The organism is Xenococcus sp. PCC 7305, assembly GCF_000332055.1.
GTDB lineage: Bacteria > Cyanobacteriota > Cyanobacteriia > Cyanobacteriales > Xenococcaceae > Xenococcus.
In genome coordinates this window covers 1-50,189 of sequence record NZ_ALVZ01000197.1, presented here as the reverse complement: position 1 = coordinate 50,189, position 50,189 = coordinate 1, and the positions used below count along the sequence as shown (strand labels likewise).

27 protein-coding genes and 2 pseudogenes are annotated in these 50,189 nt (G+C 39.8%); 11 read left to right on the top strand and 18 right to left on the bottom strand.

Features of this window, described 5'->3' with window-relative positions; translation table 11 throughout:
• Positions 1-233: 233 nt before the first annotated feature.
• Positions 234-833, bottom strand: coding sequence for a DUF6151 family protein (locus XEN7305_RS16515; protein ID WP_006510614.1), 600 nt, complete (start codon positions 831-833; stop codon positions 234-236).
• 153 nt (positions 834-986) lie between these two features.
• Positions 987-1,658: a glutathione S-transferase family protein gene (locus XEN7305_RS16510; protein WP_006510613.1), complete on the bottom strand. Its 672-nt coding sequence runs from the start codon at positions 1,656-1,658 to the stop codon at positions 987-989.
• A 250-nt stretch (positions 1,659-1,908) separates the two neighbouring features.
• Between XEN7305_RS16510 and XEN7305_RS16505 the strand changes: the two genes are divergently transcribed.
• On the top strand, positions 1,909-3,633 hold the full coding sequence (locus tag XEN7305_RS16505) for an aconitase/3-isopropylmalate dehydratase large subunit family protein (RefSeq protein WP_144053297.1): 1,725 nt from the start codon (positions 1,909-1,911) through the stop codon (positions 3,631-3,633).
• 105 nt (positions 3,634-3,738) lie between these two features.
• Here XEN7305_RS16505 and XEN7305_RS16500 read toward each other — a convergent pair whose 3' ends face one another.
• The 3 genes from XEN7305_RS16500 to XEN7305_RS16490 all read right to left on the bottom strand — a co-directional run bounded on the left by XEN7305_RS16500 (position 3,739) and on the right by XEN7305_RS16490 (position 5,126).
• Positions 3,739-4,290 carry a dihydrofolate reductase family protein gene (locus XEN7305_RS16500; protein WP_006510611.1) on the bottom strand — a complete coding sequence of 184 codons (552 nt, stop codon included), beginning with the start codon at positions 4,288-4,290 and terminating at the stop codon, positions 3,739-3,741.
• Between the two features lie 133 nt (positions 4,291-4,423).
• Entirely contained in the window at positions 4,424-4,843 is a 420-nt protein-coding gene (locus XEN7305_RS16495) for a type II toxin-antitoxin system HigA family antitoxin (protein WP_040898302.1), read from the bottom strand.
• Complete coding sequence (locus XEN7305_RS16490; protein WP_006510609.1) at positions 4,824-5,126, bottom strand: type II toxin-antitoxin system HigB family toxin; 303 nt, start codon at positions 5,124-5,126, stop codon at positions 4,824-4,826. The genes XEN7305_RS16495 and XEN7305_RS16490 overlap by 20 nt, the downstream gene beginning before the upstream one ends.
• A gap of 81 nt (positions 5,127-5,207) precedes the next feature.
• On the opposite strand from XEN7305_RS16490, the gene XEN7305_RS16485 reads away from it, so the two are divergent.
• A complete protein-coding gene (locus tag XEN7305_RS16485) occupies positions 5,208-5,861 on the top strand; it encodes an SRPBCC family protein (protein ID WP_006510608.1) in 654 nt (217 codons plus the stop codon).
• Here XEN7305_RS16485 and XEN7305_RS16480 read toward each other — a convergent pair.
• The 6 genes and pseudogenes from XEN7305_RS16480 to XEN7305_RS16465 form a co-directional block, all read right to left on the bottom strand.
• Positions 5,851-14,343 (bottom strand): type I polyketide synthase, encoded by an 8,493-nt coding sequence (locus XEN7305_RS16480; protein WP_006510607.1) that lies wholly within the window; start codon positions 14,341-14,343, stop codon positions 5,851-5,853. The two genes, XEN7305_RS16485 and XEN7305_RS16480, sit on opposite strands and share 11 nt — an antisense overlap.
• Positions 14,344-14,731: 388 nt before the next feature.
• Positions 14,732-14,878: pseudogene (locus tag XEN7305_RS30380) on the bottom strand (Zeta toxin family protein); the annotation flags it as partial.
• 191 nt (positions 14,879-15,069) lie between these two features.
• The gene (locus XEN7305_RS29815) at positions 15,070-15,213 is read right to left on the bottom strand and encodes a hypothetical protein (RefSeq protein ID WP_006510605.1); all 144 of its coding nucleotides are present in this window, start codon (positions 15,211-15,213) and stop codon (positions 15,070-15,072) included.
• A gap of 4 nt (positions 15,214-15,217) precedes the next feature.
• A pseudogene (locus XEN7305_RS30375) lies at positions 15,218-15,277 on the bottom strand (hypothetical protein); the annotation flags it as partial.
• Positions 15,252-29,507, bottom strand: coding sequence for a LamG-like jellyroll fold domain-containing protein (locus XEN7305_RS16470; protein WP_006510604.1), 14,256 nt, complete (start codon positions 29,505-29,507; stop codon positions 15,252-15,254). The gene XEN7305_RS16470 and the pseudogene XEN7305_RS30375, both read right to left, overlap by 26 nt.
• Before the next feature lie 664 nt (positions 29,508-30,171).
• Positions 30,172-30,681, bottom strand: coding sequence for a PAM68 family protein (locus XEN7305_RS16465; protein ID WP_006510603.1), 510 nt, complete (start codon positions 30,679-30,681; stop codon positions 30,172-30,174).
• A gap of 146 nt (positions 30,682-30,827) precedes the next feature.
• Between XEN7305_RS16465 and glgA the strand changes: the two genes are divergently transcribed.
• Positions 30,828-32,252: a glycogen synthase GlgA gene (glgA, locus tag XEN7305_RS16460; RefSeq protein WP_006510602.1), complete on the top strand. Its 1,425-nt coding sequence runs from the start codon at positions 30,828-30,830 to the stop codon at positions 32,250-32,252.
• A gap of 36 nt (positions 32,253-32,288) precedes the next feature.
• A complete protein-coding gene (locus XEN7305_RS16455) occupies positions 32,289-33,506 on the top strand; it encodes a homocysteine biosynthesis protein (protein WP_006510601.1) in 1,218 nt (405 codons plus the stop codon).
• A 124-nt stretch (positions 33,507-33,630) separates the two neighbouring features.
• Here the strand turns inward: XEN7305_RS16455 and XEN7305_RS16450 are convergent, their stop codons facing one another.
• Positions 33,631-34,455 (bottom strand): hypothetical protein, encoded by an 825-nt coding sequence (locus XEN7305_RS16450; protein ID WP_006510600.1) that lies wholly within the window; start codon positions 34,453-34,455, stop codon positions 33,631-33,633.
• 511 nt (positions 34,456-34,966) lie between these two features.
• Here XEN7305_RS16450 and XEN7305_RS16445 point away from each other — a divergent pair.
• The 4 genes from XEN7305_RS16445 (at position 34,967) to XEN7305_RS16430 (ending at position 38,574) form a co-directional block, all read left to right on the top strand.
• The gene (locus tag XEN7305_RS16445; RefSeq protein ID WP_144053295.1) at positions 34,967-35,716 is read left to right on the top strand and encodes a lipopolysaccharide assembly protein LapB; all 750 of its coding nucleotides are present in this window, start codon (positions 34,967-34,969) and stop codon (positions 35,714-35,716) included.
• Between the two features lie 117 nt (positions 35,717-35,833).
• Complete coding sequence (locus XEN7305_RS16440; RefSeq protein WP_006510598.1) at positions 35,834-36,796, top strand: metal ABC transporter substrate-binding protein; 963 nt, start codon at positions 35,834-35,836, stop codon at positions 36,794-36,796.
• 71 nt (positions 36,797-36,867) lie between these two features.
• A complete protein-coding gene (locus XEN7305_RS16435) occupies positions 36,868-37,614 on the top strand; it encodes a metal ABC transporter ATP-binding protein (protein ID WP_006510597.1) in 747 nt (248 codons plus the stop codon).
• A gap of 84 nt (positions 37,615-37,698) precedes the next feature.
• On the top strand, positions 37,699-38,574 hold the full coding sequence (locus XEN7305_RS16430) for a metal ABC transporter permease (RefSeq protein ID WP_006510596.1): 876 nt from the start codon (positions 37,699-37,701) through the stop codon (positions 38,572-38,574).
• Positions 38,575-38,619: 45 nt separating this feature from the next.
• Here the strand turns inward: XEN7305_RS16430 and XEN7305_RS16425 are convergent, their stop codons facing one another.
• A complete protein-coding gene (locus tag XEN7305_RS16425) occupies positions 38,620-39,186 on the bottom strand; it encodes a hypothetical protein (RefSeq protein ID WP_006510595.1) in 567 nt (188 codons plus the stop codon).
• Between the two features lie 82 nt (positions 39,187-39,268).
• Here XEN7305_RS16425 and XEN7305_RS16420 point away from each other — a divergent pair, with 82 nt between their 5' ends.
• The gene (locus XEN7305_RS16420) at positions 39,269-40,273 is read left to right on the top strand and encodes a threo-3-hydroxy-L-aspartate ammonia-lyase (RefSeq protein ID WP_006510594.1); all 1,005 of its coding nucleotides are present in this window, start codon (positions 39,269-39,271) and stop codon (positions 40,271-40,273) included.
• 279 nt (positions 40,274-40,552) lie between these two features.
• Here the strand turns inward: XEN7305_RS16420 and XEN7305_RS16415 are convergent, their stop codons facing one another.
• Together XEN7305_RS16415 and lpdA are read right to left on the bottom strand one after the other, a co-directional pair.
• A complete protein-coding gene (locus XEN7305_RS16415; RefSeq protein ID WP_006510593.1) occupies positions 40,553-41,251 on the bottom strand; it encodes an S-layer homology domain-containing protein in 699 nt (232 codons plus the stop codon).
• A 422-nt stretch (positions 41,252-41,673) separates the two neighbouring features.
• Positions 41,674-43,098 (bottom strand): dihydrolipoyl dehydrogenase, encoded by a 1,425-nt coding sequence (gene lpdA, locus XEN7305_RS16410; protein ID WP_006510592.1) that lies wholly within the window; start codon positions 43,096-43,098, stop codon positions 41,674-41,676.
• 194 nt (positions 43,099-43,292) lie between these two features.
• Here lpdA and XEN7305_RS16405 point away from each other — a divergent pair, with 194 nt between their 5' ends.
• Entirely contained in the window at positions 43,293-43,838 is a 546-nt protein-coding gene (locus XEN7305_RS16405) for a TetR/AcrR family transcriptional regulator (RefSeq protein ID WP_006510591.1), read from the top strand.
• Between the two features lie 307 nt (positions 43,839-44,145).
• On the top strand, positions 44,146-48,180 hold the full coding sequence (locus XEN7305_RS26840) for a filamentous hemagglutinin N-terminal domain-containing protein (RefSeq protein WP_006510590.1): 4,035 nt from the start codon (positions 44,146-44,148) through the stop codon (positions 48,178-48,180).
• A 218-nt stretch (positions 48,181-48,398) separates the two neighbouring features.
• On the opposite strand, the gene crtR is transcribed toward XEN7305_RS26840, so the two are convergent.
• The 3 genes from crtR to XEN7305_RS29805 form a co-directional block, all read right to left on the bottom strand.
• Positions 48,399-49,271 (bottom strand): beta-carotene hydroxylase, encoded by an 873-nt coding sequence (gene crtR / locus XEN7305_RS16395; protein WP_006510589.1) that lies wholly within the window; start codon positions 49,269-49,271, stop codon positions 48,399-48,401.
• Between the two features lie 153 nt (positions 49,272-49,424).
• Positions 49,425-49,952, bottom strand: coding sequence for a 5-(carboxyamino)imidazole ribonucleotide mutase (gene purE / locus XEN7305_RS16390; protein WP_006510588.1), 528 nt, complete (start codon positions 49,950-49,952; stop codon positions 49,425-49,427).
• 16 nt (positions 49,953-49,968) lie between these two features.
• On the bottom strand, positions 49,969-50,189 hold a 221-nt coding region (locus tag XEN7305_RS29805), incomplete at its 5' end, for a hypothetical protein (protein ID WP_238568995.1).

The following is a 50,189-nucleotide window of genomic DNA, read 5'->3' as shown; positions in this document are numbered from 1 at the left end:
ACACGACTTGGAAGGTTAGCAGAAAAATGAGAAAGTAAAGAAGGAAATATAAGTCAAGAAAAATGCTTCCTCTAGTTGGCATACCCAGAACGATTGCAAAGTTCCTTGAATCATACCGAAAAGTTTTTCGTAAAGAAGCAGGATTTAAACATGTTAGTCGTTACATTAGTGGGTTACGAATAAGTCCAAACAAAACAGTTCAAGGCATATAAAGTCAATTGGTATTGCCTTTATTACTTTACTTTCATCGCCTCAGCAAGCTCATTTTCACTAAGAACTTTGGGAGTAGCGATGGAAGTGCTAGTAGATCCCGAAACAAAAAATGGCGTGTTTTTATAAGCGCCAGTCAAGCGGGCTTTCAAAATCATTCCCAATATCCGCAAAGTTCCCAGGAAAGTACCTTGTGATTTAGGCTTGTTTTCGCCCAAGGCATCTGCGGTATGGACATACATTTTTATCGAGCCAAAAGTCTCGTCCAACACATTCTGATCCGAACCGAGGCAACTGTACACTAAGCCTACAAAAGAAAATTTAGCGTCTGGTGGAGTATTACCAATCGGAGTATGACAACAAGCTGCATACCACCGCAATAAACCCCGATCGCTTAAGCGGATACAGGCAAGGTTTTCAATGCCTTGGGAAAAAACGACATTTTCTGGAATGGTTTGTACGATGCTAGTTCCGCCCTGTTCGTCGAGAACTTCCTCTTCCTTGTTTAGATAACGCGCAAATGCCTGACAATCTGCACAGTAGCAAACACATCTATTGATATTGTGAATGTGCTTAATCTGACCTTGGAGCTTACCACAGCTACAGCTAATTGAATGAACCATTGTCTTTATATTCGGGAATAACCTATTGATTTCTAGTGTATTTATGTCGCTCGCCAAACCCTAAGAAATATAGATTTTCTGAAGCGAACCCTAAGAAATCTCTTAACTTGGCATTAAAAGAGATCGGTCGGCTACGGGTCGCGTGATCGCGTTTTAGCGTTGTCCTACAGTATTAATAAATGCTTCTCTTTGAGTCAGTCTTTCTAAATAATCAACTACAAAAGGATATTCTTGCCACTCTAAATTAAAACGTGTTTTGGCTGCGTATAAATAGAAACTAATAGCAACATCGGCAACAGTAAATTCTTCTCCCATAATATAGGGATTGTCTTGTAATATCTCATTGAGGGGAGTTAATAATCGAGGCATTTCTTGTTCTTGCCTATCTTCTATAAAAAGTCCATTGGCAAGAGTAGAATTAGCAAATAGTATCCACTGCATCGTCTCGGATTGCACGATCAAATCTGAGGGCATTTCGCCGTATTTATTTGCCAAATACCAGAGAATTGCTCCCGATTCCCAAATGTTAAAATCACCATCTACTAATGCAGGAACTTTTCCCATTGGGTTAATAGCTAAATATTCAGGATGTTTATTTTCTCCAGCACGAAGATCTAGTTTTTCATCTTGATAAGCAATTCCCAATTCTTCTAGATACCAAGCTACTACCTGAGAGCGAGATCTTTTCCCGCCATAAAGTATTAAAGAAAGTTGGGAGTTTGTTGTTTCAATATTTTGGGGGTCAATTTCTTGGGTTTGGGCAATTGTCGGCATTAATATAGATATTGCTACAGTTAAACACAATTCCCAGGCTTTTATTCTCATAAGTGCTTATTTAGTACCCTAATTGTCAATCTCGTTTAGGGAGGTATCTTACCAAAACTACACTAACTCAACATTCAAACAAGCCAAATGGGAAAATTTCTTCACTTTCGGTAAGATTGATTGAATTCAGGCAAGTTGAGCGAACTATGGATTTATCTCAAGCTTTGACAGTTGCTAACCGAGCGATGTTAGCTAAATGCGCTCGCGGATTAAATGATGTAGATTTAGGAGTATGGGGGTTGCTAAAAGAATGCAAGAAAAAGTTCTACAACTTGGGGATGACATCAACACCGATGATATTATCCCTGCTCATCGGACGACCAATCCTGACCCCGATCGCCTAAAACATTATGTGCTCGAACATTTAATTGGCATCGATAGTTTGTTGCAGTATCAAGTTATTGAAGCAGGCGCAAATTTTGGTTGCGGCTCCAGTCGAGAATATGCGCCTATCGCCATCAAAGCTGCTGGAATTAAGTTGGTGCGTGCTCGTTCTTTTGCCGAGATTTTCTATCGCAATAGTATTAATATCGGCTTAAATCTAGAAATTATTGATCAATCTCAAGATAATCCTGTGGTTAGGGCGATCGCAAAAGCAGGAGGCTTAATCCCTTTTAATCAGCAACGTTTACAAGGCAAAGTTACTATTCCCCAAAGTAATACGGCAGCTCGCCCGATGACAATGACCGAAAAAATGCTCGCAGCCGCTTCGGGGAATGATTATGTCCAGCCAGGTGAGGTGATTTTTGCCCAGGTAGATTTAGCAATGTCCCATGATGCGATCGCAGCTCCTGTCTTTCAATTATTTCACCAGTATTTTGGCAGTGATACTCAGATTTGGGATTCGAACAAGGTTGTGTTAGTTGCCGATCATTTTATTCAAGTCAACGATATTCGCAGCGATCCCCAAGCGATTAAACTTTACGAACAGATGGTCGGCTTTGCCCATCAACATAATTGCCAACTGTTCGATCTTGTTTCTCCTGGCGAAGCATCGGGAATTTGTCATGTCTTGTTACCAGAGCAGGGCTTAATTCATCCAGGCATGATTATTGCAGGAACCGATTCCCATAGTTGCACCTATGGCGCTTTTGGTAGTTTTTCGACGGGAGTGGGAACTACTGATATGGCAAATATTTTAGCTACAGGAGATATGTGGATTCGGGTTCCGCCGACAATTGTGATCGAACTTTCGGGAACTTTGCCCGAACATATCAGTGCCAAAGATATTATGCTGTTTATCTTGGGGCAAATCGGCTGTCAAGGTGCGATCGCCAAGGTAATTGAATTTCGGGGATCGATTATCGAACAATTAGCGATCGACGAACGAATGACTTTGAGTAATATGGCGGTTGAATGTGGTGCTATCTGTGGTTTGATTGCTCCTGATACTATTACATCTAAATATTTACAAGATAAGAATCAAGGTGAATTTATAACTATCACTGGAGATCTTGATGCAGAGTATGAAGAGATTTACCAGTTTGATCTCAGCGAGCTGGAACCGCAAATTGCCTGCCCACCAAAACCCGATCGCGTTGTCAGTATTAGTGAATTACCCGAAGTCCCAATTACTTTGGCTTTCATTGGTTCTTGTACTGGTGGAAAGCTAACTGATTTAGCCGAGGCGGCCAAGGTTTTGAAGAATCAACATGTTGCACCCGAAGTGAATATGTATGTTGTTCCTGCTTCTCAATTGGTACGTCAGCAGGCCGAAGATTTGGGCTATTTTGCTATTTTTGAACAAGCAGGAGTGCAAATTCTTAAATCGGGTTGTGGTGCTTGTATTAATTCTGGTAGGGGAGTTTTAGGGAAAAAAGAAACGGGAATTTATGCGACGAATCGTAATTTTACAGGACGGACAGGAGATCCCACTGGTAAAAATTATTTAGCTTCTCCTAGAGTTGTTAGTATTTCTGCTATTCAAGGCAAGATAAGTGATCAACTTGTGTCGTTGCACGAAAGTAATGAGTAATGAGTAATGAGTAATGGGTATTAAGTATTGATCTATCGGCCTTTTGTTGATAAATAGCTTATTTTCTTCCACATTTATTAGATATCTTGTCAGTTTTAAAGATATCTATTCTGATTTGATTACTTGATATTTCAACTGAACAAACCCAAAATCGTAAGTTCTGGTTTCAACATGTCTAAGTGAAATATCTTGTGGTAAATCGCCAAACAAAGAAACTCCGCTGCCCAAAATTACGGGAATTAGGGTAATAGTTAGATCGCCGATAAGTTTTGAGTCGAGAAATCGCTGTATGGTTGTCCCCCCATCAATATATGCTCGCTTAAAGCCTTCCCTCGACAAACGTTCAGATAAATCTTTGGGAGATTCTGATGAATGAGAAACATTTTTAGCTATTTGCTCAGGAATTTCAAGTTTGTGGCGACTTAAGACAATTACAGGTTTACTTCCGTAGGCCCATTGCCCGAATGACAAGACTTTTTCATAGGTTTTTCTTCCCATAATTAAGACATCAATAGAATTAAAGAAGGCATGATAGCCACAATCTTCTCCTTCTGGCACAGTCTTATTTGCGGAATTTAGCCAATCAAGTTCTCCATCTGTCCTTGCAATAAACCCGTCTAGACTAGTTGCAATAAATACTGATGATACTAAACTCATGGTTATTCCCGACTTGCAAGTAATTAGTATTTCAATATAGTACTTTTTGTTTCGGAATAATTTAATTTTCCTTGTTTGATATTAATTTTGCGATCTCTAGAACAGAGCTTAGTCTTGTCATACCTAATCAATATTAAAGAAATAAACTCGGATTTACTTTGAAATAGATTCCCAATTTTTTAGCCTGTTCTTTGCTAATAGCTCGTTTCCCATTCACTATAGATGAGATTAGACCTTTTGAAGAGCTGATTGTTCCAACCAAATCGGTTTGTCTTGTCCCACTCGATTCTAATAAATGTTGTAATATTTCATGGGGTGATAGATTACTCCAATCTTCTAAGTCATAAACTTTTTCTTCATAGTCTTCTATCAATTTTACTAGCAGTCTAAATAAGGTTGTTTCTTCCAGGGTACGATTATTTTTCTTGGCAATCAGATTTTCTGCTACTGCTAAATATTGTTCGTATTCTGCCTCAGTTTCAATAATTTTGGGGATAATCTTAGCTTGAGCTAAAAGTTGAAGATAGTTTTTGTTATTTAAAGTAAGAGTCATTTTTCCATTGCTCTCTATCATATTCAGAGTGGGGTAAAAAATATTTAAAATATGCCACCTGTTCAGAATAATCAAGATCAAGAATCAGACGGTATTGATTGCCTTTAATATTAAAAACAGTAAAATTGCCTACTGCTTCAGCATCTCGATAAATTTTTTGAACATCAACTAAATTTTGCCATTGAGCTTGTTTAATAGTTTTACAAAAAGCTTGGATGGCTTTGGCGGCATCTGGATACTTAGATGCTGAGCGTTTGAGCTTTCCAGCAGAAATTAAGTGCATATTGTTTTCAAATTGAAAACTCTAAACTTATGTTTGCATATTGAAAACTTTTTGGCAATAAATCCCCTTTATATTTTCACTATGAATAAAAAACCTTTGCGTCTTGGCGTCTTTGCGCGATACAGAATCAACCTTAAAGACTTAACTAAAAAACTTATTTTATTGTTTTCTCTTAGCTTAGGATTAAATTACACTGTTATAGCCCAAGAAATCACACCCACAGAAATCCAATTATCTACCCAAGAACAGACTGAGCTAAATCAAGGGAAAGTCATCCTCAAAGGTGAAAAAGGTGATTATGTAGGTCAAGTCATCACCATGGGAAACTTAGATACGGCTTGGGAGGTTTTAACCGATTACAATAATTTTCAGAATTTTTTACCAAATATTATTTCTAGTGAAATTATCCAGGAAGAGGGCGATCGCAAAGTTTTTGAACAAATCAATAAAGTAGATTTATGGTTGTTTGAAGAACAATTTACCGTACAAATTGCCTCCACGGAAAATAAACCACAAAAAATAGATTTTCAAATTGTAGAAGGAGACTTAGAGCAGCTACAAGGAACTTGGCAAATAGAAAAAATTACAGCCAATCAAATCTTAGTGACTCATACTGTAAAAGTTCAACCTGAATCGAATACAGAGAAACTTTTCTTTTATGGCATTTATGAAAGTACTTTAGAAGAAACTTTAGATGCGATCGCGCAGGAAATAACCAAACGGTCTAAAAGTTAAAATCTTTTAATTCTTCTAACAACATAGCTTCGGCTTCCACTTCCGAGAGATTCTCAAATTCAGTCAAATCACAATTCTCAGTTTCAGGATCTACAGTTTCTTGGCTTGATTCTTTAGTAAATAATATTGAGAACAAATAATCAGCTAGGACTTTAATATTAGAATAATCAAAAATAACCGTTGCCGGTAATTTCATATCATAATTAGATTGCAGTTTATTCCTGAGCTCTACAGAGCCTAAAGAATCCAAGCCTAATTCAGAAAAGCCCAAATCTAAGTCAATGGTATTTAAATCTTTAATTCCTAAAATGTTAGCTACTTGTTGAGTAATTTGTGCAATCAATAAAGCTTGACGCTGCTCAGAAGTTGTCACAGATAATTGTTGCTTAAAATTAGTTTCACTTATAGCCTGCTCAGAAATTAACTCTTCATAAAAAGGAGCAAAGATATTATTCGCCTGCCAGAGATTCCAGTCAATAGGGATTACTCCCATTTGAGTAGGAGAATGCAATAGTAGCTGCTCTAAAATTTCTATTCCTTGTTGCGGATCTATGCTCCCTATGCCTTTTTGTTGCAAACTTTCGCTGATATGAGTTTCTGAGGCAAGACCTGTATTTTTCCAAGCACCCCAATTAATCGCGATCGCAGGCAACCCTTGAGCACGACGTGCATGAGCTAAGACATCGAGGAAAGCATTGGCCGCACAATAATTAACTTGTCCCGCAGCTCCTAGTAGAGAGCTTGCTGAAGAAAAAAGTATAAAGCTTTCTAGATCATATTTTTGGGTTAAATTATGCAGATTCCAGGCTCCTTGAACTTTAGGGGCGAGAACTTTGGTAAAACTTGCCCAATCTTGTTGACTAATTACGCGATCTTCTAAAACACCAGCACAATGGACTATCCCTTTTAGTGGTGGTAAGGTCAATTCTATTTGTTCTAAAGCACGATTTAGCTGTTTCTCGTCCGCAACATCGGCTTGAATGATCGTTACTTGAGCTTTATTTTGTAACTTTTTCAGGCCATTCTCTAGTTCAGGTCTGATGCCATTGCGCCCAACTAAGACAAGATTTGCTACTCCTTTTGTCGTTAACCATTCAGCTACTTGCAAAGCGATCGCGCCTAGGCCGCCCGTGATTAGATATGTTCCTCGAAAGAATATTTGAGGTTGAGAGACAGGGAGGATAGGAGATGATTTGGGGAGTTGGGGATTTTGGGTGATGACAATTTTCCCTTGATGTTTTCCTTGCTGCATGTAACGGAAAGCCTCGGTAATGCGATCGCTAGTAAATATTGTCTGCGGTAAAGGCTTAAGTTGTCCTGTGGTAAATTGGGGCAACAACTCACTCAGCATTTGCTGAATTAATTCAGGTTTATTTTGAGTAATTTGCCAAAGATCGACAATAAAATAACTAATACTTGGCTTGATGTGGGCAATATCATTTTTCGGCCAAATATCTTGCTTTCCTATCTCGATAAAACGCCCCCGATTATTGAGTACAGAGAGACTTTGAGGAATAAATTTACCCGATAGGGAATTTAAAATTACATCTACACCCTGACCATTAGTCGCCGACATAATTTCATCGGCAAAATCTAGATTACGGGAATTCATAATATTCGTTATTCCCATCGATTTGAGCAATTCCCATTTGCCAGGGGAAGCTGTCGCAAAAATTTCCGCGCCGAGCTGCTGTGCTATCTGAATTGCAGCTAAGCCCACACCACCTGCGGCGGCATGAATCAAGATTTTTTCCCCAGGCTGGAGCTGTGCCAGATGGGAGAGAGTATAGTAAGCAGTAAGAAAGGTTACAGGAATAGTTGTCGCTTCCTCAAAACTCAGACATTTTGGTTTGGGAATTGCTAGGAGAGAATTGACGGTAAGATACTCACCAAAACTATTAGCAGTCAGGGCAATCACCTCATCGCCAATCTTAAAATTACTGACCTTATTGCCGATCTGGGTAACTATTCCCGTACATTCTAAACCCAAAAATTTGGCCTCATCAGGATATAAATCTAGAGCAACCATGACATCGCGAAAATTGAGTCCTGTAGTTTGGACTTGGATTTCTATTTCATGATCTTTGGGTTGTTCACGAGAAATCGACTGCCACTGTAAGCTATCCAAATTACCTGTGTTAGTGATTTGTAACTGTGAGTTTGCTGATTGAAAATTTAAATTAGATTTGACTAATCTCGATATGTAGCGTTGGTTATTTCTATAGGCAACTTGTTCGTTCTCGGCAGCGGCAATTTCTCGAAAAATATTTTCGATATCATGCTCTGAGTAATGGCAATCAAGATCGATACCACAGGGAGATAATTCTGGATATTCTAAGGCAATCGCCTTTTGCATTCCCCAGAGGCAAGACTGTCTAATTCCTGATGTCAGTTGGTAACTATTTACAGCTTGGGCATTTCGAGTGACAAACCATAGTCGAGGATTCTGGGGTAGGTTTTGTTTTGCTAGGGCTTGGATCAGGTATAAATAATTTTTGCATTCTTGCCAATCTTCTCTACTATCTAAACTCCAAAGATAAATAACTCCCCTGATATCTGAATATTGTTCAATTAAGAATTGCCATGATTCGAGAGCATTAGAATTAAGACTATGATTGTCTTGGTCAATCACTACATAACATTGCTGGTTTTGGGATTCTAAAAGCGTGACTAATTGTTTACCAATTCCTGTATTGTCGGCGAAAATCAACCAAGTACCTGGTTTATTATGCAAGGAATATGCTGTTTGTAGCTTCTGTGCTTGCCATTGTTGTTGATATAGCCAATTATGCCAAGTTGCTTGAGATTTGATTGCTTGAGATTTTAAGCCTTCGAGTTTGGCAATTAGTTCACCGCGATCGCTGTACAACCAAACATCTGCTGTGAGAATTTTATGATTACGATTATTATTTAGTTTTAGATAACTCCAGACTCTATTTCCAGAAAGTTCATGTAAATGCAGTTTATCTAAACCTATGGGAACAAAGGTTATTTTTTGTAATTCTGCTGGTAAAGTTGCAAATAGTATTTGTAAGCAAGCATCTAATAATGCAGGATGCAAATAATAGTTATTGCTATTTTTAGTTAGGTTATTTGGTAATTCTATGAGACCTAAAGCTTGGTTATCTGTTGCCCATAGTTTCTTGATTGCCCGAAAACTTTGACCATAATTAAGACCTCGTTTCTGGCATTGTTGATAATATTGTTTGATATCTAATTCTGCGCCTATAAATTTATTTTGTAGAGATTCTAGATCTATATCTTCTGCTTTACTAACTAAAGGTACAACTCGACCAGAACTATGTAATTGCCATTGGTCATTATTGTTGGAGCTATAAATTTCCCAGGTTGCTAATTCTTTTGCGGGGGTTAAGATTGTTTGGATTTCGGGGATATTCTCTGACCTCTCCCCCAACCCCTCTCCTATAAGGAGAGGGGAGGTGATGGCGACATTTTCTATGGTTAGCTTATTCGTTTTCAAGTGATATCTGCCAGCTGCGATCGCGATTTCTAAATATGCTGTCCCTGGCAATACTGGCTTGTTTTCTAAACAATGTTCTTGTAACCAATTAATAGTTTCGGGTTGTAGATGAGATTGAAAGATGATTTGTTTTAACGGAGAGGTCAGTGGTTTTCCTAGCAGAGGATGAAAAGAATTAAGTAGTTTGTTTTTGTCAATATCTCCATTAATTTGATTGCTATCTATGGTTAATGGGGTGCGACTTGTAATTGTCAGGCGATCATGTTTTTTTCTGATTTGAGGTTGAGGAATCTCCGGAGGAAGATCAAACCAATATCTTTTTCGTTGAAAAGGATAGGTCGGTAAAGATACTTTTGTGCCGTTATAATTTCTAGTTACTTCTGACCAATTAATTGTTACTCCCTGAAGATATAATTGTTTGAGACTTTCTAATAATTGTTGCCAGTCATTAAGCTGAGGATTCAGGCTAGGTAAATATATTTTATTGTTTAAGATATTTTTTGCCATACCAATTAATGTAGGCTTGGCTCCAATTTCTAGGAAAATATTTATTTTTTGTTCGTCTAAGAATTTGATACTTTGGTCAAATTTAACTGGTTGTAAAATATGATTGACCCAGTAATCGGAAGTCGCGATCGCATCAGTAGCTAATTCTCCTGTGAGATTAGAAACAATGGGAATCTCAGGAGTTGCATAATCAATTGTTTGGGCAACTGCTTTAAATTCTTCTGCGATCGGTTTCATTAAAGGGGAATGGAAAGCATGGGATACTTTTAAATATCGATATTTTATTGCTAATAAATCTAGTTTTTGGACAATATTAGTAACAGCATTTTTTAAGCCAGAAAGTACTAAATGAGATCCATTATTAGCTGCAATTGTGACATCTTGGTTTAATAAATTGTTAACCCTATTAATATCGCTAAATACAGCTAGCATTGCACCATTGTTCGGCAAGCTTTGCATTAACTTTCCTCTTGTTGCCACAAGTTTTAAGCCATCTTCTAAGCTCAATACTCCGGCAATACAGGCTGCGACATATTCCCCAAGGCTATGACCCATCACCACATCAGGTTTAATGCCCCAGGATAACCATAATTGTGACAAAGAATATGCGATCGCAAATAGTAAGGGTTGGGTATATTGTGTTTGATTGATTTTTAATTGTTGGTGATCAATTTCCGTTCCCGTTCCCGTTCCTGTAGAGACGTAGCATGCTACGTCTCTACGTGCTGCGTTTTTCCGATGTGATATGCCATTATCAAAAATAATGTCCTGTAATGGTTTGTCTAAATAATTCTTTAAAATTTCAGCACATTGATTAATGTTGTCGCGAAATAAAGGTTGGGTACTATATAATTCCTGTGCCATCCCAATATATTGCGAACCTTGCCCTGTAAAGAGCCAGGCTATTTTATTATTTTGTTGGATAATACTCGCTGTTGATATTTCTTGTAATTTATTAGCTAACTCTTCTTTACTCCTTGCAACGATCGCCTGACGATATTCAAAATGATGTCTTCCCAGATTACTGGTCAAACAAATGTCTGCCATATTACTATCGGGATGTTTAATTAGATATTCTTGATAGCTTTTGTTTGATTCTGCTAAAGCAGTTTTATTTTTAGCAGATAGAGTTAATAAATAAGCAGGAAGTGGTTGATTATTTTTTGCTTTTTTAGTGATAAATTCTTCAATAATAAGATGGGCATTGGTTCCTCCAATCCCTAAAGAATTCACCCCGGCACGACGAGGATAATTAGCAGCTTGCCAATCTTGTAATTGATTATTAATGTAAAAAGGGCTGTTATCAAAATCTATTTGTGGATTAGGTTTACTAAAATGTAAACTGGCTGGAATTTTTTGGTGATATAAACAAAGAGTTGTTTTAATTAACCCTACAATGCCCGATGCCATTTGCAAATGCCCGACATTGGTTTTGACTGAACCAACCGCGCAATGACTTTGCCTGGCGGCGAATGGCCCTTCGCCCCTACAGAATGCTTGGGTTAAGGCCGCGATTTCAATGGGGTCACCTAACTTGGTTCCTGTGCCGTGGGCTTCAATATAACTAATAGTTTCCGGTGCTATGTCTGCAACCGCTAAAGTTTCCGCGATCGCTCTGGTTTGTCCATCGACATTCGGAGCCAGATAACCAACTTTATTCCCCCCATCATTATTGACTGCTGACCCTTTGATCACTCCATAGATGCGATCTCCATCTGCGATCGCCTTATCTAAAACTTTTAACACCACCATCCCGGCACCACTACCAAAGATCGTTCCCGCCGCATCCGCATCAAAAGCCCGACAATGACCATCGGGAGATAAAATCATGCCTTCTTGGTACAAATAACCCATTTTCTGGGGTGTATGGACAGAAACTCCTCCCGCAAGAGCAATTTCACACTCGGCATTGATTAAGCTCTGGCAAGCTAAGTGAACTGTAACCAAAGAGGTAGAGCAAGCAGTTTGAATATTGACACTGGGGCCAGTGAGATTCAATTTGTAGGATGTTCTGGTAGCCAGATAATCTTTATCGTTAGCAACGGTAACCTGGAAACCGCCCATCGAACTGAGATTCATTATCCGTAGGCGATCGCGCTCATCTATCTTGTGACGGTTGGGATAAATATGATTGAGCAAATAAGTATTAGTCGCGGCACCACCATAAAGTCCGATTTCCCCTGGATAACTCAGAGGATCATATCCTGCATCTTCGAGACTTTCCCAAGCACATTCGAGAAACAAGCGCTGTTGAGGATCTAATAATTGGGCTTCTTTGGGATTATAACCCCAAAAATCGGCATCAAAGTCTTCTATATTGTCAAGAATCGGGCTAGCTTTGACATAGTGAGTATTATTCAATAAATCATTATCAACTCCAGATTCCAGGACTTCGCGATCGCTGAAAAAACTAATCGACTCGACACCATTACATAAGTTATCCCAAAACTCCTCAATATTGTTAGCTCCAGGAAAACGGCAAGACATCCCGATAATGGCAATATCCTGATTACCTGTTTTCTTGCGCCGCAGCTCACCCCGTAGTTTTCCTTGTTGTACTGCCTCAGATTTGCGATCACTATTTAGATAATTAGCTAAAGCCCCAATTGTCGGGTATTGAAACAGATTCACCGCTGAAAGGCGATCGCCTGCCTTGGTCAACTTACTCAATACCTGCATCAGCAACAGGGAATTTCCGCCCAACTCAAAGAAATTATCATTCACCCCAACTGTTTCCAACTTCAAGACTTCTTGCCAGACTGCGACTAATCTTTGCTCGATCGCATTATGAGGTAATTCTTGCTGAGATAGATTTCGATTATTGAGCAACTCAGCAATGCTTTCTATTACAGAATCAAATTTCCCTGCGGCAAATCTTTTTTTGAGTTGTGGACGTTGAATTTTCCCGATCGCAGTTTTGGGAATCTCGGTTTGCTCTACAGGAATAATATAGTTGGGGGCAACGCCAATTTGCTCAAAAACATTTTTGCGGATTGTCTTAATTAAATTCCTTAGTTGATCTTGTTTTGTGACTTTACTATGAAAAAATATTGCTATTTGCTCTTGCTGATGGGAATCTATGACGCCACAAGCCGCCGTATAGGAAATTGAGATTTCTGCGATCGCCTCAACAACAGCTTCAATTTCATGGTTGTAATAGTTAACCCCATTAACAATAATCACATCTTTCTGGCGACCAGTAATTGTCAGTTTGCCCTGCTTTAAAAACCCCAAATCCCCCGTATTAAACCAACCATCAGCCGTAAAAATCTCTTGATTTAATTCTGGTTGCTGATAGTAACCCGCTGTTACAGTTTCACCTTTGACTTGTAATAAACCAATTTGTCCTTCTGGGAGAATCTGATGCGCTTCATCTACAATCCGCAAAGCTACCCCAGGAATCGGGGCTCCCACTTCGACAAATTCAGCATCTTGATGCAAATTAAAGTTATGGGAATGGGCAATGCCTGAGCAAGTTTCCGACATACCGTAACCAGGACTAACAGCATTTGGTGCTAAACCATAGGGAGCTAGCAATTCTAAAAAACGCTGGGTCGTTTGACCAACAACTGCTTCGGCACCATTGCCCAGCCAACGCAGACATGATAAATCCCAATTCTGTTGTGCTGTATTGATGAGCTGCTCATTGACCAAATTATAGGCAAAATTCGGACTCCAACTAGCCGTAACGCGATATTTATCGATTAGATCTAACCATTGCAGAGGATTTTGTAAAATCAGTTCGCTGTCAACCTGAATTTGCTGACATCCTAAGTAAACTTCCGTGAGGTGGAACATTACCAAGCTGGCAACATGTTCTAGCTTCATCCAATTTAGGGTAATATCCTGCCGACTCAGCTGATTGACCTTAGCCATTCCGTAGCTGCTAGCTAAAAGGTTGCGTGCTGATAACATGACGCCTTTGGGTTTACCGGTACTGCCTGAAGTGAAGAGTAACAGTGCCAAGTCGTCTAATTTTGCATTATGCCAATTGCGATCAGGAGGATTATCTAAGAGCTCTTCAACTACTAGTAATGATAAATTGACGTCTAATTTGATTATTTCCTGTTTTAAGTTTTCCTCGGTAAGAATCACCGGAGCATCACATAATTGCCAAGCTTGCAGCAATTTACTATGGTTGCGATTTAATCCTAGTTCGACTCCCAAAGGAACGGGGACAAATCCTCCCAAAAAACAAGCCCATAAACCAGCAAAAAAATGCCGAGTATTATTCAGTTGCAGAATTACTTTATATTGCGGTTTCAATCCATGTTGGCGCAACATTCCTAGAATACTGGCAGCTTCTTGTGATAAATCACTATAGGATTGAAAATCTGTTTGTTGGTTGGGACCGCAAATGGTGATTCCGGTTTCTAGTTGGGCAGCGCGGTCAAGGATTTCTGGTAAGGTATGCGTTGTTAAAACAGAAGTTGGTAAAACAGCTCCCCGACTAAGAGAAATATTTAACTGCTCCCGTTGTCCAGATTTTCCCATGCGATCACACCTCACCCACTAACTCACCAATTTATCAAAAATAAATTTAATTGAATTTAGAGTTACTGTATCGCAAATTGTCCCTATAAAGGAACTTTTTTCGAGAGTATTTTTTGGGATTGGTACCGCTCGCGGAAGTAATAAGTAAGAAGTAATGAGTAATAAGTATCCATAATATTGGCTTTTTGCGCTTTGTTGATAGATAGCTTGTTTGCGCTCACATCTATTAGGTTGTGGAATCAGTTCACAAGCGATCGCGCTTTCATCTTGAAACTTACAAAATCAGAGGCTCTAATTTGGCACAGATTTCTTCTGTAACTGAAGTTGGGGCAGCTTCGATAAATTTAATTTTTCTAGTTTTCCAATCAACACTTTTGAGATATTGGCCGTAAAGTTGTAGAAAGTTTTTTCTCCCCCGATCATATCGACGACGGATAACATCTTCGGGAATATTATGCCCTCCGCTTGCGACTCTTAAAGCTACTCTAGTAATAGCTAGTTCCACACTATTTAACCAGACATAGATTAAATTAACTCAATAGGATTTGGGGTTTTAGGGGTTTGGGGAATCATAATAGCTAGATTTCCCCAATTCCCTACATCCCTATTTCCCTAACGTCAGTTCAACGAATTTTCCTTTTGATTAAATTTCCCAAGTTGAACAACGAAACAATAGGCTTTTTCCTAGATCCCCAAATCCCCAAATCCCTAAGTCCCTATTCAGAACTAGTAAATTTTGTACTCATCGAATTCACGTTTCCCTAAGCGAGAAGTATTGCCAATTGTCCGAGCAAAATTAGTCTTAAATTCTGCTGCTCCGACAATACCGCCTACGCGATCTTTTATCCCAGGAGGCCGAGAAAATGTCATAGCTTAAACCAATAACAATAACTCCCAGGCCCAAAAATCTATTGGTCAATCGAAGTAAAATCATGGGAGTTAATCAAACCAGATTCGACTCTGGCCAATACAGCAAGAGTATTGCCACTGAGATCTTGAATCAAAGTAGAATCTCCATCAGCAATGATATTTAACTGTTCAAAACTTAAGTCATCAGCTAAACCAAGACGGTCAGCATCATTGACAAAATCTCGAATCAGATCGATATCCGCATTAGGTTGAATCACAAAGGTATCTGCACCATCGCCACCCGAGATAATATCGCTACCCAGACCACCAGCAATTAAATCATCTCCTGATGAACCATTGATGATATCGTTTCCATCACCACCCAAGATAGTATCATTTCCCGTGCCGCCATTAATAATTTCACTGCCAGCAGCACCAAGAATCTGATCATCTGCATCACTACCAGAAAGATATTCACCATTGGCACTACCTCGAATAATCTCAATCCCAGCATCACTAAACAATGACTCTTCTAAGACAGAGTCAGGATTAAAGAACCCAATCTCATATTCCATTTCGATTTTGCCATCCTCTTCCTCCTCTTCCATTACCAACTGAAAACCGATAGTCTTGAGTTCTTCATCGAGAGATTCTAAGGCTTGGTCTAAAATGATGTCTCCAGCACTCAATTGACTAACGAGTTCCGGGATTTCTCCCAAAACTAGCTGTTTCACAGGGGTGATGTTGGGGAACACATCATTTAATGCAGGGTGATCTTCTTCATCATGCTCCTCTGCTTCTGATTCGAGTAAATCACTCATGAAATCATTAGCCGCACCAATTAATTTCGCTACAGATTCCACTGTTGCGGCATCAACAGTATCGATTTGGGCTTTTTCTAATACCAAATGGAACAATTGTTCTATGCCATCAGCATCCTCGAATTCCACCTCTTCAGAAGACTGCAACAACTCAATAATTGACTCGGTGACAATGGCATTAGCATTTCCAGTAAAACCTACACCGTCGAGGAATGCCGAACCATTAACCAATAAACCATGAACTAGGATATGAGCCAAAGCAGTATGAGCAGCTTCGATATATTCTGCGCCCTCAGCTTCATAGGGATCGAACTCGTCAATATCTACTTCTATACCCAAAGCTTGTTGAAGAAGTTCTTCAGCTTGAATAGCATCAAGTCCTAAACGTTCTAATTCAGTTTTGATAGTTGTCAGGGGAGAAATAATACTACCATCTGTGCTACTAGCAATTAGGGGAGTTTCTAGGGGTAAACCAGTGGTAACATCGATGCCGCCGATCGCAACAATTTGGGCTTCTTCAAGATCAATGGTGCCATTACCATTAATGTCAAAGGATCTCATATCAAATTCAAGATTATACTGCCCCCTTTCATTAGTTAGCGTAGATGGTTCATCTGGATCTAATTTTTGGTTAAAGTTGGCATCGAGGAAAACAGTTGCCCCATCAATATAACCACTAGCTGCGGTACCACTAGCACTACCACCGAGGCTAAATTCAAACAAAGGTATTCGAGCCAATTCTTTCTCAAAAACAGTTTTGGTAATTTCGACAAAACCGAGATCGACTCCTACTTTGACGATCGCCTTAAAGAAAGCCTCAATCGAGCCAGCCAATTCAAAGAGACTGAGAGGATTATTAATGCGGGAGATAACTTCCGAGCCACGAATCTTACCATCGCTCGTGCCAGTATATTCGCCAATATCAATGACGTCTAAACCTACTTGACCAGTAATCCCACCAATAGCTGATGCTGAGGCAATGACTGCATTAAGCTTACCGCCAATACCCAAAGTAGCATCTGCTGACAATTCGTCCACATCAACACCAGTATTCGGGTCGATATCATTGAGATATAAGCCATCGAATATCAGATGGGAAGAGGCTCCATCAAAGTTAGTATCTTTCCAAGCTGATAAACCAACGGTATCGAAGCCAAAAACGAGATCGGAGAAGACAGAGAAACCACCTTCGATGACTCCAAATAGGGGGCCAAAAATTGGGAATGATTTGTTGATATCAAATTGAATATCCAGCTCTGGGACGTCATAAGTAAGTAACTCAATATCTCGACCGAGAAAGAGATTAACTGCGGTTAGGGGATCTTCGAGAATAGGCAGACTAATACCGAGTTTATCTAAACTAGCAAAGAGTTTATCGACTTTCTGACCAAAGCTATTATTTCCTCCTTTGTTTTTAGCTTGGTTTTTAGTATTGGACTTCAGGCTATTGGTCCCTTGAGTCTGGGGATCGATCTCGGCAGCACTAGTGGTTTGACTGGCAGCTTGGAAACTACTAAGGGTATAATCGCCAAAATCAACAGTAAGATTATCTCCACTATCGAGACTAGTTTTAATATCCTCGACGGCAGCAACTAAGTCTACTAAACCAACGATCGCGTCAAAAAATTTAACGTAATCAATTTTATTTTTTGAACCAGGACTAATATTCGTGATAACTTTTTCTGCCACTTCCAGGATGGTCGCTTGTCCATCTCCATTACTGTCAAATCCTCCCGATAAACCAACATCTTTTAAGAAGCCAATGGGACTATTAAGCGCAGTAATGACCGGTTCGATGGGCGTAATGATATCGTCGAGAAGTTCTACTACAGGACTGACAATCCCTGTGACAAAGGTGCCAAAATCGAGGTTAATCCCATTAAACTCAATATCTAAACTGCTTACGGCCAGATCTAATGTGGAATTTTGACTAATATTGGCAGTTTCTTGATGATTCTTGTTATCTGTACCTTTGAGCTTAACCGATACATTGGTATTCGTTCCATCGCTTAGCGATACTTGGTTTTGGACAATCACTTTAGTTGAACCAAAGGTCAAAGGAGTTCCTTTTTTGAGAGTGATATCTTGTCCCGTCGCCTTAAGATTTAAGTTCGTTGCAACATTTTCTGTAACAGTTTTGTTCGCATTGACCGTTAGGGTTACAGGATTTTCGGGAACTTCAGTATCATCACTATAGTTAAATAGGGGCAGGTCGCTATAGAGATTGAAACTAAAGGAGGGGAAGTTATTATTGCCGCCAACAGAAGTTACGACATCAAAATCAAGAGCTGCACTTCCACTAAAATCGTAGTTGAGCGCATCAGCTAATTGTTTATTTTTTCTCAGATTATCGAGTTCGCCTAAGTTAAGTTTGTTGTCTCCTGTGGGGCTAGGATCTGAAATACTGATGTCAAAGGTGGCATTAACTCCTGTACCATCATTATCTCCATTAGTCGGATCAAGACCATTGGTAAAGTTTGCTTCGAGGAAACCTAAACTGCCCGTAGCACTAAAGTCATTGCTCAGGTTTAAACCAGCAATAACATTAAAGTTGGTGTTATCGGTGTTGAGATAGAAACCATTGGTATCATCTAGACCAAAGGCAAAGTCTAAGTTATAGTCGAAAGTCGCATCGAGATTCCCTTGGGTTTGTAGGCTTAAACCTAAGGCCGCTAAACCGAGATCAGTCCCTAAACCAATTTGAGTTGTAAAACTGTCATTGGCATTAATCGCGAAGGCAAGATTATTTGATGAAAGATCAGTGATGTCAACACTGAATTGCTCGCTATTCTGCGCACCAATTTGATTTGTGAGGGCATTTTGCAAAGCAGTCGCGATGCCCTCTCCCGTGACATTTTCTAAAGAGCGTATTTCCGTAATCGTGTCATCGAGAATATTGGTGACAAAGGTCGGTGTGATGCCATTCAGACTACCAATAATGGGGAGAGTGGCTAGATCTAAACTGTCTTGGAATGCCAAGAAGCCTTGGGTTAAGCTTTGTACTGTATTATCGCGATCGAAGGAGCGATCTATGATATCGATAGGTTGAGCTGGAGTTTTTAATCCGTCGTAGACAGGATCGCTGCTAGTAATGTCGTAGGTAATAGTGCTGGTATGAGTTTTATGCTTTTCCACTACATTGTCATCAATTCCAGTTACTGTGACGGCTTGCAATTTGTACCAGTTATTGGAGTTGAAAGTTAGAGATTGAGTGGTGGAGAGTTCATCATAGGAATAGTCAGTAGTTGCATTGGTTGCGATCGCAGCTCCTGAAGTCAAGTTAACAGCCACATCAGTACCAGCTTCGGAGTTGATTAAGGTATCCTGACTCACATTCGCCGTAACATTATTCCCGAAATCTAATACGGTTCCTTGCTTTAAGACCAGAGAATCAACATTAGTATCATTGACTTTTAACTCCACAGAGTTATTGCCATAAGCAGTGGTGACAATGAGTTGGCGACTGGTTTGTTGGGGATTGATGTTAACGGTAACAGGATCTGTGGGTTCACTGAGTAGAGAGATAAAATATTCTCCCGATTGTCTTTCGGTTACTGTAGTGCGATCACTTGTTTCGACAATGCGAATTCCTGGTACATCATTATCGATGATTTCTAGGGTATCGCTGTTTTGGTCACTGCTTAGGTTATAACCATTGCCAGCATTGAGGGTGACAGTTACAGTTTCTGCGGGAATGCGGGTCTTAGTAGGATCGCTTGCATTAGTGGGAATAGTAGTTACTGAACTGTCGTCAGAAAAAGTGATATTAACTGTTTTAGCACTGGTTTTACTTAAATTGTCCACAGTGGTATCGACAGTCGCGATCGCGCCATTACTGAAGGTTAATTCTGTTCCTGCATTCAAGCTCGCCAGATTAACATCGGCATTGTCGGCTATTTCAACTTGAATGGTGCCATTGTTATAGGCAGTTGTAACATCTAGGGGAACACCTTCAACTTTAAAATCATCAATCGGAAAAGCAATTAAAGGAGTGCGTGTTTCTCCTGGAGCGATGCGAGCGACACCCGTAATCGGTTGGAGATCATCTGTGGGGTTAACGCCATCGGTATCTGCGCTACCAGCAACCGTATAGGTAAGTTCTAAACCCGTAGCATCAAAATCTGTGGGTAGGGCTTTATCTAGAGTAATGACAAAGTAACCAGGAGCATTCGCTTCAATTGCGCCGGCGACTGCTTTAACACTAGCGGTGGGCAGATCGTTATCGGTAATATTGACCTTAACTTGGGTATTAGTCAGATCTAAGTTTTGATAGACAGGATCGGTACTTGTAGAGCTATCAAAGTTAATTAAGCTAGTATGGTCGAATTCGATCTCAAAATCATCAACGGCGGTAACTCCAATAGTTTGGGGAGTATCCCAGTTCGTTTCGTTGAAAGTTATGGTTAAAGGTTCGCCAGGAAACTGATCTTCTAGGCTAATTTCGTTATCACTAGGAGTCATGGTAACTTCCACTGTATCGATAGGTTGAGTCGGAAGTTTGACTTTATAGAAATTGTTGGCAACTCCTTCTGTCGCCGCAATGTTTTCAAAGTTATCGACAATCACTCCTGCGGTATCATCATCGGTGTTAGATAGATTGATATCGGGGGAAATGTCTTCTGTGAAGATAGTCGTCGCACCACTAGTGATGGTGTTGGCAGAGGTCGTAAGTGTGGCATTAATCGCACTGCGACTATTTTCACTTAAAATAGTTGTAGCATTGACAGTGAGAACCGCACCGTTGGTAAAGGTAATAGTATCTCCTGCATTCAGGGTGAGGGGATTAGCTGTGGTATTTCTTAGCTCAACTGTATTTTTTGTGGGGTTATAAGCTTGAGTTACTAATAAATTACCAGTGCTAGTCGTAGCTCCGTTTCCTAAGGCATTGGGGTCTATTAAAATATCAACATTAGTGCTTTGGGTATTGGATAAGTTGATATCAACATCAGAAAAACCAATCTTCGTCCCGTTATTATCGTTACCAGCGCGATCTATTCCTGTTGCATCATTATAGTAAGCAATTAAACCAACTTCATTGCCAGTAAAAGTAGTATTTTGATTTTGTTGGATTTGTTGTTGAGTACGGGCTTGATTCCAGATGCGAACATCCTGAATTTCACCATTAAAATAATCATTAGTTGCATCAATGGAATAGCCTATTAATGCTTTGGTTTGCCAATTAAAGTCTGATGCTGTTTTCGTGCCACTATCTACTAATTGACCATCAATATAAAGCTTTTGTCCACCAACAGAACTACCAATTACATGAGCGAGATGATGCCATTGTCCATCGGCTAAATTTAAGCCATTGCTATTAATAACTTCCCCTGCATGAACACGGGCATAAATATTCCCATTATTGAGATAGAGATGACGATCTGAACCAGTAGAAGCAGTTACAGTACCACTTATGATAGAGAAAATTCCTGTATTAGCATCGGTGGTTTTAAACCATAATTCATGGGTAATTTCCGTTTCTGGTTCATCAATATTGATTTCGACATAATCATTTACTCCATCAAGAACAAAACTTTTACTTTGAACAGTAGCAATAGTCCCGTTGTTAAAGCTTAATTTAGTTCCCTGGGGTAATTGAGTTTTCTCAATATTTAGCTCGTCGACTTGTAAATTAACCGCACCATTGGCATAATCTTGAGTGACATCGAGTTTAACGGCATCTTCTCGGTAATGGAAATCTTCACTTTCAACGGTGGTAATTAGCTTGTAACTGATATTGCCATCATCAAGATCATCGTTTACTCCTGTTACCGTAAAGGCTTGGGGTGTTTGCCAGTTCGTGCGATCAAAGGTTAATTTGACTAACTCTTGATTACTGACGTTTTGGGCAGAAAGCGTTCCTTCTTGAATATTGTTGCTCCCCAGATAAACAAATACGGGTTCTTGAGGTTCAGTTTCTAAGCGAGCATAAAAAGTCTTGGGACTATTTCCTGTTTCAGTAGTCGTGTAGGTACCAGTAATCTGATTATTTCCTGCTGCATCGGTAGTTATTCTGACGCCACTAGTATCGTTATCGAGAATCGTAATAGTCGCAAGCGATTCTTGAACTGAACCTATAGTATTAGCAGCAAGAGTAGTTAAACTACTTTGAGCGACAAAGGTTACAGGAACGGCAGTTGAGGAGCTATTACCTATGTTGGTATTGGCATCAACTGTTACCGATAAAATATCCCCATTACTGTCAATGAAATCGAGTTGTGTTCCCTGCTTGAGAGTGTAGGAAGTTAAACCAGTAGTATTGATTTGTAGTTGTAGATCGGTATCTGTTGCACTATCAAAAGCACTAGTCGCTTCTAGATCAATAATCGTGTGATAATCACTTTTATTAATTGTGGTCGTTTCATCAACTAATATTTCCGTACCACTAGTAAGAGTAACGGGAACTAATACTGAACCTGTCTTATTAACAGAAGTATTGTCATCAACAGTCACTTTTGCTCCATTCCCAAAAGTGAGTATTGTTCCTTTGGGGAGAGTGTAGGTATCTAAATCGTCACTGGAATTTACTTGTAAACCAACAGCATTAAAACTTTTTCCTCCTCCTGATATTAATTGATAAGCTGCACTAACCTTTAAAGTGACAGCCCCATCAATTCTATCTACCAGTTGTAAAGCAAATTTCTCCGAATTTTCGTTGATGTCATCGTCATTTAAATCAACTGTAATATTTGCCGAGGTTTGCCCTTCTGGGATATAGACTTCTGCGACAGATGAATTGTTTTCGTAGAATTTTATTTCACCATCATAATTACCAATGAAGACATCAAGATCGGAGTCTTTGTCAATATCAGCTAATCCCAAACGACTGAGATTTCCTACATCAACCCCAGCTAAAGGATTATATTCGGGAGCAAATTCAAAAACTGGATTTTGAGCATTACCGATGTTGCGATAATAAGCAATAGTTCCATCTGAACTACTGATGCTATTTGAAATACCGCTTAAACCATCTAAATCCCCATCTTCATCCATGTCACCAAAGACTAAGGCTGCTCCATCGGGAATAGTAAGATTGTTAAAGGGATTATCGTTTCCAGTACGCCCTACAAATAGAGGATTAGTAGTAGTTCCTGTATTTTCAAAATAGATAATATTTGATGTTCCCAAAACTGGAAACCCACCAGGAGTAAAGACTGCATTTGCTAGACCGCTAGATGAACCAAAGAAATCTAAATCTCCATCATTATCTATATCAACAAGAGTTGGAACTAAATGGAAAGGATTATTAACTGCGGCTAAAGGATTGGCATTCCCAGTTTGTTCTTGAAAGTTGGGATTACTTGCATCACCTATATTTTTTAAATAGTGAATCTTTCCGAATAAATCTCCGACAACAGCATCAATATCTCCATCTCCATCAACATCCCCAAAAACAGGTGCTAATGCTGATGATTGAATGGCTTGATTGTTAGCCGTTATGTTGAATTGGTTAAAGGGATTATTATTAGTCGATTGTTTTTCAAAAACTCCTGATACTTGTTCGTAATAATCTATGCCAGTAGACCAATTGTTTGGTGAAGTATTGTAAGTGGATTCTCCAATGAAAGCTTCTAATTTACCATCATTGTTGATATCGACAAGATTGGGAATAGAGCCAGGAGCCCAGATATAAGTTATAGCGGTATTATTAGGCAAAGGATCTAGCGCAGAAATCTCGAATACGGTAAGTTTCCGTGCTGCGCTTAGGGGGTTTTCGATTCCAGGTACTAAAGGAGTTTTGACATCTTGCCAAGGTGTAGTGGTAATATCAGCTATTTGATAACGGACATGTAATCCACCAGCAGGAGCAGCTTGGTTGAGATTAACTGTTGCCGTTACTGCTCCATCTTCATTTACTTCGGTGCTGTTAACGCTAAGACTAGCAAGATAGGAAGTCGTAGCTACACTAGGTGAAACATTAGGATCGATATCCTCGCGAAGAATATCGTTATCTTCATTGACAATCTCTAATTCTCCTAAAGCACCCTGATATTTACTATCCCCGTTGCTGTTTGCTCCTTTAACTTTTACTTTATAAGTAATATTGCCATCAACTACCACATCGTCTTTACCTTGAACGCTGATTTCTTGGTATTGATTCCAATTAGCCGGAGTAAAGGTAAGGGTAGAGGCTTGTCCGTTATTACTGACAAATTCTCCCTCAGTAGCATCCGTGAGGTTTAGATTGAGTGTGACATCACTGCTAGGTTTGCTCGAAAGCTTAACGGCAAAGCTAGTTTGACTGGGATTATCAAGGGAAATTGCCCCAGCTTCATTTGCGGGAATGGCAGTACCAGTGGTGAGAGTGACAGGAACGTTTTGAGCTGTATCTGGGGTAAGAGTAGTATCGCTAGTAACTTGTGCTTCTGTACCATTGGCAAAGGTAATTACATCATTAGCTTTGAGGGTGTAATCCGTAGAACGGTTGATCAAATTCAGTTCTACTTGGTTGTTCACCGAATCATATGCAGTAGTAACACTAAACTCAATTTTGTCTCCTTCAGAAGTAATTAGCTTAGTTTCCTCCGAGGTGTTGTTAATGCTGATGGGTGTTGCAGAAATTGAGGTGGTTAGCGGTAAAGTAAGATTTTGGCTATTGTAGTTGCTATTAGTGGTTGTTGAAGTGGTTTGAGCATTTAAGCTAAAAGTTGAATTATTAGCTATTAGGTCTAGGAAATTGCTAATATCTGTTTTTTGATAAGCATTCCAATTATTTTCATCAAAGGTAAAGCTGACTGTGTCATTACCATTGTCATCGGTGAGAGTTAGGGTAACGGTTTCTCCCGTTGTTGGTGCTTGAGTTAATTTTGCTTGAATATTTGCTGTTGCGTTAGTTCCCGTTTTCGTAAAGGAAAGTAAATTGACATCAACCAGTTTGATTTCGGAAATACTGTCTTCGTTGGCCGCAATTGTTCCCAATCCTGTTCCCACATTAACGGTGGTTGCAGTTGAATTAATTGTTGTATTTGCTGGAATAGTAACTTCTGTCCCGTTGCTGAAAGTGAACTTGGTAGCAGTTGCAAAAGTATAAGAATCGGCACCTCCACTAATTTGTAAACCGATATCACCTGTTGCAGAATCGTAGGCTGTAGTAACGTTTAACTCAATTGCAGGAATATCGAGAGTACCAACAGTATTTAATTGAGCAAATTCAATACCAGCTTTTTCATCATCAACAATATTTAAGCTTGCTGAGAGATTATTTCCTTGATCGTCAGTTATCCCACTTAAACTGACAGTAACATTTTTATTTCCTTGCTCAATATCGTTATTAATAGCATTAATGCTAATAGTTGCTGATTTTTGACCTTCGGGAATAGTAATAGATGGTGAGAAAGAAGGACCATTTTCTAAAGAGAAGGAAGCACCATTTTCTAAAGCACCATTGTTGCCACTACTGGTTAAATCTGTCGCAGTTGTACCTGTATCATTCTCAAAATTCCAGTAGCCAACTAATCCTGCTTCTGTACCATTAAGAGATTTGTTGAGATTTTGCTGAATGTCCGCTTGAGTACGAGCAACATTCCAAATACGAAGATCATCTACCCCTCCTTTGAAATAGTAGCTAGTATTGCGACTACCAAGGAAAAGTGATGAGGTATTAGTTGTATCGCCTGTGGTCGTGTCTGGAGCTGTTCCTTGTAATTGTCCATCAACATAAAGTTTAAGATTGTTTCCATCCTTCACAAAAGCTACATGGTGAAATTGTCCATCATTGATCGTCGCAGTTGAACCAATAGTCGGATTAGAAGAACCATCGTAGCGAGCAGCATAAATTGTACCGTTACCGTTGTAGCGGATTATGAAAGGATAACCTACTCCACCAGAACCCCATTTTTCCATGATGCTGGTACCCGCTTGATTGGGATCGGCTTTAATCCAAGACTCCACAGTAAAGTTTTGGTCTACAGCAAAGTCGATCGCATCAGAATCGGGAATTACTACGCGATCATCTACTCCATCGAGAACCAGAATTTTTCTTTTTTCAATGGTGTAGTCTGTTCCTTCTTGTGCCGTACCCGAAACGGTATAGGGAATGGTTAAACCACCTTGAGGCGCGATCGCACTGAGAGAAACTGTAAACGTCCCTGGTTGGATTTGTCCTTCCTGGGCATCTTGAGCAACAATATTGGCGGTAATTACGGGATCGCTCTGAACTGTTCCACCTTCGGTGACATTGATTTTAGTTGTGTTGCTGGGAGCTGCGGTTAAGACTCCTAAAGTTGAACTGAGGTTGTTATAGTTACTATCGCCACTAGTAGCTGTAGAACTGATGTTAAAGGAACTGGCGATACTACCCAATCCTGAAACGTTGACGGTTTGATAGCTATCCCAGTTATTAGCGTTAAAGGTGAGGCTGGTTTGATCTAAGCTTCCCGATGCTGTAATCAGAGCAAGAGTGACATTTGCTGTGGGTTGGCTAGTGAGTTTGACTTTAAAGCTGCTGTTACCTTGACTATCAGGATATAACTGATTACTAGCGTTTATTTCATCCCCAAAGCTGTCGGCATAGGCTATTCCTGCTTGGTATGATGGGCTGTCTTTAATGGAGAGCGTAATGGAAGGAAAAGTAAACGGGGTAGAGGCTACAAATGGATTGGCGGGGGTTCCATTGGTGACTACCGTGCCATTATTGCTATTGCTACTCAGGTCAGTGACTACATTATTGTTAACGCTTTCGGGGTTAAAATTCCAGTAACCAACTAACCCAGGTTCATTTCCTGTTAATTCTTTGTCAAAATTATCTTGTATTTGTTCTTGGCTACGAACCAGATTCCAAACCCGAACCTCGTCAATCTCACCTTTAAAATTAGGATCGGCAACGGCTGGGCGATCTCCGATTCTTAATTCATTATTTCCTGTATCGACATCCCCAATATTTCCTGTTGCGGCTTGAGTGCTTACTAATTGACCATTGGCATAGGTGTTGAGGTTGCTAGCATCATAGGTGAAAGCTAAATGGGTCCATTCGTTGAAAGTTACCTGATAACCTGTATCAACCCAAACCCAACCAGGACTAGTATTCGCGATCGCGTATTGAACATTACCATTGGCATCAATGGCAAATTCATATTCTCCTTCTTTGTTGAGAATAATTTGATGACCATTACTTTCTGGTTTTACCCAGGTTTCAATGGTGAAGGCATTAGTTAGTTTTAAACTATTATCTGTTCCTGCATTAACATAATCATCAACCCCATCAAGTGCGATCGCCTGACGATTGTGAGCAAGTCTATAATAATTACCGTTAACAGCAAAAGGATCTTGAGAAATGCTGGGAACAAACTTATCCCGTCCCCCACTAATAGTCGTTGCATTACCTTTTAAGACACCGTTATGATTTCCGGCACTGTCATTAGCATTACTACTATTAAAATTCCAGTATCCAATTAAGCCTGCTTCATTCCCAGTCAGAGTGATATCTTTGCTCTGCTTAATTTGTTCTTGGGTCCGAGCTTGATTCCAGATGCGAACTTCGTCAATTTCACCATTAAAATCATCGTTGACTGCATCAACAGACTTACCAATTAATGCTTGAGTTTGCAAAGTAAAATCTGATAATGTTTTATTCCCACTAGCTACCAATTCTCCATCAATATATAATTTTTGTCCGCCAACAGAACTACCAATTACATGAGCTAGATGATGCCATTCTCCATCAGCTAAATTTAAACTACCACTATTAATAACTTCATTACGGTAAACACGAGCATAAATATTCCCATTACTGAGATAGAGATGACGATCTGAACCACCACCAGCAACTATTGAAAATATTCCTGTATTGGCATCGGTAGTTTTAAACCATAATTCATGGGTAATTTCCGTTTCTGGCTCATCAATATTTACTTCTACATAATCTCCTGTACCATCAAGAGATAATACCTTATTGCTAGCAACTAACGTCCCATTATTGTTATTGCTACTGAGATCGTTAATTGTGCTACCACTAACCTGATCTTGATTAAAGTTCCAATATCCGAACAAATTAGGTTCATTACCAGTTAACTGGCTATAGCGGTTATTCCGAATTTCATCTTGAGTACGAGCTTGATTCCAAATGCGAACCTCGTCAATTTCACCATTAAAATAATCATTAGTTGCATCAATCGAATAGCCTATTATTGCTTTAGTTTGCCAATCAAAGGCTGATGCTGTTTTAGTTCCACTATCTACCAATTCCCCATCGATATAAAGCTGTTGTCCACCAACAGAACTACCAATGACATGAGCAACATGATGCCATTCTCCATCAGCTAAATTTAAACCACTACTATTAATGACTTCATTGTTCCAAACACGGGCATAAAGATTCCCATTATTGAGATAGAGATGACGATCTGAGCCGGTGGAAGCAGCTACAGTACCACTTATGATAGAAAAGATTCCTGTATTAGCATCTGTGGTTTTAAACCATAATTCATGGGTAATTTCTGTTTCTGGTTCATCAATATTGATTTCTACATAATCCCCTGTCCCATTGAAAGAAGCAGCATTATTAAAATCTGGTAACAGAGTAAACTTAATTTGCTCTTCCCCTTCCACCACAGCATCAGGTAAAGCAGTAAAGTAGATTCTGGCAGTATCTTCTCCTTTGGGAATAAATATCGAATTAGTCGCAGATAAATTATCCGTAGTACTAACATCTACCTGCGCACCATAAAAATCCACTCCCTGAATCGCTGTGGAATCTCCTTCGATGATGTAGTTGACCACCACACCAGGAGCATTTTCTACAGGAGCATCTAAAGCAATATCAACATAACCAATAAATGATGGATCTAACTCTAACTTCGCACCATTTTGCAAATCGCCATTATTGCCATTCCCAGTTAAATCACTAGCAATATTTCCACTGACATTACTTTCATTAAAATTCCAATAACCAACTAAACCAGATTCATTACCATTTAAAATTTGATCTTGATTTTGTTGAATTTCAGCTTCAGTACGAGCAACATTCCAAATACGAAGATCATCTAATTCTCCTTTGAAATGGAAGCTATTATTTACACTACCAAGGAAAAGTGATGAGGTATTAGTGGTATCCCCCGTGGTTGTATCTACCGTCGTTCCGTCTAATTGTCCGTCAATATAAAGCTTGAGATCATTGCCCTCCTTAACAAAAGCAACATGGTGGAATTCTCCATCATTAATAGTCGCAGTTGAAATAATAGTCGGATTAGAAGAACCATCGTAGCGAGCTAAGGTAATTGTACCTGTACTGTTGTAGCGAATTATGAAAGGATAACCTACTCCACCAGAACTCCATTTTTCCATGATGCTACTATTCCCTTGATTGGGATCGGCTTTAATCCAAGACTCCACAGTAAAGTCTTGGTCGGCAGCAAAATCGATCGCATCAGAATCGGGAATCACTACGCGATCGTCTACACCATCAAGGGTTAAATAATTTACTTTAGGTTCAGAAACAGGTTGATTTTCGCGAATGATAGGCGTAAAGTCGGAAATGCGGACAACCGGAGTATTGTTCATAGCAATAATTAATAGAAATAACTAACAAAAAATAACCTATATAAAATATAGGAGAAAAACAAAAAATTCTGTTATTAGTCGATATCTCATCAATTATCAAGCTAATAATTAGTGATTTTCTGTTGGTTTGGTGTGGTTAATCTTTTTTTGTCTCTCTAATTATAAGTTTAAGCTAAAAAAAATAATAATGATATAAATACTGATTTTCACAGATTTTTTTATAAAGTAGATATACAGAGATCGCAAGCAATAGTTCTTAAATTTTATAGTTGCACTTAAGTTAATTGCGAAAAATTACGTTATTTCGGCATAAATAAGTACTGATTTACCCATTTGGCTATTGTAGAAAAATTATTTGGTAATAGCAATAATTATAGTCATTAAGATACCAATTAATTATTTCATAGAAATATGACACCAAGATGACAGAGAAGTCTCAATAATTTCTTGTATTGTCTGAGAGGAGGGTAGCAATAGTAGACAAGCAAGATCCTCACCTCTCCCGGCCACTCTCTAAATCAATCGAAAAAGTCGCCGGTGAACTCATGCCCTACCTGAAATGACGATGTAGTAGGATTTTCCTTGTTCTTTTGATATCGGTATTAAATTATGTTCACAACAGATCGCATTGGTAGAGGCGAACGGCCGTTCGCCTCTACAGAAACTAAGAAGACTTTTTCTGCCGCTCACTTTTCCAAGCACCAATTGTCCGATCAAAATTAGTCTTAAATTCTGCTGCTCCGACAATTCCTCCAACACGATCTTCATCCCAGGAAGCCGAGAAAATGCCATAGCTTAAACCAATAACTCCCAAGCCAAAAAATCCAGCCGTAAAAAAGAAAACTAAATAGGGAGGAAACTCCAAAATCTCCTGGGAAAATAACCAATAAAATATAAAAAAGGATGAAATGCCAATAAGAGTCGGAATCCCCGAGAAGATTGCCATACGACGTGCCATCCGCCGACTAACGTCTTTGGGGATGGCTGATAAGCTGGCATCTGGATTGCTAACTCTCTTTGATTTTTTCTGAGATTTCGTCTGGGATTTGTTCTGAGATTTCTTCTTGGTTTTTGGGGCAACAGCAGAATTTTGAGGTGGTGTTTTTTCAGTTTTTTTCTTTTTATTCTGACTGGGTTCAAAAGGTAAACGGTTTTTAGATGATTTATCGGACATAGAATTTAATTAAATAATTATTAAATTAAATCTTAATTGATCCTGAGTTCCAAGGGAATTTCGGTTACTACTATCTTCTCGCCCCGACTCCCTACTATAATCACTGACAGTGCGAAATTTTGAAGAGGAAGCGAAGGATAAAAAAAATGCGAATTTTATTTGTGGCAGCAGAAGTGGCGCCTATCGCTAAAGTAGGCGGCATGGGAGATGTGGTTGGTTCCTTACCGAAAATATTGCGCCAACTTGGACATGATGTTCGTATTTTTATGCCTTATTATGGTTTTCTTCATAATAAATTAGATATCCCCAAAGATCCTGTGTGGTGGGGGTATGCAATGTTTAATGATTTTGCTGTCTATGAATCTGTTTTGCCAGGAACAGATGTCCCTCTTTATTTATTTGGTCATCCTGCCTTTGACATCAACAATATCTATGGTGGAGAGGATGAAGATTGGCGGTTTACTTTTTTCTCCAATGGTGCAGCGGAGTTTTGTTGGAATCATTGGAAACCCCAGATTGTCCATTGTCACGATTGGCATACGGGAATGCTACCTGTCTGGTTTCATGAAACTTCTGATATTGGCACAGTATTTACGATTCATAATTTGGCTTACCAAGGGCCTTGGCGTGGAGCATTGGACAAGATTACCTGGTGTCCTTGGTATATGCAGGGGCACAATACTATGGCTGCGGCAATTCAATTTGCCAATCTAGTGAGTACTGTCTCCCCAACCTATGCTCAACAAATTCAAACTGTTGAATATGGCGAAAAACTTGAGGGTTTACTCTCTTTTGTGAGTGGGAAAATGCGGGGCATTGTTAATGGAATTGACACAGAGGCTTATAACCCGGCAAGCGATCGCTTTTTAGAACAGAACTTTACCCCAGATAGTCTTGATAAGAGATCAATTAATAAATCTACATTGCAGCAAGAATTGGGCTTGAGTGTGGACAATAATGCTCTTTTGATGGGAGTAGTCTCACGATTGGTTGAGCAAAAAGGCATCGAGCTCATTTTGCAGATACTTGAGCGCTTTATGTCCTATACAAATGCTCAGTTAGTAGTTTTGGGTACAGGCGATCGCGACTACGAAACTCAATTATGGCAAATGTCGGCTAATTTTCGAGGTCGGATGTCGGTACAATTGCTCTACAGCGATCCGATCGCCAGGAGAATTTATAGTGGCTGCGATGTCTTTTTAATGCCTTCCAAATTTGAGCCTTGCGGCATTTCTCAGATGATGGCTATGAACTATGGTTGTGTGCCAATTGTGCGCCGTACCGGAGGATTAGTTGATACAGTATCTCATCACAATCCGATTGATAATAGTGGTACAGGCTATTGTTTTGATCGCTATGAACCTCTAGATTTATATACTTCCATGGTTCGTGCTTGGGAAGGTTTTCACTATAAAGACAAATGGCAAGAGTTACAAAAACGAGGGATGAGTCAAGATTTCAGCTGGCTCAAATCTGCCCTAGAATATATCAAAATGTATAAGGAAATCATTGGGGAATCGGCTGATTTGACCAAAGAAGAACAGGAAAAAATTGCCGCTCTTAAAGCCTGACATTCGATAGTTAATTTTTCAAATCCATAACAGCTTATGAAGCGAAGTATTGCCGAAATCAACGAGAAAATACGCCGTGGCAAAGCAGTTACTTGGACGGTAGAAGAACTGAAAGCGAAAGTTCAAGATATTGGAACTAGTCAAGCTTTTAAGGAAATCGATGTAATTTGTACTGGTACCTTTGAGCCGATGGAATCTTCGGGAGCCATTCTCAATCTAGGCCATACAGATCCGCCGATTAAAATTCGTCAATGTTGGTTTGATGGCATTCCTGCCTATGCGGGTTTTGGGGCAGTGGATTTGTATCTCGGAGCCACAGCTATGGTCGATTATAGTAATATTGAACCTGGTAGCGATCGCCCGAATAATTTAGGTGATGCCAGCTCCCGTTCTCGCAGTAATGCGCGGCGCGGCGGTGGTCATGTAATTGCGGATCTCATTGCCGGCAAGCCAATTACCGTTAAGGCCATAGGGCAGCAAACCGATTGTTATCCACGGGCGGCCTTTGAAAATACCATTACCAAAGATAATATCAATCAATTTTATCTATTCAATCCGCGGAATTTATACCAAAATTTCATTGTCGGGGTTAACGGCAGCGATCGCCCTCTATTTACCTATCTAGGGACGTTACAACCAGAACTCGCTAATGCAGTTTATTCCAATCCAGGAGCAATTTCCCCTTTACTTAATGATCCTGACCTCAAGCTAGTGGGAATTGGTACCAAAATTTGGCTAGGTGGGGGTATTGGTTATGTCGCTTGGGAAGGAACCCAGCATTTCCCCCTGCAAAAACGCTTACCCAATAATACGCCTATTGGCCCTGCTGCCACTGTTGCTTTGATTGGGGATGCCAAACAGATGGATGCTAATTGGGTTCGCGGCTGCTATTTCAAAAATTACGGCTCGTCGTTAATGATTGGTGTCGGTATTCCTTTACCAGTTTTAGATGAGTCGGTCATAGAAGCCTGTGCGATCCAAGACACAGAAATTGTGGCACCGGTTATTGATTTTTCTATTCCTCGTCGAGTTCGACCCACTTTCGGCTTGGTTACCTATGAACAACTAAAAACTGGGCGCATCACCCTAGAGGGGAAATCCATCCGCTCTGCCCCTCTAGCCAGCATTTCCTTTTCCCGACAAGTGGCCGAAGAATTAAAACAACAAATCGATGAGGGAAAATTCACTCTCACCGAACCCGTGGCCCCACTTCCGAGCGATCGCGCTTTCATTCCCCAAGATCCGAGACAGTGAATCAAGGATGAGGGATGAGGGATGAAGGATAAAGGATGAGGGATGAGGGATGAAGGATGAGGAAATTTTATTTTCTAATGGTTTTCCCATCTGCCTTCTGCCATCTGCCATCTGTCTTCTGCCCTCAACTACTAGGCTTTTTGATTCGGGGTTTGGGGCGGGAAGTTGCAGCGGAACTGACATTGGGTTTCCCAACAGGTGCTTTTTTCGTGATGGGTTTTTTACTGAATTTTTTCTTGAATTTGGGTTTCTTCTGGGCAAAACCTAAATCAGTTCCTTCTTTGATTACTAGGGTTTCTCCTTCGAGATGAACATCAAAGTCCCAAAAACGCTTTAAGGGTTTTTTGTCCATGACTCCCTTGAGCTTGAGTTTGAAAAACTTCGGTTTTTCTCCTTCTTTGCGAGGAAATTGCTTAATTTTAACAATTATGACCTCTTCATCTTCTGAAAAGAAAATTACTTCTCCTCTAATCGAAAAATAACCTGCTTCTACTTCCTCACTCGAAGCCAAGGATTCATCTTGATCCTTATCAAGGGTTTCTGGTTCCCAAACCCCCACAATTTGAACATGTAAATGGTCACTATCAACTTTAGTGCGAGGATAGACCACCCATAAATGTTCTTCGGTCAAATCTAAATGTTTCTTTACCAAACTAATCGTGCGGCCCAACAAAACTGCATCGATTGCTATGCCTTCGGATGTGGTTAAATTACCCTGGGTGATTTGATCTTCATCTGTGGGTTGATATTTTCCTTTAATTAAACCGATCGCTCTATATTGTCGAGGATGGGAAGGAGGGGGAATCGGTTGGGTTCTCTTGTCTGTACTCTCTTCTGCCTCACTCGTGACTGGGGTTGTGATGGCAGGGGTCGGTGGAACGGGAATGGATGGTCTGGGTGATAGCTCCTGATTATCAGAAGGAGTAGGGGGGTTTTGAGGCAAATTCATAGAGGTTTCCTTGGGTGACGAAGACTGTAAACTCGGTGTAAAAGAGATTATTGATGTAACTTGGGATAGGGATTAAAATGGCTCGTAGCAAGAGCCCAATAAGTAAATACTCATTACAATTGATAAAGTCAAATATAATTCCGCGCTCAGAATAAGTTATCTCAGGACAGAATCATTAGCTATAGAGTACCAATCTAGGACAGTCTCCCTATTCTAGTCAACAAAAGTAAGAACGAAAAATGATGAACAATAAAGGTTTTTAACGTCAAAATTATGAATAACTATGTCTTTACTTGGGGGATAAATGATGAAGTTGGCCCAATTACCCTTCAAGGAAGCTTAAAGTCCCCATAAAATATAAAAGTAAGCTCTTAATTCATAATTTGTTATTTATTCTTCATCGTTTTTCAGGCAAAATCTTTGTTAATTTTCAGTTAAGTAAATTCATTCATAAGTCAATAGGATAATGCAAAATAAAAGAAGCCGCGGGGTTTATATAGTACTGGTTGTAATGTTGTTTTCTCTCATTATATTTTCGGGACTGCCCTTGGTGGGGAGCATTGTCCAAGAAACGAAAATCCTAGCCCAAGATAATGCCCAGCAAGTGGCTCGCATCTCGGCTCAAGAAAATGCCAAACTCGAAGCAGAAGCTAGCGGCTATCAAAAGGTTTTAGACAGGGAACCCGAGAATGAAACCGCATTACGAGAATTACTCAGTATTAGATTGCAGCAGCAAGATCTCCTCGGCGCGATCGCACCCTTGGAAACTTTAGCGACAATTCATCCCAACATCATTGAATATGCGATTCTTTTAGGACAAACGAAGCAATATGCCGAAGATTATGAAGGTGCCGCTTCAGCCTATCGAAATGTTCTAGCGGCTGCTCCGCTAAATGTTATGGCTTTGGGCGGTTTGGTTAATTTATTTTTAACGCAAAATCTGCCAGAAAGAGCGATCGCCCTGCTGCAAAATACTTTAACTCAAGCTCAAGAAGCCAATGCTCAAGATAACCCCAATGTCGATCTGAGTTCGATACAGTTATTGCTGGGAGAAATTTATACCGAAGAAGAGAAATATGCTGACGCGATCACCCTCTATGATGAAATTGCTGCTGCCCATGAATCAGATTTTCGACCCATCTTCGCCAAAGCTCTGTTATTGAAAAAACAAGGCGATATTGAAGCGGCACAACCTTTATTGGAAGAGGCTTTTGATCTTGCTCCACCAGCCTTTAAGGATCAAATTAAAAATAGCCTTTAAAATCTGGCAACAAAATAGTTAATCAAAACTAAATGCTAATTGAATATTGCTAGTTCGGAACCAATTATGAGACAATTATGAAAAGTGAGAGAATTATGAAAAGACTAGCAATTTTTTATGAACAAACCTGTCTTCTCCAGGACAGTGATATCTGTCGGAATATTATTAACATTGTGGTTAGGCGGCTGTAATGCCCCGCGCGATCAATCTTCCCCTGCAATCGACCCGAATAACGCGCAAGTCAATCAAAAAAAGAAAGTAGTTACTACTTTCACCATCTTGGCAGATATCGCTCAGAATATTGCTGGGGATAAATTAGAGGTTGAGTCGATTACCCGTGTTGGGGCGGAAATTCATGGTTATGAACCAACTCCTAGCGATCTGACCAAAGCTCAGGATGCCGATCTTATTCTCTACAATGGCATGAACTTGGAACGATGGTTTGAAAAGTTTTATAACAACCTGGGTGATGTTGACTCTGTATTATTAACCGAAGGCATTGAACCAATAGCGATCGCAGAGGGCCCTTATCAAGACAAGCCAAATCCCCATGCTTGGATGTCACCGCGCAATGCCTTGATTTATGTCGAAAATATTCGTCGGGCTTTTGTCGAACTCGATCCTGACAATGCAGATACCTATAATGCCAACGCGACATTCTATAGTGAAAAACTCCAAGCAATTGACCAACAATTGGCCACAGATCTCGCTCAATTGCCGCCCAATCAACGTTCTCTTGTAACTTGTGAAGGGGCATTTTCTTATCTAACTCGCGACTACCAACTTCAAGAAATTTATATGTGGCCGATTAATGCCGAACAGCAGTCGACACCGAAACAGATTCAAAAGGTAATCGAACAGGTCAAAGAAGATGATATACCCACAGTTTTCTGCGAAAGCACAGTCAGCAACGAAGGACAGAAAGAAGTAAGCAAAGAAACCGGAGCTAGTTATGGGGGAACTCTCTATGTAGATTCTCTCTCGACGAAAGATGGGCCAGTTCCTACTTTTTTAGATTTATTAGAGTACGACGCCCAAACTATTACCCAAGCCTTACTCGGCAGTAATGCTAATGAGTAATATTCACATTTTAATCACCACCTAAAACCTAAAACCCAACACCTAAAACCTAGATTACGGAGAGGCCATTCATGAGTTTATCTTTAGGAATTACAGTTGATAATATTAGCGTCACCTACAATAATGCTCGATTAGCGCTTTATGATGCCAATTGTCAGGTACAACCAGGGAAAATAACAGGCTTGGTGGGCCCTAATGGTGGTGGCAAGTCTACTCTTTTCAAATCAATTATGGGTTTTTTGAAACCGACTCAGGGCAGGGTATATATTGATGGCCTATCGATTCAGAAAGCCCAGAAAAAACAATTAATGGCCTACGTCCCCCAGGCAGATGAAGTGGATTGGAATTTTCCGGTGAGTGTTTCCGATGTGGTGATGATGGGACGTTATGGCTATATGAATATGTTGCGAATTCCCCGAGCCCAAGACCGTCGTTTGGTAAAAGAAAGTTTAGCCAGGGTGGGCATGAGTGATTTTAGCGATCGCCAAATTGGAGAATTGTCTGGAGGCCAGAAGAAACGAGCCTTTCTCGCCAGAGCCTTGGCGCAAGAAGGCAAAATTATGCTCTTGGATGAACCCTTTACAGGAGTAGATGTCAAGACGGAAAAAAGCATTGTTGATCTTCTGTTGCAATTGAGAGATGCGGGGCATACGATTTTGGTTTCTACCCATGATTTGGCTTCAATTTCAACCTTCTGCGATCGCGTTATTCTGCTTAACCAAACGATTCTGGCTGATGGTATCACCGAAGAAGTCTTCACCGAGGAAAATCTATCCATGACTTTTGGCGGACTTCCGACTGTTATCAGTTATCAGTGAGCATTTTTTTGTCTCTAACACCTAAAACCTAAAACCTAAAACCTAAAACCTAAAACCTAAAACCTAAAACCTAAAACCTAATCTATGAATGAAATATTAAATTGGTTCACTGAACCCTTGCAATATGGCTTTATGCTCAAAGCACTTTGGGTTAGTGCCTTTGTGGGAGTGGTTTGTGCAGTTTTGTCCTGTTACATCACCCTCAAAGGTTGGTCATTAATGGGGGATGCGGTGTCCCATGCAGTTGTTCCTGGAGTGGTTGTTGCTTATGCCCTGGGTCTTCCTTTTGCTCTGGGGGCTTTTATCTTTGGGTTTGGGGCTACAGTTGCGATCGGCTATGTGAAGGCAAAAACTCGTCTCAAAGAAGATGCCGTCATTGGGGTAGTCTTTACTGGTTTTTTCGCTTTTGGCATAGTGTTATCAACTAAGATTCCGACTAATATTGATTTATTTCATATTCTTTTTGGCAATGTATTGGGCATTTCCGCAGAAGATATTATTCAAACTCTAATTGCCGGTCTGCTGACGTTGGGAATTATCCTGTTGCGACGTCAAGACTTGTTACTGTTTTGTTTCGATCCCAATCATGCCAAGGCGATCGGATTAAATGTTAAATTTATGTATTACACATTATTATCAGTACTCGCCCTGACCATTGTGACAGCATTACAAACTGCGGGCATTATTTTAGTAATTGCCATGCTAGTTACTCCTGGTTCGACTGCATATTTATTAACAGATCGCTTTGATCATATGTTGTGGATATCTGTCGGCACAAGTGTTTTATCCTGTTTGCTGGGAACTTATCTTAGTTATCACTTAGATGTCCCAACCGGTGGCTGTATCGTGATCTTGCTAAGTCTGATATTTGTGATATCTATGGTTTTTGCCCCCAAATACGGTTTACTCAACCAGGGACGGGCCAAGCAAACTCCCAAACAAACTATTTCTGTACTCTGACCTGTCCTGATAATAAACCAAAGAATAATAAATCAAAGATAAGGCTTAACTTTTGTTGTCCAACTTGCGAGATCCTATTTGTTGTAGCTTATAAACCGCTAGTATTCCCCCGATAATGCCAAGCCCTAAGGTAGGTGAAAATGTAAAGGGAATAGCTTTTGCAGTTAGGATGCTCGGAGAGTCCTGATCAAAGTTGGATGGCGATAACCCAACCCTAGTCCAATCTTGATTGCCATTTATCGCGAAAAAACCCGAATTAGGGGGATTTCTCATCCTGAAAATACCACTTGTCGCTGTGGAAAAGTCTAGTGTGGAGCCAACTATCTCAACACCATTTAAGCTATTTTGTTGTATGTCATCAGCAAAATCTAAAACATATTCGTTAGTCCCATCTGAAATTGTGATTTGAGCATCCAGCAATTCTGTAGCGAAATCTACTTCTCCTAATGGCGCACTATTATCATCAATATCAAAAAAACCACTTGCCGAATAGTTTTGGTCTACTGGGCTATAATCACTAAACTCAAAAACTACAGCTTCGACTTTACCTGAGTTAATTACTATAGAACCAAGTAAAATAAGCAATTTAGTAATACTTGATCTGATGAACATTTTTCTTCTTTGACAATAGAGCTCTTAATTGTGTTTTTATATTGATTTTAATTAATTATAGTTCTTCTAGATCAAATCGCCGATGAATAAATCTGACCTCAAAATTGCCAAAGAGAATATTTTACCTGTCAAATATTCTCAGATAGAAGCTGCGGCTGAGAACCTGAAAAACCAGGCCCATATCACGCCGATTATGACGTCTCGTACTGTAAACGAGCTAACCAATGCCGAAGTGTTTTTTAAATGTGAAAACTTGCAACGGACTGGTTCTTTTAAGTTTCGAGGAGCCTATAATGCTCTTTGCCAATTATCGGCGAAGCAAAAGCAACAAGGTGTCATCACCTATTCTTCGGGAAACCATGCTCAAGCGATCGCACTGGCTGGCAAACTGTTAGATATTCCCACAACTATTGTCATGCCGAGGAATGCTCCAGAAGTTAAACTGGCAGCGACTCGTGGTTATGGAGCCGAAATCATTCTCTATGAGCCAACGGAAACAATCCGCGAAGAGTTGGCAATACAAATAGCTCAAGAAAAAGATTTGGTCATTATTCCGCCCTATGACCATTCTGATATCATTGCGGGACAAGGCACCGCAGCCAAAGAATTAATTGAGCAAGTGGGAGGAGATTTAGATCTGCTGCTAGTTTGTTGTGGTGGCGGTGGTTTACTATCGGGTTCTGCGATCGCGACCAAAGCCCGACTTCCCAACTGTCAAGTCATTGGTGTTGAACCAGAACAGGCAGATGATGCTACCAAATCTTTTTATAGCAAAACATTACATACGGTTCATAACCCGGATACTATTGCTGATGGAGCCAGAACTCCTTCCCTGGGAAAATTAACTTTTCCTCTAGTTTTACGCTATGTTGATGAAATGGTTACAGTCTCGGAGGATGGGATTCTTCGGACATTGCATTTTTTGTTATCCCGTCTCAAAATCGTGGTGGAACCCACGGGAACATTGGCCACTGCTGCATTACTGGAGAATATTGTCACCGCACCCAATAAAAGAGTCGGCGTCATTATCAGCGGGGGGAATCTAGATATCGGTGATTATTTGGGAACAGGGAAAGGTTTTAAGTAACACCTAAAACCGAAAACCTATCTTTTTTAAAATTCGTTTAATTTAAACTGTTGCCCGTTTATAAGCCTCGTCTAATACTTCAGACAAAGTAGGATGAGTGTGGACATTGAATGCAAGGTTAGTCACAGATTCTCGTTTTGCGATCTTTATTTTTTGCGTTCACTTTCACCACAAGCGTTTATCAGTATCAAAATTCATAGGAATTCTACTTTTTTATTTAGACTTCTTCCCTATGACAAGCCCCTGTGGTTGATACTAGGGCCAAACTATATTTGATTATTAAGTTGTGGGCTGCTCTTTTGATTCACAAGTAACAGCACGGACAATTGCCGCGACAGCGTAGTCACGAGTGGCTTTTTCGTTAGGAGCAAAAGCATCACCTTCTTCATTTAGTGGTGATGCAACTCGACAAAAAGCTGACATTTGAGATGCGAGTACTTGATCGTAGCCAACTACATCAGTAAACTTTATTGGTTCAACAGTTTCATCCAACTCGGCACTTCCTGTCAATTTGATACTAACAAGTTCTCCTGTGCGTCTCAAAAAATCAATTAACTCTATCCGAGTAATGGGATCTTCTGGACGAAAATTACCTGTCAGTTGAGCGACATTTGCTGGGTAAAGGTTCCATTGCATCCAGTTGATTGCTTTAGCGCTCCAACGATCATCAGATACATCATTGAAAGGGTTAACATTGGATCTTTGAGGAGGTCTGCTATCAAGATCAATAGATACTATTCCGTTGATTGCTTGAACTATCATTGCTGCGGCTTGCTCTCGGCTTACTGTATCATCGGGTCGAAAAGTACCATCAGGAAATCCCTTGACAATGCCCATTTCCGACGCTTTTCCAATTTCTGTCTCATAGACATTATCTTCAATATCAGAAAAAGTTGTTTGTGCAAGTCCAGGAACGGCAGAGAAACCTAAAGCTGTTGCCGTTATTGCTGCAATTTTAACACTAGAAAAAAGTTTCATGTTTTCTTTCTCCAAAATAAATTACTAGTTTTGAATACTAAAATTATTGACATCAAATTATTGACATCAAAAAATATAAACCAATTACTTATTTCAATAAGAATTGATTAATTAAACTAGAGAAAATATTATCATTAAAAAATGATCAGGTAATATTAAAATTACATTAAGATTGCGCTCTCTTTGTCTATTATTGTTCAAGTCTATTGTTTTTTTAAGTAAAGTTGATAATTAAGTTTCTTTAAGAGTAGCTGTAAAAAAATAGCATAAATATTAATTATGCCAGTGTTAAATTTCAAATCACAATAGAGATTCTGACCTCAATTTTGACAAATTATCATAGCTATCAACAAAAGACTAAACAACTGATTCAAATTGTGTAGATGGGCAATAAAATACCCATCTTGTATGCACTATTTCCGCTAGGCCGTTGCCCGTTTATAAGCCTCGTCTAATACTTCAGACAAAGTAGGATGAGTGTGGACATTGAATGCGAGGTTGGTCACAGATTCCCGTTTTGCGATCGCATTAGCCGCTTCTTGGATTAAATCAGAAGCATGGATACCTATAATATGTACGCCCAATAATTCTCCTGTGTCCTTGCGATAAATAACCTTGGCCATGCCATCGGTTTCGCCCTCAGCTAAAGCTTTAGAATTACCTTTGTAATAGGTTTTTGCGGTTGCTGCCTTAAACCCTTCTTTCTCTCCCAACTCTTTAGCTTGGGCTTCTGTTAACCCTACATAGCTAATTTCGGGATGGGTGAAAGCAGCGGCGGGAATACAACGATAGTCTATATCTTTCGCTCGGCCACAAATATTTTCGACCGCAATGACTCCTTGTCCTGATGCTGCGTGAGCCAACATCATCTTACCTGTCGCATCTCCAACAGCCCAAAGATGAGGGACCGCCTGACCATCTTTGAGGACTTGCATCTTATCGTTGACAGGAATAAAACCTCGTTTGTCAATTTCGACGGCTAAACTTTCTAACCCAAGATTTTTTGTCGCGGGAATTCTGCCTGTTGCAACCAAACAAGCGTCTACCTCCAACACTTCAATGACTTCTTTGCTTTTCGCATCGGTCAATTCAATAGTTACAGGATTGCCGGGAGTTATTTTTGTGGCAAAAACTCCGGTATAGGTTTCAATGTCACGAGTTGCAATCAAAGTGCGTTTAGCAATTTTGGCGATTTCTGGATCAAAACCAGGCATTAAATTGTCTAAAGCTTCAATCATGGTGACTTCACTGCCCAATGCTGTATAAACATCGGAAAATTCTAAACCAATGTAACCACTACCAATAATTGCGACCCAATCGGGAACCGATTCTAGTCTTACTGCATCATCACTAGTGAAAACGGTTTTACCATCAATTTCAATGCCACGAGGCACAAAGGGAACCGAACCAGGACAAAGCATAATATCGCGAGCTGTATAGGTTTTATCTCCGCCATCACCAGCAACTGTTACTTTTTGTTTGCCTGTAACTTTACCCCAACCACGAAGAATATCTACTTTGAGACGTTTGAGACTATTGGTTAAATCACCTTGGATTTTGCTAACTAAATTATTCGCATGATCCGCGATCGCACCGCGGTCATATTGCACTCCACCTATCTGAATGCCCAAAGATTGCAGATGATGAGCATCATTAAATTCTCTAACCCTTCCTGAGGCCGCCAGCAAAGCTTTAGAGGGAATGCAACCACGATTAACACAAGTCCCTCCCATATCCCCAGCCTCAATAATTGCGGTTTTTAATCCGCATTTGACGGCATGTAAGGCCGCACCATGTCCGCCAACTCCCGCACCAATAATAATTAAATCGTAATCAAATTTGCTCATTATGCTTTACTTCTATAATTTCTCCAAACTCTTATTTTAAAGTTAAATCTCCCCAGAATGGTCAATTAAGGGCAGAAGGCAGAAGGCAGAAGGCAGATGGTTTACTTTAAGGATGAAGACTGGTGTTAGTTTTTGGGTCAAAAAGAAGTCGTACCGAACATTCGGTATCATAGAATTAAAATAAAGTCTCATACATGTCCAAAGAACAAATAGTTACGAAACTAATCCCAGTATTTCGCCATTATGGTTACGAGGGCGCTACAGTGTCTCGGTTATCGGCAGCAACAGGTTTAAAAAAAGCTAGCCTTTACCATCATTTTCAAGGTGGCAAGGAACAGATGGCGGCGGCAGTTTTGGAATATATTGGCAATTGGATTAATCAGCATATTTTCACCCCTTTAAAGTCAGAGCAGCCACCGCAAGAGCGAATTCTGGCTATGTGCCAAGGAATAGATGAGTTTTATCAAACTGGGCAAGAACCCTGTCTTCTCTCGGTGATGTCGGTGGGGGAAGCCGATAATCTATTTCACCAACAGCTAAAACAGTCTCTCAAGAAATGGATTGATACTTTAGCTAATGTTGTTGAGGAAACAGGTATTGAGTCGCAACAAGCTAGAGAAAGAGCTGAAGATGCTATTATGCTCATTCAAGGAGCTTTGGTTTTAGTTAGGGTTAGTAATAATAAAGAACCTTTTCAGCGGGCGATCGCAAAGCTGCCGCAAATTTTGTTAGATAGCTAGTGCCACTACGCGCAAGTCAAGAGCCCCTGACGGGGTGAAGGCAGAGGGCAGAGGGCAGAGGGCGAAGACCCGTTAAAGATAACTTTTGGCAATTCAGGCGGTTTAACTTAAAAAGAATGATAATTGACGGCTCGTTTTTTGTGCTGCAAGTCAATACATCTTGAAGCATAAAAGATGGATTCTAAGTGATTTCAAATAAAGTTAATTTCTGTAAATAGTGTGTGAGACTACCCATTTATCCTAGTTTTTATATGTATAATTACTGAAAACTAAATTAGATTATCAATTTGGGGGGGAAAGTAACAAGATGAAACAAGGACTGTCACTACTATTCTCTTTGGGCTGCTTTACTCTTGTTCAAGGTATTTGCTTGAATTCAGTCACGGCACAAGTCACTCCTGATAGCACTACAAACACTAGAGTTGATGTTAACGGAAATGATTTTACTATCGAGCAGGGCGATCGCGCTGGCGGTAATTTGTTTCATAGTTTTGGTGAGTTTTCGGTTCCCAATGGGGGTTCGGCATTTTTTAATAATGCGGCGGATATAGTCAATATTTTCTCTAGAGTGACTGGTGGCAATATTTCCAATATCAACGGATTGCTGGGTGCTCAGGGAACAGCTAATCTCTTTTTGATTAACCCCGCAGGAATTATTTTCGGACGAAATGCCAGATTGAATATTGGCGGTTCTTTTCTGGGTAGCACTGCCGACAGTATTATCTTTCCTGATGGAGAATTTAGCGCGACTAATTTAGACAATCCACCTTTATTGACAATTAATGCTCCAATTGGATTGAGTTTCCGAGATAATCCAGGAGATATTACTGTTAGAGGAAATGGGAATGGTGCAAGACCTTTTGATAGTGAAATAATTGATACTCAAGAAGCTTTACGGGTCGATTCTAATGCTACTTTTAGCTTAGTTGGTGGTAATCTCAATTTTGAAGATGCTGTTGTCAAAACTGCTGGTGGAAGAGTTGAGCTTGGCAGCGTTAATGGAGGTCAAGTTAATGTTGTTTCTGTAGATAATGGATTAAGCTTTGATTATTCAGCAGTTGAAAACTTTAGTGATATCTCACTATCGGGAAGAAGCAATATTGATGCTAGTGGTGTAGGTGGTGGAGATATTAATGTTGCAGGCAATAATATTTTTATTACTGGTGTTTCAGGGTTTACAGCCGATACTTTAGGTTCAGAATCTGGAGGAGAAATATCAATTTTTGCTGCTGAATCTTTAACTATTAGTGGAATTGAAAATGAACTGAATTTTGTTAGTGCTATTTCCAATAGAGTTTTTCCCAGTGGTGTTTCTGATGGCGGGAACATAACAATTGAGACAGCAAATTTAACTCTAGGTGATCGTGCTTTAATTTCTACGGCGTCTTTAGGACAAGGAAATGCGGGAAATATTACCATTAATGCTAGTGAATCTATAACCTTAGAGAGTCAAGGAAATACCAGTACAATTTCATCCAATATTACTACTAATGCTATTGGTAATGGAGGCAATGTTAGTATTACTACTAGTTCTCTAGAATTGAGTAGTGGTGCATTGATTAATGCCAGTACATCAGGTCAAGGTGATGCTGGAAATATTAGTATTGATTCAGTAAATATCTTGATCGATGGTCAGGATAATAGTGATGTTGGTACAGGTGTGTTTAGTAATGTTGGTTCTAATGCTGTAGGCAATGCTGGAAACATTAACATTACGACTGAATCTTTGACCTTAAGAGATCGCGGTTCTATCAATACTGTTAGTGGAGGGCAAGGTAATGCTGGAAATGTCACCATTGATGCTAGCAATTCTATTGTTCTTGAAGGTAGCGATCCTACTTCTTCAACTAATACGGCTATTAGCACTTTTGTTTCTGGTGATAATGCCCAAGGAAATGCGGGAAATATTGAATTAACGACAGGTTCTTTAAGTCTTAACAATGGGACAGGATTGCTTGCTTTTAATGTTGCCAATGGACAAGCAGGAGATGTGACAATAAATGCGACAGAAGATGTCCTTTTTAGTAATAATTCTAATATTTTTGTTGTTGGCGCAACAGGCGGTTTTATCAACGTAAATGCCAAGAATTTATCAATTACTTCTGGTAGTAGTTTTTTTACTGGGATTAGCAGTGATAATAGTTCCCTAGAAGCACAGGCTGGAAATGTCACTATTAATCTAGAAGAAGATTTAATTATAGATGAGTTAGATAGTAATAATTCAACTTTCATTACTAATAGTAGTTTTGCTACTGGTAATCCAGGTAATATTAATATCAGTGCGAGAAATATTACATTTCAAAATGGTGGAAATATTACTGCTTTTTCCGAAGAACAAGAAACAGTTAGAATTGGCAATATAACTTTAAATGCTACTGGGGATATTACTTTTGATGCTATCACGTCATTTCGACGTAGTGGGATCATCAACAATCTTCCAGAAAACTCATCAGGTAGCATTGGAGAAATAAATGTTACAGCACAAAATTTTACTTTGACCAACGGAGCAGCCATTTCAAGTTTAGTTAGTGGAACTGGTAATAGTGGAAACATTAATATAGATGTTGCCAATTCAATTAAAATTGATGGTTTTGGCGAAGCTACTACAACAAATCTATCAGCTACTTTAGCTAGTGAAATATCAAGCAATATATTTACAACTGGTACTGGCGATGCAGGAACTATTAATATTAATACTCAAAATCTCGATCTTTCTAGAAATGGATTTATTTCTTCACAACTTTTCGGACAAGGAAATGGAGGAAATATTAATATTAATTCTGAACAAATTACCATTGGCGAGCAAGGTAATGCTAACATATCACCTAGTTTTATAAGCGCGGAAACCTTAGCTGATGCTGAAGGAAATGGGGGCAATATTATTATCGATACAGGTTCTTTGTTTATTAGTAATGGGGGAGATATTGATGTCGGTATTTCTGGAGTTGGCAAGGGTGGAAATATTATTATTAATGCCCGCGATACTGTTTCTGTAGATGGTACTGGCTTGCTCGGCGATATTCAGGTAGTTAGTGGTATTTTGGCTGATACATTTAATAGTGTAGGAGATGCAGGTGATATAGAAATTAATACAGCAAACCTTTCTGTAACTAATGGTGCTTTTATTTCCGCAGATATTTTAGGCGATGGTTCTGTTACTAACACTGGGAGTGGAGGATCGATTACTATTAATGCTTTAGATTCGATAAATGTATCTGGCACAGGAGGCATTGAAGTAGATGTTCTCGTTGAAAATGCTACAGGAAATGGCGGGAACTTAATTCTAGAAACCCGAAGATTAACAGTTGAAGATGGGGCAGCAATTTCAGCAATTACTTTAGGAAGTGGAAATGCAGGTTCTCTGACTATAACTGCTGCTGAATCTATCGAATTAAGTGGAGTTACAGAAAATGGACGTGGTGGTATTTTTGCTAGTGCATTACAAGGTAGTGGAAATGGCGGGGACGTGAATATTTTTACAAAAAACTTAACTATTGATAATGGTGCAGCGATTGCTGCTAGTAATTTTCCTAGTTTAGAAAACTCTACTTTTCCACCTGGAACGGGACAACCAGGAAATATTAATATACAAGCTAATTCTATTAACTTACTAAATGATGGCAGAATCATTGCGACCACTCAATCTCCTTTTGGGGAAAGTGCAAATATTGCCCTGCAAGTTGCTGAAGATATCATCTTACAAAATGGCGGTTTGATTTCCGCACAAGCTTTGAATGAAGGAAATGGCGGCAATATCACTATTGATAGTCGATTCATCATTGCTTTTCCTAATCAAAATAACGATATTATCGCTAATGCCGGGCGAGGGAATGGCGGCAATATCAATATTACTGCTGAGTCGCTTTTTGGTATAGAAGAACGTCCCTTGAATGAAATAACAAACGACATCAATGCCAGTTCTGAATTTGGGTTAGATGGCACGATTTCTATTTTTACTCCTGATATCAATTCTATTCAAACCGATATTCAATTACCGAATAATCCGATTGAATCAGGGCAAACTGTTGCTCAAGCTTGTCAAAATTCCCGAACCTCGGACAAATCTGGGGGTTTAACTATCAAAGGGAAAGGTGGCATCCCTACTCAACCTATCGAACCTTTTGATTCTGAGACTCTTTTGGTAGATGAACTAATTACCACTTCCCAACTGCAAGCCCAATACCCAGAGATTAAACCTATCAAAACTAATACTGGAGACATTTATCCCGCTAGAGGCGTCGTTAAAACGGAAGATGGTCAAGTTATCTTGACTGCCCACGCAACAGGAAATAACAATACTCGCACGCCTCATATTGCAGACAACTGTAGCCCAGCTTCCTAAAATAACCCATTACCCTTTCAATACTTCTCGTTACAAGTTGGGATTTGGGGTTTTAGGGGTTTGGGGAATAACAATAGCTAGATTTCCCTAGTTCCCTACATCCCTATTTCCCTAAACGATAAGTATTAATTAACCTTTCTTTCAGCAATCAATTACGTAAGCTAGGACTTCTCAATAAGTCCACCTTCTGCCATCTGCCATCTGCCATCTGCCCTCATTCAATGATGAAAACGAATCCCCAAAAAGATATCGTATAGAAAACTCCAAAAATTCTTCCCTTCGAGTAATCCCAAAGACTGCTCGCAACCTTTGTGATCAAGTAAAGGCTTCATCTCGTAATAAGCAGGCTGATAGTTATACCAGGGAATCGAAGGCCAAAGATGATGAACTAGATGATAATTTTGCCCTAAGATCAAAAGATTCAAAACCGCACCAGGATAAACCCTGGCATTCTTCCAGCGATCGCGTTCCTTAAAGGGACGATGGGGCAAATAATCGAAAAACAATCCCAGAGCAATACCCACAACCAAAGCTGGGACAAACCAGAAATTCATGACATAGTTCATGAAGTCATAGTGGATTCCCAAAATAACAATAGTCGCCAAAAATAAGCGGCTCAAAAACCATTCTAATAACTCATACTTGCGCCACAAACGCCTTTTAAAAAAGAATATTTCGTGATAGAAAAAACGTGCAGCAATCATCCATAAAGGCCCACCAGTAGAGACAAAATGATCGGGATCATTCTCTGGGTCATTCACATGGGCATGATGCTGCAAATGCACACGAGTAAAAACAGGAAAGGCAAAACCTAACATTAAAGCGCTAGTATGACCCAAAATAGAGTTAACTATAGGATTTTTATGACCACTGTTATGAGATGCATCATGGATTACAGTACCCGAAATATGTAATGCCAAAACATTAACGGCAAAACAATACCATGCGGGAAAGTTCCACAAAAAATAACCACATACAGAAGAGGCAATTAGCATCAGAGCGGTCATCGTCATCAATACATTGGGATTTAAGCCACCATCAGGCTTAATATACTCTTTTGGCGCTTTTCGCAGCGTCTGAGCCGACTGCATCTTAGTTTTTGCTCCTTATCTTGACAACATATACATTTTCCTTGGGTAGTTTACAATATATCCTGTATCGGAGTAAAGATTTGTAAAGTACTCTTTAATCTTATATTCTAGGTTGTAAAGGATATATACATTGTTTATTTTTTCTGTATATTCCTACATTTGGGTTAAGTATTTCTGATAACCCAATTGCTCCAATTTTGTTTGTTTCTCTAAGACCATAGCAGCCAAGTCTTGGCGATATTGCTGCACTCTGGTTAATAGCTGACTATCGCTGGTAGCCAAAATCTGCACGGCTAATAGTCCAGCATTTTGGGCATTACCGATCGCAACTGTTGCCACAGGAATGCCTCTGGGCATCTGCACAATGGAGTAGAGAGAATCCACACCTTGAAGATTGCGCGTGGCTACTGGCACACCAATTACGGGCAGAGGAGTCAAAGACGCTACCATTCCTGGCAAATGAGCTGCCCCACCTGCCCCAGCAATAATAACTTTTAGTCCTTTTTCATGGGCAGTTCGAGCATAATCAACCATTCTGTCGGGAGTGCGATGGGCAGAAACGATCGCAACTTCGCAACCAACAGCGAATTCTTCACATACCGCGATCGCCGCTTGCATCGTTGGCAAGTCAGAATCACTACCCATAATAATGCCGACAAGGTTTTGAGATTTTTGGATCATTGGCAAATTTTGTTTCTTAAACCGAAGGCAGAAGAATGAAGGCAGAAGGCAGAAGGCAGAAGGTAACTGGCATAGTGGTGAGTCTAATTCTCCCACTATGCCATGTTCCACTTAAAGAAGTGGAGAAATTCAACCTAAAGGGATAAGTTAGAAGTAGTTTTATCCTTCTGCCCTCTCTCTTGGTGAGCGTTCCCTTGCGCCTGACGGCGGCGCGGGGTCTCACCGCTGCCCTCTGCC

Excerpts from the sequence above, each read along its gene's own strand:
- XEN7305_RS16405 (WP_006510591.1), top strand. The coding sequence starts at position 43,293 with ATGTCCAAAGAACAAATAGTTACGAAACTAATCCCAGTATTTCGCCAT.
- XEN7305_RS16470 (WP_006510604.1), bottom strand. The coding sequence starts at position 29,507 with ATGAACAATACTCCGGTTGTCCGCATTTCCGACTTTACGCCTATCATT.
- XEN7305_RS16445 (WP_144053295.1), top strand. The coding sequence starts at position 34,967 with ATGTTGTTTTCTCTCATTATATTTTCGGGACTGCCCTTGGTGGGGAGC.
- purE (WP_006510588.1), bottom strand. The coding sequence starts at position 49,952 with ATGATCCAAAAATCTCAAAACCTTGTCGGCATTATTATGGGTAGTGAT.
- XEN7305_RS16490 (WP_006510609.1), bottom strand. The coding sequence starts at position 5,126 with ATGCACTTAATTTCTGCTGGAAAGCTCAAACGCTCAGCATCTAAGTAT.
- XEN7305_RS16495 (WP_040898302.1), bottom strand. The coding sequence starts at position 4,843 with ATGACTCTTACTTTAAATAACAAAAACTATCTTCAACTTTTAGCTCAA.
- XEN7305_RS16510 (WP_006510613.1), bottom strand. The coding sequence starts at position 1,658 with ATGAGAATAAAAGCCTGGGAATTGTGTTTAACTGTAGCAATATCTATA.
- XEN7305_RS16450 (WP_006510600.1), bottom strand. The coding sequence starts at position 34,455 with ATGAATTTGCCTCAAAACCCCCCTACTCCTTCTGATAATCAGGAGCTA.
- XEN7305_RS16425 (WP_006510595.1), bottom strand. The coding sequence starts at position 39,186 with ATGTTCATCAGATCAAGTATTACTAAATTGCTTATTTTACTTGGTTCT.
- XEN7305_RS16465 (WP_006510603.1), bottom strand. The coding sequence starts at position 30,681 with ATGTCCGATAAATCATCTAAAAACCGTTTACCTTTTGAACCCAGTCAG.
- XEN7305_RS16435 (WP_006510597.1), top strand. The coding sequence starts at position 36,868 with ATGAGTTTATCTTTAGGAATTACAGTTGATAATATTAGCGTCACCTAC.
- lpdA (WP_006510592.1), bottom strand. The coding sequence starts at position 43,098 with ATGAGCAAATTTGATTACGATTTAATTATTATTGGTGCGGGAGTTGGC.
- crtR (WP_006510589.1), bottom strand. The coding sequence starts at position 49,271 with ATGCAGTCGGCTCAGACGCTGCGAAAAGCGCCAAAAGAGTATATTAAG.
- XEN7305_RS16430 (WP_006510596.1), top strand. The coding sequence starts at position 37,699 with ATGAATGAAATATTAAATTGGTTCACTGAACCCTTGCAATATGGCTTT.
- XEN7305_RS16480 (WP_006510607.1), bottom strand. The coding sequence starts at position 14,343 with ATGGGAAAATCTGGACAACGGGAGCAGTTAAATATTTCTCTTAGTCGG.
- XEN7305_RS16440 (WP_006510598.1), top strand. The coding sequence starts at position 35,834 with ATGAACAAACCTGTCTTCTCCAGGACAGTGATATCTGTCGGAATATTA.
- XEN7305_RS29815 (WP_006510605.1), bottom strand. The coding sequence starts at position 15,213 with ATGACATTTTCTCGGCCTCCTGGGATAAAAGATCGCGTAGGCGGTATT.
- XEN7305_RS16500 (WP_006510611.1), bottom strand. The coding sequence starts at position 4,290 with ATGAGTTTAGTATCATCAGTATTTATTGCAACTAGTCTAGACGGGTTT.
- XEN7305_RS16515 (WP_006510614.1), bottom strand. The coding sequence starts at position 833 with ATGGTTCATTCAATTAGCTGTAGCTGTGGTAAGCTCCAAGGTCAGATT.
- XEN7305_RS16505 (WP_144053297.1), top strand. The coding sequence starts at position 1,909 with ATGCAAGAAAAAGTTCTACAACTTGGGGATGACATCAACACCGATGAT.
- XEN7305_RS16415 (WP_006510593.1), bottom strand. The coding sequence starts at position 41,251 with ATGAAACTTTTTTCTAGTGTTAAAATTGCAGCAATAACGGCAACAGCT.
- XEN7305_RS16420 (WP_006510594.1), top strand. The coding sequence starts at position 39,269 with ATGAATAAATCTGACCTCAAAATTGCCAAAGAGAATATTTTACCTGTC.
- XEN7305_RS16485 (WP_006510608.1), top strand. The coding sequence starts at position 5,208 with ATGAATAAAAAACCTTTGCGTCTTGGCGTCTTTGCGCGATACAGAATC.
- XEN7305_RS26840 (WP_006510590.1), top strand. The coding sequence starts at position 44,146 with ATGAAACAAGGACTGTCACTACTATTCTCTTTGGGCTGCTTTACTCTT.
- XEN7305_RS16455 (WP_006510601.1), top strand. The coding sequence starts at position 32,289 with ATGAAGCGAAGTATTGCCGAAATCAACGAGAAAATACGCCGTGGCAAA.
- glgA (WP_006510602.1), top strand. The coding sequence starts at position 30,828 with ATGCGAATTTTATTTGTGGCAGCAGAAGTGGCGCCTATCGCTAAAGTA.